The organism is Erwinia endophytica (genome assembly GCF_009295515.1).
GTDB lineage: Bacteria > Pseudomonadota > Gammaproteobacteria > Enterobacterales > Enterobacteriaceae > Erwinia > Erwinia endophytica.
In genome coordinates this window covers 1-57,671 of the sequence record NZ_RQVV01000007.1, presented here as the reverse complement: position 1 = coordinate 57,671, position 57,671 = coordinate 1, and the positions used below count along the sequence as shown (strand labels likewise).

The window sequence follows — 57,671 nt, the reverse complement described above, 5'->3', positions numbered from 1 at the left end:
ATCAGAATCATCATGATATAAGGATAAAATACAAATTAAGGGAGGGATGAACATGATTCAGTGGAAATGTCGGATGCAATGTACATCACTGTTTTATTCCCATCAGACACTTTCCATGATGAAATAAGCACCGATGGCTTACCCACCAGGATACTTTCAGGGAAGGACATTTTACGGCCATTGGATGATTTGTCCTACTGTTCTGGCTATCGAAGGAATCGTTTTATTCTGAACTGAAAATCCCAAAAAAATTTAAGAGTGATAAAAATGGAATTAATGGGGTATACAGGTGGATCATAAATTTCTTGATTATTATAATCATGAACTCACCTTTATGAAAGAAATGTCACGTGAGTTCGCTGATAAACATCCTAAAATTGCCGCCCGTTTGGGTATGCATGGAATCGAAGTTGCCGATCCCTATGTCGAGCGTCTGATTGAGGCATTTTGCTTTTTATCCGCCAGGACGCAGATAAAACTGGATGCTGAATTCCCTAAATTCACCCAGCGACTGCTAGATATCGTCTATCCAAATTATAATTCACCGACGCCATCAATGGGTGTGGTTCAGCTAACACCCAACCTGAAAGAAGGCGATCTGACTCAAGGCTATCGGGTTCCCAAAGGCAGTGCGTTTCACACCCAAATTTTACCCGGTGAAAACTCTCGCTGCGAATTTCGTAATGGTCAGGACGTCACACTTTGGCCGATAGAAATAACCGAAGCCCGTTTGACTTCGATTCCTCCCGATCTGCCGAACCTGGAAAAGTATCGTATTCCGTCAGCAAAACTTAAAGGCGCACTGCGTATAAAACTGAAGTTGCAGGGTGACAAAATATTTTCTCAACTAAATGGCCTTGATGACTTACCGCTTTATATTGATGGCGATGAAAGTGTTGTCTCCCATATTTTCGAGTTAATGCATACCAGCAACGTAGCAATGATCGTACGCGCGGGTGGGTCGGAAGCACAGGATGTGGTCATCAGTCAGCAACCTCTGGCCTTTGAGGGGCTGAAACCCGACCAGACACTGCTTCCCCTGGCATGGAACATGTTCCATGGACACAATTTAATCCATGAATATTTTGCCTGCCGCCAACGTTTTTATTTCTTTACGCTAACCCAATTGGCACAAGGACTGCGGCACAATCACACTAATGAAGCCGAGCTCATTGTTCTGTTAGAACGCCTGCCACAAGAGCTGATTGGCCATGTCGATTCATCGAAATTTCTATTGTTTTGCACCCCGGTAATTAATCTCTTTCCTAAGGTGGTTGACAGGATAGAAGTTAACAGAGCGCTTAATGCTTTCCATGTTGTTCCTGAGCGCAGCAAGCCTATGGATTTTGAAATATTCTCGGTTAATAAAGTCCTGGGTCAGCAGGCAGAAAAAAGCGAAGAAGTTACCTTTAATCCGCTTTATCAGACACGATACTGCGACTACAGCAATTTTGGCCGCTACTTCTCCATCCAGCGTGAGGCAAGGATCAAAGAAGAAACCAAAAGAAAGTACGATACCAGGACGCCCTATCTGGGTACTGAAGTATTCATCTCATTGGTTGACCAACAGGAAGCGCCGTATGCCGATCACATCAGATATCTTTCTGTCGAAGCCATGGTCACAAACAGGGACCTTCCTCGTCTGATCACAAGAAGCGGCAGCTTTGATCTCTCCATGGCCGACGCGGTTCCAATTCTGGGGGCCGCCTTTATTTGCCAGCCCAGTGCGCCACGAGCGCCATTCGCTCTTGGTGAATCCGCCTGGCGTCTGATCCGTCAGCTAAGTTTTAACTATTTGCCGCTGTCAGATATGGAACACGGATTAGGCGGAGAATCCCTGCGCAACATGCTTCGTCTGTTTTTGAACAGTTCGGACCATGAGTCAAACGCCCAGGTTAACAGTCTTATTGGTTGCAAAAGCGAACCAATCACCCGCCGCCTGCCTGGCGATGGACTGCTGGTCTATGGCCGGGGAGTCCGCTGTACGTTGACCGTAGACGAAGACGGTTTTTCAGGTATCAGTCCCTATTTGTTCGGATTGATCATGGAAAACTATTTATCTCGTCACGCAGCCATCAATATCTTTACTGAAACCGAACTGCACTCAATGCAAAGAGGGCCAATAGCAAGCTGGCAGGGACGTCCAGGTAAAAGAGGGGCGCTGTGATGTCTGAAAAATCGGTGGATATGGCGCATTCATTATCAACATTGGATGCCTGGTTTAATGAAGATCGCCCCTGGGATGCGGGTTTTATCAGCGTCATGCGGGCTATTGCTGCCAAACATCAGTCGACGCCCCACCCCGGTATGGCAGCGTTGCCTTCTCAGGAAAAATATCGTATCGGCCAGGCTGCCACAATGGCGTTTTCACCCCGCGAGATTGCGCGTATTGGCATTGAGGATGGCAGAGCCAGGCTGCAACTTTTTGGTCTTGGTGTCTGGGGACCTCAGGGCGCGATGCCACTGAATCTGTCGGAGCTGATCTACTCACGTTCAGAACTGAATGACCATACAATGGTTGATTTTCTGGATATTTTTCATCATCGAGCCCTCTCTTTATTTTATCGGGCATGGTTTGTCGCACAGGATACTGCATCACTGGATCGCGCAGATGATGAGCGATTCTCTTTTTACATCGCCAGCCTGGTCGGCATGGATCCGCAGGAGCTGGATAGTAAGATTTTGCCAACACATGCCCGCCTCGCTTCTTCCGCCCATTTGATTCGTGAAGCACGTAATCCGGAAGGCCTACTCGGTGCATTGCAATACTACTTTGAAGTTCCGGCACGAATGGAGGAATTCGCCAGCCAGTGGATTTTTCTCTCTCCTAAAGATCAATCCATCCTTGGCGCGGCTGACTGTGCCATGTTACTGGGCGATGGCGCAATACTGGGTGATACGGTTAAAGACCGGCAGCATAAATTTAAACTTATTCTTGGCCCTCTGACGCTGCAGCAATATATCCGTTTCAGCCCGTGGGGGCAGGATCTACCGGTATTACGGGAATGGGTGCGAAACTTTATTGGCTTTGAATATGCCTGGGATACTCAGTTGGTGCTGGCGGCCAGTGAGGTGCCACATGCCACGTTAAGTGGCGAGCATCAACTAGGATATGCCACCTGGCTGGAAAGAGCTGAAACCGATATTCCCATCTACGGGATGAGCTTTGAGCCTGAATTGTACCAGGGAGCACTGCAGTAAATACGTTCACGCGTTGAGTGAGCAGGGAAAGGCCGTTAACAGCCAAATTTTCAGGAAAAGGGATATTACCGTGGCTGAAATACATACCACGAAACTCAGTAGTTATTATCAACACCTGCTCGATCCTATTCCAGGAGAGTGGCCTTGCGGGGAGAACCTGGAATACGACGCCGGGTTTATTATGCTGCAATCAAAGTTACAGCCCAGACTGGATGTGGAATATGGCAACTTTGTTGAGGCAGCTGAACCTGTGAACTGGGCCGAGATAGAACGGGAATGTCTGGCACTGCTGCAAAAAAGCAAGGATATCCGTCTGGTCATCGCTCTGATACGCTGTCGCACCAGGCAAATAGGCCTGATGGCGATCAATGAAGGCCTGCAGGCCCTGCACCATTTGCTTATCGCTTTCCCGGTTGATATACATCCTCAGTTACTGGAGGATGGTGAATTTGACCCGTTAATGCGAGCCAATGCGCTATCGGAGATGGAAGATGTTAGCGGTCTGCTCACCGATATCAGAAATCAGACACTGCCAAAGGCGGCAGGCTTACAAATCACCATTAAAGAATTTGAAAAAGCCAATGCTTCCCCGCGTGAAGAAGGTGCACTACCCGAAGCCACCGTCACCGCACTATTATATGAATGGGATGAGCGCGAAGACAAAACTATTCATTCTCTGCGGGAAGCCTGGGCCTGTCTTGCGGAGATAAAGGATCATCTCAGAGACTCATTAGGCCATGATACGCCTGACTTCTCACGGCTGACGTCTCTGCTGAACTTATTTGTCACCACATCATATCAGTCCTCTGCACCACAGGATATTGTGCCAGTGGAAAGTGGATCGGAACCAGAAACAGAAACAGAACCAGCAGAAACCTCACCTGTTAACGCTATTGTGAGCCATGACGCTCCGGTCACTTCTCCTCAGCGAATTGAGGTACAAAAAACAATAGAGAATCGCTCTGATGCATTATCAAAGCTCAGAGAGATTCGTACATGGTTCACAAAAATGGAACCCAGTAGCCCGGTAATCCCTCTATTAGCGTTTGCGGAATCAACTGTAGGTAAGCGTTTTTCAGAATTATTGAAAATATTACCACCCGATATGATAGAAAAAATAGATCCAGACAAGGAATAATATACATGCTAAGGAAGGTTATATTCTTATCACTGAGCGGATTAATCGCAAGCAATGCAGCGGCAGATTGTACCCTGGCAAGGGGAACACCAACAATATTAAGCCTTCCTGCTCAGACCATTACTATTAGTGCTGATGCCGTTACTGATTTATCAAACCCTATTGCTACCTTCACTACTTCATCACTGGGTAGTGCCATCGGATATGATGAGTGTGTTAGTGGTCTGGCCGCAGGCAGAGCACTGATCGGCTTGGGAGAGGAAGTAGCGACAAGATTATACAAAACTAATATTCCTGGTATCGGAGTAAAATTACATATTTATGTTCCGGATAGCGCCACTTTCGGCTATTACCCTATTAATTACACATTGACATTTTCCAATGGTGAAAACAAAGGGACATGGGACTGGGTAGCAGGAAGTTATTATCGAATACGGTTCTATAAAGTGGACGATACCCTGACGCTTTCCGATCCAACAGGGGATATTGTGCTTGATTCCGGCACCCTGGGTTATGAATGGTTAGGGGCTGACTCAGTTCGTCCAGTGTCACTTTTTATTAACCAGATAAAGATAATCAGCACGCCAGCATGTACTGTCGAAAATACCAAAATCATCGATTTTAATACCGTGACACCCGCCATGGTGGATGCAGGCGTGGAACGCAATCTGGACTTCAGCCTGACCTGTAAAACAGATTATGGCTCCTATTCTACTACCGCAAGCATTACCACCACTACGCCGTCTTCAGATGCAACCTACATAAAAGTAACAGATGCAGATGGTAATACGGATAATCTTGGCATTCAGATACTAAGCAACAGTGGCAGCGTCATTAACGTTGATGGTTCTATTCTGGAAAAAATAGCGTCAACTAGCACCAATAGTGCCGCAAAATTCAACTGGAGAGCGAAGTTAATTAATACCAGCACTGGCTCTTCTCGTCCACAAAATGGGACATTTACTGCTAAGGCTGAAATTGTTTTAGATATTAATTGACAGGCCAATTACGCTATGTCAATTCAGATATAAGGGTTAGTATATGGACATAAAACCTGGAATATTTGTGAGTATTGCCAGCTATCGGGACGCTGAACTCATTCCGACGTTGAATGATATTATCAAACACTCTTCGGGTTTGTACTCACTCAACATTGCCGTATGCTGGCAGGATGATGGGGATATAGCGCTTTTTCTGAAGGAAGGGATGCTATTGAATGAGCAGCAGCAGCAGGGTGATCATGATTTATATATTTTCAACTATCATGGTGCCCACATTCAGATCCTGAATGTACATTACTTCCTCAGCCAGGGGGTTTGCTGGGCAAGGAGTCTTTGCGAAAAACTCTATAACGAAGAAGACTATTTCCTGCAGATTGACTCTCATTGTCGGTTTATTAAAAACTGGGATAAAGAGATGGTCTCGATGCTAACTCAATTAAAAAAGCAAAGCAGTAAACCCGTCCTCTCCTCTTACCCGCCAGGATACGAACCGGGTGATGACAGCACGAAAAAGAACGTCGTCAACCGCCTGGTATTTCGTCGTTTTTCCAGAGATAACATATTGCAACTGACCTCGATTTATTTCAAAGATAGTGCCCCATTAAGAGGAAGTTATCTGGCCGGAGGGTTTATTTTTGCCGAGGGGTCATTTGTCACCGACGTCCCAAACGATCCACAGATATTCTTCGAAGGTGAAGAGATAGCCATGGCTGTGCGTTCATTTACCCACGGTTATGACATCTGGTACCCACATAAAGTTTTACTATGGCATTTTTACGGCAGAAAAAACCATACTAAGGTCTGGTCAGATCATAATAGTGAAGCCAAAAAATCCGGTTCGATTGATAAAGCATGGTGGGAGAGGGATAGAAACTCCAAGCAACAAGTCAGAAGATTACTCGGTTATGAGGAAGATAGCCGTGATATTGACCCACGGTATGCTCTGGGTGACAAGCGGTCTCTGGAAGAATTCGAAAGTATGATTGGCATCGACTTTAAACGTTGTTGTGTACTTCCTGAAGTGGTTAATAAACAGCGTTGCTCTTATTTCCCTCATCACAATGGCGAGGACTGGCGGAAAAGGTTGATCAGCGCCAATAAGAAAACGCTGACCATTGCCAAATCTGAACTCGACTATCCCATGCAAAACATTTCCTGGCTGCATATTGGTGTTTACAGCAAAAATAATGAGCTTCTTGAAAAGAAAGTGCTGTGCACAGATGAGATAAAAGACATCCTGGAAGATGAAGATCAATCTGGGCTGGATGTCGAACTGGATTTCATTACCTCATCGTTGTTGAAACCCAGCGTTATCAGGGTGAGTCCTTATATTCATAATGAAGGATGGGGAAAAATTTTGGAGCAGGACTGGTGAGAAGCGAAAAATACTATAACAAAATAATGTGTATTGATACGCTGTTGTCATTTAATGGTGTAATTCCTTCGCTGGCCGAGTTCCAGCTAAAAGTGGTCAATCTGATTGAACAATTCAGCAAAGCACTTATTTCAGAGGGGGAATGTGAGCAACTAAGTGATGATTTATGCCATATCATCTGTAGCTATCTCGATAAGCATATTTCACTACACTTGAATGCCAGTAACATTTCATGGGAAAGAAATTTGCTGACTCGTCATTTCTATGGCTATGACAAGGAGTTTGGCTCATTAACTGACAGACTTGATATTTTTTTGAAAAAAAGTGAGGAGAATATTTTTCATTATGCTTATCAATTACTTCCATTGATCCTCCAATCTCTTGGGCACGACGAGAAAATCATTGCCCTGATATCACACTACGCACCGGAGCCTGTTACAGAAATAACTCAGGACATTGGCGTTGCAGAGGAAAAAAGAGAAGAACTCACTCTTTTTGTTCCAGAAAAATCACGTAACCGCTGGAGAAACCCATTCTATTGGCAGGCCGGAACCATGCTCTTCCTGTTACTGGCTCTCTGGATTTATTGCAGAAAATACCTGGATGGTTTGTATTAAATGTCTGCTTCAATCGACTCAAATAAGACGCCACATTCTCTTTTAATGCATCAGGAAGAGGAAAGAATCGTCGCCATTTTCATTATTGGTCCATACGCCAGAAAGTGGTTTTCTCATCGTCAGCCTCTCGACGATCAGGCTGAGAATGGGAACATTCGCTGGATTCTGGCTCCGAATGTTGAGGATCTGCACAAATATTTGCCACGGGTCCATGCAACTAACCAGCATACAAAAATCATGGCGTTCTTCCCTTTTCTTCCCGATGGGCAGGAAAGTCGCGAGCTGACTCTGGCGCAAATCGCCGACTGCCAGGCATCGTTTAGCGCACTTCCGCTGTCTGAATCCCTCCCCTGCATCTTGGGTCTATATACGCAACTGAGCCGGGAGCGTTCTGTTGAAGATCCCGACCGTGCAATATGGCTCGGAGAATTTGACATAACCACCCGTAAAGAGACCACGCTCAACAGTGAATTTACCAGATTGAGCGCAATGCTGGAACGGCACAGCCAGTCTGGCGGTCATCACGCTATTCAGCGCTTTGCCATGATCGATGCCTTGCAATTATGGCTGTATGACACCGGGGTAATGAAGTCATTACAGACACTGTTTAGCCAGACATCCCTGAAGCTGACCGGGATGCTTATTTCTGACTACGGTGAGGGATTTGTACGGCATGGAGCCTGGGCAAACTGGATGGGCAGTAGATTTGCAATATATCCCGGTCTTGCTTCATCGCTGGCCTTACCTCAGCTACCTGACCTTCTTTACCGACCGGCAGTGAAGACGGTTATCCGGGTAACAGAAAAGCCCCAACGGGGACGTCTCTGGTTACCGGCTGCAATTGCGGTATTGCTGGCGCTTACCCTGGCAGGAACAACCTGGATGGAAGGGCAGCGTCTGATTAAAGCGAAAAAAGCGCTCGAAACCTTCAATCAGATCGATGATATTTATCTACAGAAAAAACGCAATACTTTCAGTTCATTAACTAAATTCAGCGATAACTTATCTGGCTGTATGGCCAACCCGTTTCTACAAATTTTGGGGCTTTCAAGGTGCAGTAAGATGTTGGCTGATATCAATAACGCTATCAGCCGTTATAAGGCTTCACCCATATTGTTCTCTTCAGGTCCTGTGGCTTTATTTGCTCAGGGCCGTGCTGAGCTCAATGAGGGCAGTGATAAAATATTACAGGCGTTGCTGCCTGCCGTGACCCATAACCGCCAGACTACCTTTCTGATTGTTGGTCACTCGGATAATACTGGTACGCCTCAGCTAAATATGCAGCTATCAGAGCAAAGAGCAAAAGTTGTGCGCGACTGGCTGGTAGAGCATGGAGACGTCCCGCTAACAAACTTTTTGGTTAAGGGCGTTGGTGCCAGCGATCCTGTTGCCAGTAATGAGACTGAAGAAGGTCGACAACAAAACAGGCGAGTGGATCTTATCCCTGTACCTGCACATCAACACGACAATAATGAGTAAAGGACTATGAGTAAAAATAAATCAACCTATATCATTTATGAAGGAACACTATTAACCTCTGCCCCGTTGTTTGACCAATCGGTCAACGTATTACGGTTTCGTGACCCTGAAGAGAATGAATACACCATTCTGATCAACCGCGCTTTTTTGGCAGAAGATCAAAAGCTGGAAGAGTTCTGTGATGCGCAAATGGCATTTATGACCAATACTATGCCTGCATTTGCCGTAGAAGGGATACAGCTGAAAAGCGAAATTGGTCCCGCTAAACTCCCGGTAGTGCAAATCGCAAACCGGTTTCATCTTGACGGTAAACAGATGAAGCAGGTCCAGACGATGGTCGCTCTTCCTTTTCACCCAGTAATAAATAGTGAACGAAGAAATATCATTATTTTCACCCTAAATGCGGAAGAAAAGTTTACAGAGCATCAGCGAAAACATTATGTTCAATTGATTAATAGCTTTGATCCTGAAACTTCACCAATGAAGCTGAAATCATAATAGAGCCACACCAGAATAACGAGGACACCCAGGCTCGTATGTTGTATTGGCCTGAGTGTCTGCAACTAAATATGGCTCTTTTAAAGGCATAACGTATTACAATCTTTGCTAGCGCCGTGAGCAATGAAAGAGGCATATTTATAGAATTCAGCCCGATTAAGCATACCCAATTTTCTGATGGTATTGCGATAATGTGTATTGATGGTTTTCTCTGAGCGGTTTAACATCCTGGAGATATGGCCGATATTATAGCCTTTACCAATTAATAGCAAAACTTTACATTCTGTTAATGACAACTGTCTAAAATCTTTCAACCCAATTGATTTGTGGTTTTCCGGACGAATAAAAGAAGAGTAATCCATATGGGCTATCAACAGGATTTTTTCAAGTTTACCCATGATTTCTGATAAACTATTCTGCCGACATCCAAAAGGAATATGATATATCTCCTTACAAGGTGAGATGTTGTCATTTTTCCATCGTCGGTTCTCTTTTTTCAGGTGAACGCTAACCATCATATCCCGGAAGATAATGTTTTTTTCATTACTGTCACTCGACGATTCTCCTACCAAAAAATACAAAGGTGACTTACTCAACACGCTGTTAACTTCATTAACGAGAAGGCTAAGACCGAAAGTATAATATAAATTATCACTTTGTAATGATACCTTCATAACTCCATTACATTTCATGTTATTACTGTCACACATAACCATTAAATCTCCTTTTACCTGATGATCCCAGCCTGGGCAACCATGATGGTAGTTTCTCATGGCGGTAAGCGACTACATTGGTCTAAGAATAACTATCACCTTATTGTAGTAATTGACTGTGTTGATCTGGCAACTAATCATAAAAAATTAACGAATATACCATATTACCTTTACAACAGATTGATTTGATTAATCTCCTTTTCAAAAAAAGGTATTCCCATCCAATATTAGAATGGACCTAAAAAATTAGACAAGGCGAGTTGGGATATTAACCATTAATCGAAATAAAAACAAATCGATCATATCATTTTATATGTATCAAATGACTCTAATCGGTTCTGCCAGGGACATTCCGTCCCCATACGGATGCTGATATTTCCCCTTTGCGCATCATCTACACAAGCTCAATACCAACCAGAATTTCCTGTGCCCATCTGAATGATTTAAATCCCTGTCTCAGACATATTCGTCGTTCTATATCCCGCTGTTCCTGCGCCATAATATTATTAAGGTAACTTACTCTGCCTGATGTAAGTTTCATCCATTCTCCACCAGAGATTTGTTCGACGTTTATACCGGCGGAATGCCTTATTCAATAGAAAAACCAGACAAATAACCCAGCGATGAGGTGTGGAATAGTCAACGATAATGCCAAACTCTACCATCATCTCTTCGAGATTGCACTGGCTGATTGAGTACGCCAAAGGACAGTTAACACATTGAGCAATAACATCAATGGAATGATTCAGACGTTTAAAATCATTTAGGATCAAAGATATGGTCAGGTAATTTCAAGAAATCATGTTATCTGATCCAGACGCTTAATGCGACAAAACAGATAATTCTCTCATCCATATTCTCTGCTATAGATCTAGAAAAATAACGAACAGCAACACATTAAACTAACATCAACTCAATAATTCAGTTACAAAATTAATATTATCACCGCCTATAAAATCAATGAAAATATATTCTCAAAAATAATTAATCTGTATATATATAACACGATCACTATCACATCAAAAATTAAATTCAATGATAAAAGGCATGTTAATTTCATTTTCAATAACAAACCAAGTGCGATACGGATAAATTCACAAACTGAAATTTCCATTTATTTTCACGTTATTTGTCATTTTTTCATGTACCTTTTCCCTTAATAGGTTCGCGTAATAGCGCTCATAACCTAAATCTTAAGGGGGGACTCCAATCAGTAGAACATGTATTTTTCGCTAAATGCTCCGATGACTTTTTCATGAAACTCAACAGAGCGTGAGAAGCAGAGGGTTTTGCGGGCCAGTCTTTTGATTTGGGTTCTCAGTGTCAGATTGTTACGCTCAATACGTCGAGTAAAAATTCTTGCCGGTCAGATGCTTATTCTTCGGGACTTTTTCTGGCATCACTGCCCGCGTTGTCGCGGGTTATCATGCCGATGTTAAAAAGGGCGAGCAGTTCACGGCAGGTTTCATCGGTACGTGGGCCAAAAGTGCAGGCCAGTACGCCTCCGGTTTTCGTATTGTATGCGTACCAGATCCAGTGTTGCCGGGCCTTGCTACCAACAACGCTCCATTGTCCATCCCATTCGCAGATCCAGGGCAACATCGGCATGGGCGACTGGCGAAGATGTCGCCTGTTTTGGTGCGCGTTTTTGAAGGCCCGGAGACAGTGTGGATACCCACTTTCAGTGTCCTTGCGGGATCACGGACGCCCGCCCCGTTGAAGGACATCTCAACGATCTGCTCCTTAACACCGGGTTTCGGGCTTCACAGGTACAGGACAACTGGAAAACGCGGGCACATGACCGGCAACGAAAACGTTCGTGTTGGGAAGAGCGACAACCATGGCGATAACGTCGTCTGAATGGCAGCGAGAACAATGAACAGGGAAGCATCAATGGTGCGACGTTATTTTGAACTGTCGCTCACTGCCCGACATGAATTTGCACCTCACATTGCCGTGCCAGTTCCCATAGCCGGGTGCGGATAACCTGCTTAAGTTGTAGCGTGGACTGCGATTGTGGACGATCGCGCCGGCTGATTAACATCACTTCAAACGGCAGCGGTTGCGCCACCGGCACGACCCGCAGTTGATCGGCATAGCGCCTGGCGGTAAACAGGTCGACAATTCCCACGCCGCCACCGGCCAGCACCATATCAGCAATCACAGAATAGGTTTTGATATACAACGAGTTGGCGGGTTGCAAACCTTTATCACGCAGCGCCCGATGCAGTACATGGCCCAGCGGATCTTCCTGCTGCATCATCAGCAAATTATTCTGACACAGCCAGTCGAGAGACACCGGGCCGCTGACCGCAGTCTGCGCAGGCAACAGCGCCACCATCGACGAGTGGAAAAGCGGTTCGGAAACCAGTTCCCCTGATACCTGTTGACCAAATACCAGCGCGAAATCCAGCTGATCCGCCAGTAAATTCTGGCATAAGGTCTGGAAGTGCTCCGTGACCAGTTCAACGTTCACATAGCGATATTGCTGCCGGTATTCGACCAACGCAGGCGCGAGGATCATCTGCCCGAACGCATGAGCGGCCCCCACCCTTACCGTTTGCCCTTCCCCTTTACGCAGTTGTTCGGTTAGCGCGCTGATCGCCTGTAATCGGTTGTACAACTCGCGAATTTCCGGGATCAACCGCTGTGCTTCCAGTGTCGGACTCATCCCCTGACTACGGCGTTCAAACAGCGCGAAACCAAGTTGCTGCTCGGCGTGGTTGAGCACCCGGCTCACATTAGGCTGCGAGACATTGAGCTGACGCGCCGCGCCGCTGATACTGCCCGTATCGATAATCGCCTGAAAAACTTCAATATGCCGCAGCCGCATCATTATTCGCCCCAGGTTGCTTCCAGCACGCGGATCCAGTTGCCGTGGCAAATTTTTTCCAGCAGCGCTTTATCGTAACCGTGCTCTGCCAGCGCGCTGACTAACAGCGGCAATCCAGCCACGTCTTTCAGGTCCGGCGGCAACGTGGTGCCGTCAAAATCCGAGCCGAAGCCGACATGGTCTTCGCCCAGTTTTTCCAGCAAATAATCCACATGACGCACAATTTCCAACACCGTGGCGTCCGGCGCTTTTTGGCCGTCGCTGCGCAGGAAGCTGGTACCAAAATTTACCCCAACAAAACCATTGGTTTCAGCGATAGCAGCCAGTTGACGATCAGTCAGATTGCGCGACTGAGGGCAAAGCGCATGCGCGTTGGAATGACTGGCCACCAGCGGCGCATTGGAAATTTCCGCCGTCTGCCAGAATCCTTTCTCATCCATGTGCGACAAATCGACCATGATGCGCTTCTCATTACACGCGCGTATCAGTCGCCGCCCCGCTTCCGTCAATCCGTTGCCTGTATCCGGGGAAGAAGGAAAGCGGAACGGCACGCCATCGCCAAAGAGGTTAGGACGGCTCCAGAGCGGGCCCAGCGTACGCAGCCCCGCCGCATACAACACCTCCAGCAGTTGCAGCTCCGCATCCAGCGCCTCGGCCCCTTCAATATGCATCACCATCGCCACCCGGTTATCCCGCATACACTGACGAATGTCTGCGGCGGTCCGGCAAATCTTCACCGCGCCCGCCGACTGCTGTTCTATCCGCAGCAACGTGGCAATCATCGACAATGTGATGTCCCGCGCCTCTTCCCTGCCAGGCGTGGGTTCAATCTGGTCATAGCCCAGCTGCCCCCGGTTTTTTTTCATAGCTGGCGCGGTTCTTGCTTTCAATCCTGCCGACGGTACATAGGCCGCAAACAGGCCGCCAGCAAAACCGCCCTGACGCATTCTGGGCAAATCCATCTGTCCGACCGCGGGACCGTTGAGAAATGCTGTAGCCGGGTTGTCCTGATGAGACAGCCAGAGACGCATCAGCACATCGTTGTGACCGTCAAAAACTGGCACGGTAATCGGTTCAGAACACGGGTGTGGGGACATGAAAGTACGCTCTCGATCATTAGATCTGGCTTGCCGCCTGATGGTGCGTAACGCACCAGGAAAGAGCGGGCTGATTGACCAGATGAAAAAAGGATTCGTTCTTCACACTAGTAGCCGAGTACGCGATAAGTTGTCAAGGCAAATAATTTAAAAAGTATCGGAATTATTCTTTTATTTCAATATATTGGAGAAGTCATGGTTACCAGAAGACGTTTTCTTGCAGGATGCAGCGCCGTCCCTTTCCTTTCTTACCTCTCTCTGAATACCGCCTTTGCCGCCACGCCACCTTCAATGTTAGTGATGGCCATGCAGCTCGACAATATGACCAGTCTGGACCCGGCGGAAAGTTTTGAAGCCATTGGTTCCGAAATCTGTGGCAATCTCTATCAGCGTCTGGTCATGGCGAACCCGGATAAACCGAATGAAGTTATCGGCCAACTGGCGAAAAGCTGGGAAGTGAGCAGCGACAATAAAACCTTTACCTTCCACCTTGATCCGACAGTGAAATTTGCCGATGGCAGCCCGTTGACGGCTGACGACGCCGCGTTTTCATTACAGCGCGTGGTGAAACTGGATAAATCCCCGGCCTTTATCGTCAATCAGTTTGGCTTTACCAAAGATAATGTCGCGCAAATGATCGTGGCGAAAGATGCCCACACCCTGGTGCTAAACCTCGCGGAACCGGCCACCGAAACCTTTCTGCTTTACTGCCTGTCCGCGCCAGTCGGCAGTATCGTGCAGAAGAAAACCGCACTCGCCAATCAGGTGGGAGATGATCTGGGCAACGCCTGGATCAAGCAACACAGTGCGGGGAGCGGTCCGTTCACCTTGCGCGCCTGGAAAGCCAGCGAGAGCGTTATCCTGGAGAAAAATGACCAGCATCCATCGCAAAGCGCCATCAAACGCGTGATTGCCAAACACATTCTCGATCCTGCTGCCCAGTTGTTGATGTTGCAAAAAGGTGATGTGGATATCGCCCGTGATTTAACCACCGAGCAATTGCAACCACTGCTCGGCAACAGCAATTTCCACGTGGTGCAGCAGTTAGTGGGCACAATTATGCTGATGTCCTGCAACACCAAAAATGAGCATCTGCAAAAACCGCAGGTCTGGCAGGCACTGAAATGGGCTATCGATTACGACAGCATCCAAAAAAATATCATTCCACTCACCTGGAAAGTCCATCAGAGCCTGCTACCTGCCGGGTTCCCTGCGGCCCTGAACGATCAGCCGTTTAAAATCGATGTGGCAAAGGCCAAAGCCCTGCTGGCGGAAGCGGGCTATCCGGACGGCTTTGAGCTGACACTCGATCACTATTCCGCGCAACCCTTCCCGGATATCGCCCAGGCCATCCAGACCCAACTCGGCGCGATTGGCATTAAAGTGCAATTGATTGCGGCGGAGAATCGGCAAGTCCTCACCAAAATGCGCGCCCGGCAGCACCAGTTGGCCATCACCGCCTGGGGGGCAGATTATTTTGATCCGAATTCCAACACTGAAGCTTTCAGCGTTAATACCGATAACAGCGACAATGCCCGCGTGCGTTCACTGGCCTGGCGTTGTAGCTGGGCGGATGAAACCTTCAATAAGATGACCACCGCAGCCCTGCATGAGAAAGACCCCGCTAAGCGGATCGCGCTGTATGAGCAGATCCAGACCCTGCACCGTGAGAAAAGCCCGTTTATTTTCATGTTCCAGAAACTGAATACCTACGCCAGTACCAAAGGCGTCACCGGCATGCGTATCACCGTGTTGAACGACAACGCGTATGAGCAGGTGAAAAAAGCCTGATGCAATGGTTAAAAAGTTTTATCAGCACGCTGGGCAGTCTGCTGCTGACGTTGTTTGGTCTGTCGGTATTAACGTTTTTTATTGGCCGGGTCATGCCGACCGATCCGGTGTTGGCAGCCGTCGGCGACAACGCGCCACAGGCGGTGGTGGAGCGAGTGCGCCAGGAGATGGGGCTGGATCAGCCGTTATACGTTCAGTTCTGGCACTATCTGACGCAGATCCTGCACGGCGATTTTGGTCGTTCCATTTTGACCTCAAATCCGGTCAGCCAGGATATTGCCCGCTTCTTTCCCGCCACGCTGGAACTGGCGACGGCGGCGATTATCGTGGCAGCGATCATCGGCATTCCCCTCGGGGTCTGGGCGGCGGTACGCCAGGGTAAATGGATCGATCAGGTGATCCGCGTCGTCTGCCTGGCTGGGCATTCATTGCCGGTCTTTGTGTTGGCGCTGCTCAGCTTGCTGGTGTTCTATGCCGTGCTGGGGATTGCCCCTGGCCCAGGCCGACAGGACATTATTTATCAGGATATGGTGCCGCAGGTCACCGGCCTGCTGACGGTGGATTCCCTGCTGGCAAAAGATTATGACGCGTTCTGGGATGCGCTGGCACATATGGCCCAGCCAGTGCTGATCCTCGCTTACTTCAGCATGGCGTATATCACCCGCATGACCCGCACGTTTATGCTCAATGCCCTGAGTGGCGAGTTTATTATCACCGCCCGTGCAAAAGGCTTATCGTCGCGTCGGGTCATCTGGCGTCATGCCTTCCCTACCGTCGCGGTACAACTGGTTACGGTACTGGCGCTGACCTATGCGGGTCTGTTGGAAGGCGCGGTTGTGACAGAGAACGTCTTCTCCTGGCCTGGCCTTGGGCAGTACCTCACCACCTCACTGATGAACGCCGATATGAATCCAGTCATTGGCGCCACCTTGTTGGTCGGCACGGTCTATGTCCTGCTCAACCTGGGCGCTGATCTTCTCTACCGATTGTGGGATCCACGAGTAAAATGAGTATTTTATCAAGAGCCTGGTTGCTCGATGAAACCCCCGCTACCCGCCGTCAGGCGATATGGGGACGCCGTTATCGGCTGTGGCTGGCGCTGAAGCGTCACCCACTGGCCATGAGCGGACTGTTAGTGGTGGCGCTGATGTTGCTGCTCTCCCTGGCCGCGCCCGGGTTAACACCGTACCATCCCGGTTATCAGGATCTGGCTAACCGCCTGGCCCGCCCTTCTGCCCTACACTGGCTCGGCACGGATGAGCTGGGCCGCGATATCTGGACGCGCATTCTGTTCGGCGGCCGGACCACGCTGGGCATGGTGATTGCCGTGGTGCTGATTACCGCGCCGCTCGGACTATTTATCGGCTGTATCGCCGGTTATGCCGGTGGCCTGCTGGATAAAGCGCTGATGCGCCTCACCGATATTTTCCTCGCCTTTCCACGGCTGATTCTGGCACTGGCCTTTGTCGCCGCGCTGAAGCCCGGTGTCGAAAGCGCCATCCTGGCGATCGCGCTGACAGCCTGGCCGCCCTATGCCCGTCTGGCGCGGGCAGAGACGCTACAGTTCCGCCACAGCGATTTTATCGCGGCCAGTCGTCTGAGTGGGGCGTCGCCGCTACGTATTATTCTGCATCATGTGATGCCGCTGTGCGTACCCAGCCTGATTGTGCGCGTGACGCTGGATATGAGCGCCATCATCATCACCGCCGCCAGTCTTGGTTTTCTCGGCATGGGCGCCCAGCCGCCGTCGCCGGAATGGGGCACGATGATCGCCACCGCGCGGCGCTTCCTGTTCAGTGAATGGTGGGTACCGCTGATGCCTTGCATCGCGATTTTTTTAACCTCGCTGGCATTTAACTTTCTTGGCGATGGCCTGCGCGACGTACTGGATCCTAAGGAGACGTAAATGCTGGTGGATATTCAAAATTTACGCGTCAGCTTCACCAACGGCACAGAGACCTTTGAAGCGGTACGCGGTGTTTCCTTCAGCATCGGCAAGGAGAAATTCGCCATCGTCGGTGAAAGCGGTTCCGGTAAATCACTGACCGCCCGTAGTCTGATGCAGTTGCTGCCGGGTAGCGCCAAAGTGCAGGCTGACGCATTGAGCTTTGACGGTATTGATTTGCGCGGCGCCAGTGAAAAAACGCTGCGCCAGGTGCGCGGCAAACGTGTCGGCTTCATTTTACAAGACCCGAAATATTCACTGAACCCGGTGATGACGATCGGCCAGCAGATTGCCGAGGCCTGGCGTGAGCATAAAGGCGGCAGCAAACGTGCAGCAATGCACGCCGCGATTGAACTGCTGGCGCAGGTAAAAATCCGCGAACCGCACCAGGTGGCGCAACGCTACCCACACCAGGTTTCCGGCGGTATGGGGCAACGGGTGATGATTGCGATGATGCTGGCACCCGATCCAGAACTGCTGATTGCCGACGAACCGACCAGCGCGCTTGATGCGACAGTGCAGGCGGAGATCCTGCGGCTGATTGATGAACTGGTTTCACAACGTGGCATGGGGTTGTTGCTGATCAGTCACGATCTGCCGCTGGTGGCGCACTTTTGTGATCGCGTCGCGGTGATGTATGCCGGCAGGATCGTCGAAATGCTGAATGCCAGTGAACTACATCAGGCGCAGCATCCTTATACCAAAGGGCTACTGGCCTGCCTGCCTTCACTGCGCCATCCACGAGCACGCTTACCGGTGATGCAACGCGAGGCGGCATGGCGGGATGAATAATCGGGTCTTCTTATCGCCAGGCGATACGGGCGACGACAATACCGCCCCGATAACCGTGCCTTTCTCACCGCCAGGGGAAATTGATGATCCCCACAAGGAATGTTAATGATCGAGATTAACGACTTACGTATCACCTTCGGCGCCCTGGACGTGGTAAAGGGCGTGTCATTTAGCGTCGCTAACGGTGCCAGCTTCGGCATCGTCGGCGAAAGCGGTTCCGGCAAATCCACAATCCTGCGAGCACTGGCCGGGCTTAATCACCACTGGCACGGCGAGATAAAATTTGGCGGCATGACGCTTGCCGCCCACCGTAGCCGTAACTTCTTTCGTCAGGTACAGATGGTCTTTCAGGACCCCTATGGCTCGCTGCATCCGCGACAGACCATCGATCGCATCCTGCATGAGCCGCTGTTGATCCACCGCATCGATCGTGCGGAACAACGCATTACGCAGGCGCTGTCAGAAGTGGGGCTGCCTGCCGCCGTGCGCTTTCGCTTTCCTCATCAGCTTTCTGGCGGTCAGCGCCAGCGTGTGGCGATTGCCCGGGCGCTGATCGCCGAGCCGGAAGTGTTATTGCTGGATGAACCGACCTCGGCACTGGACGTTTCAGTACAGGCGGAAATTCTGAATCTGCTCAGCGACCTGCGCGAAGAGCGTAAACTGACTTACATTATGGTGAGCCATAATCTGGCCGTGGTGACCCATTTGTGCCGACAAATTGGCGTGATGCAACAGGGTAAAATGGTTGAGCTACTCAGTTCTGAGGATCTACGCGCCCGGAGGATCCAGCATCCACACACGGCTGAACTCTTTGATTTAAGTCTCACGCTGGAGGAACCGACATGACGCTGAACTGGCAGCACGCCCGGCAGGTCGCGGAGGAGATTACCGCAGGCTGGGGTAAAGATGGCGCGCCGGGCGGGGCCATTGCCCTGTTCGATGCCGATAACATGTTCAGTATCAGTTGCGGCGGACTGGCTGACCTGGCGCAGGGCACAGTGTTTGATGCGAATACCGTGGTGCGCTTTGCCTCAATCACCAAGCATATTTTCGCCGCCCTGGTGACTGGCTACTGCCAGCAGACGATCGGGCTGGAAGATAAACTGGCGCAACATCTGCCACAGTTGCAGGGTGAAAATGGTCAGGTCACGGTAGGGCAGGCGCTGGACATGACATCCGGTCTGCCGGATGTGCGTGAAACTCTGTCGCTACTTGGTCTGTCGGTGTATAACGCCACCAGCGCCGCCTCACTGCTGACCTTGCTCAGCGACCTGGGCGACCTCAACTACCCGCCCGGCAGCGAAGTTTCCTATTCCAACACCGGCTACCGGCTGGTGGAAGAAGCGCTGAAAGCCAAAGGCATTCTGTTTGACGATCTGATCCAGCAACATATTAATCAGCCGCTGGGCCTGCGCTTCAGCGCGCCCGAAACCTGGTTTGATATCGTGCCAGGGCTGGCGCCGGGCTACTGGCTGCAACATAATCAGTGGCGTCTGGCCAGCGCGGGCCTGCATCTTTCCGCTTCCGGCTGTCTCACTGGCAGCGTGACCGCGCTCAGTCAGTGGCTGCAACATTTACTGCAAGAGAAAACGACGCTGGCCCGTCTGAGCGCCCCCCGTAAGCTGGCCGATGGCCGCCCTACCGGCTACGGCCTGGGCATCTCACAGACCCAGGTAGGCAACGTGACATTGGTGGGGCACGGTGGTTCTCATGCTGGCTATAAGAGTTATTTCTTGCTTGAGCCACAACAAAAAGTCGGACTGGCGCTGGTCGCCAACCGTGAGGATGTCGCCAGCGCGGATTCCGCTCTGGCGGTGATCAGCGCGCTACTGGGACAGCCGCTGCCGCAACGCGGCCACGACCTGACTCCGGGCCTGTATGTGGCGGAAGACGGTTATGACTGGCTGGAAGTCAATGCGCAGAGCATTAACTGGCTGGGCAACGCCGAAAATCTGTATCACAGCCAGCACCCCGGCGAAGCGATATCGCTCTCCAGTACCTTCCCGGTACGCTTAACCCAGCAAGGCACGACCCTATCCGGTGAAATCGGCCTGGCGGCCAGACGCTTTGTCCCGGCCAACGCGGACAGCGCCTCGCTGGATGCCGTGCAGGGCCGCTGGAGCCAGGTGGCAATGCGCAGCGAGCTGCTGATTGAGGGCAATAAAATGACCATCGGCATCGGACCGGCCGCTATTACGGCCAGTCTGGTTTCATTAGGCAACGGGCGGCTACTGGCAACCGCGCAGGATGGCCCGTGGCAAAAACGCTTTGCCGTACAGTCAGAGGGAGATCAGTTGCTGTTAGCGCTTAATCGCAGCCGGATAATACGCTATACCCCACGTTCCCAATCAGGCGAATGCCGGCCAAAAACGCCAGCGCCGGTCCTGAAGGGGTGAGACCATCAGACCGAATCGTCAACTCTGCTCAGCGATCAGGGACGCTGGCGCAGTCAATGCGCCGGCAGCTTGCGGTATGACGGCGACTCTCCGTTTGCGGCTTAATTCTGCGTCGTCGCCAGATAAGAGAAAGCGCTCAGCAGACTGACCAGAGTCGCCATATCCGCGGTACTATAGCGCACGGTGACCGCATCCAGCCGTTCGACGCCGGGGATCAAACAGAACAGATCGCCAAGTACTGGCCGGGCCACCATCAGCTCCAGCGTATAGGGTGAGCAGAGACGCGAGGTTTGTACCTTACGCCCCCGCTTAACGGCCTGTTCCGCGGCCAGGCGAATCGCAGCACAGGCGGCTGTCGGGCTGAGGGATTCGGCAGTGGTCTGCGAGATAGCCCGCTTCACGCGAACATAGTCCACGGACGGATAGTAGTGTGCAATCCACTTTTCCAACGTATCGTCGCCGGTCACCAACCAGAGTGGGGTATCCCGTTCAGCCCCCATCGCGGCATAGATGTCGCTCTCACCCATCACTTCACCGTTGATCTTCACCCGATAAAATGCCCGACCGTTGATGGTGTGCGCCAGCACGCCAGACTCGCCGGCAGCACTGTGATAACCGACAAAAATCATCCCGTCGTACCGCAGTTGTTGCAGCCCTTCCACCATCGACAGACCGCGAGGTTTGCCCTGTACCAGACGCGCCCGGGGATCCATGTTCTCTGCCCGCAAATTAGTCATCTGCGCATGGCTGTCGGCCACCACCACTTCACTGGCGCCGCCGGCAAACGCACCGTCAATCGCCGCATTGACTTCCTGCTCCATCAGACCGCGTGCCAACTGATATTCCGCATGGCCTGGGCTGCACTGCTCCGGACGCATCACACCGGCAATGCCTTCGATATCCGCAGAGATAAAGATTTTCATCAGGGTATTTCCTTGAGCAATAAGTCAGGCGCCGGGTACGGCGCTGAGATAAATTAATGGCCTGAACAGGCCGACAGGATAACCAGTCGATCCAACACCTCACTCAACGCAGGGCGATGGTGCCCACGAAAACCGGTCACGGCCGTCGCGGTTAACAATGCATCGACTACCGCATGTTCGGTAGCATCCGCCGCCGCCGCCAACAGCGGTTCCAGCTCGGGCTCGTCCGGTGGTTGTGGCGTAGCCGTCGTGGAAAATGCCACGGCAATATCGCCGGAACCATGCCCCCAGTAACTGCCAAGCCGCCCCAATCCGGCACCGGCACGCCTGGCGATACGCTTCAGTTGTCGCGCATCCAGCGGCGCGTCGGTCGCCATAATGATAATAATTGAACCGGCATCGCGCTGTGGCGTCAGCTCTGGCAATAACGGCGCGATCGCCTCCCCCATCCGCACACCATCCAGCGTCAGTGCGTTCAGGGCACCAAAGTTAGCCAGCACCAGTACGCCCAGCGTCGCGTTGAGGGTCGGGATCAACCGTGATGCGGTGCCAATTCCCCCCTTCAGGCTGAAACAACTCATGCCCCGTCCGGCGCCCACGCTGCCACGGGCAAAACCCGTACTCGCTGTCGCCAGCGCATGCCGCGCCATCTGCTCCGTCACCGCCAGCGCCTGGATATCATTCAGCCAGCCATCATTACATTCCAGCACCAGTGGATTAACCGTTGGCAGCGAGCGACCCAGTTCAGGATTGCGCTCAATCGCCTCACGCACCAACGCGGTAAACAACGTTCCGACCGCCAGCGTGTTGCTCAGCAGGATGGGGGTGTGCAGTACGCCCAGTTCCTCAATTTGCACCAACCCGACCGGTTTGGCGAAACCGTTCAGTACCGCGGCGCCGCAGGGCAGTGGCTGCATGAACAGGTTATCTCCGGGCGGCACGATGGCCGTTACCCCGGTCTGTCGTTCACCCGCCGCCTGGGTACTGTGACCGACGCGCACCCCCGCCACATCGCAAAGACTGTTGGTGGCGCCTGGTGTACCGCGTGGATTGCCCAGCTGACGTGTGGTTTGCCAGCGTTGCAGTAACAACTCCACCGCCGCCTGTTGGTAATCCATTCTTTTCTATCCTTTCAGTTTCGGATCTAAGGTATCGCGCAAAGCATCACCCAGCAGATTGAAAGCCAGCACGGTGATAAAAATCGCCAGGCCGGGGAAAACACTGACATGCCACTGTCCGGCCATCATCATATTCCGACTCATTGCCAGAATATTGCCCCATTCCGGCACATCCGGCTCGGGCCCGAGGCCGATAAAGCTCAGCCCTGCTGCAGTCAGAATACTGGTACCGATACGCATGGTGAAATAGACAATCACGTTAGAGAGCGTGCCCGGCAGGATATGGCGAAGTAAAATCACCCGGTCCGGCGCACCAGCACAGCGCACCGCTTCGACATACGCCGCCTGCTTCAGTGATAACGTCGCCGCCCGCACGATACGGGCAAATACCGGTACGCTGAATACCGCCACCGCGATGATCACATTGTTAAGGCCCGGCCCGAGGATCGCCACCACCGCAATCGCCAGCAGCATGCCCGGAAAGGCAAATAACACATCGGAGCCCCGCATGATCAGCATATCGACCCAGCGACCATAATAACCGGCCAGCAGACCGAGAATAATCCCCACTACCATGCCAAGCGTCACCGACAGCACACCGAGGTACAGAGAAATGCGCGCACCATAAATAATGCGACTCAATACGTCTCTCCCCAGATCGTCCGTCCCCATCCAGTGTGCCGCCGAAGGTGGCGACGACAACGCCATCCAGTCCGGCGCCATCGGGTCCCAGGGCGCAATCCACGGCGCCAATATCGCCACCATCACCAGCAGCAGGATAAAACCACCCGATATCAACGCTAAGGGGTTACGGATTAAGTGATGCAGGAAATCACGCCATGGCGAACGTAAGCGGCTGTGGCCCTGTACATTGCCAGCCAGCGTGGCATCAGGTGTGGGCTTCATGCAGGCTCCTGTCGCAAACGAATCGCTGGATTAATCACCGCATACAGCAGATCCACCAACAAATTAATCAGTATAAATTCAAAGACAAACAGCATCACTAACGCCTGGATCACTGGCTGATCCTGACTTTTGATCGACTCGATCAGCAACCAGCCGAGCCCTGGCCAGTTGAAGACGGTTTCCACCACAATCGATCCCCCCAACAAAAAGCCGAACTGCAACCCCAGCATGGTGATCACCGGGATCAACGCGTTACGCATAATGTGTTTCCATGTCACCAGTCGGTTACGCAATCCTTTAGCGTTGGCGGTACGCACGTAGTCTTCCTGCGCCACGTCCAGAAAGGCGGAACGAGTGAAGCGCGCCATGACCGCGGCCACCGACGACCCCAGGGTCAGTGCGGGTAAAATAATATCGCTGGGTTTATTGAAACCACTGACCGAAAACACCCCAAACGGCATCGCCACAAACTGGATAAGTAACAGACCCAACCAGAAAGGCGGCATCGAAATCCCGCCGACCGCCATACTCATCAGCATCCAGTCCTGCCATTTACCCCGTTTCAGGGCCGAAACCACGCCAATAATCAACCCGAGCAGCACCGACCAGGCAAACCCCGCCAGCGCCAGCCACATCGTCGGCATAAAGCCCTGGGCAATCACCGCTGCCACCGGTTGCTGTGTGCGATAAGTGACCCCCAGATCGCCTTTTAACAATCCGCCCAGCCAGTGCAAATACTGCTGCGGCAGCGGGTCGTTAAGCCCCAGATGTTGCCGTGCCGCCTCGATTGCTTCAACCGGCGCATCCGGGCCGGCATAGATACGCGCCGGATCGCCCGGTAGTAATTTGATAAAACCAAATACCAACAGCGAGACCACCAGCAACACCGGGATCATTTCCAGCAAACGTCGGAGTAAATAAGCAAACATGGGTGATTTCCCGCTAATACCAGCGGGATCGCTCCCGCCACCGTTGGATTTATTTAAACTCAGCCTGATCGAACAACAGCGAGCCGTCTGCCAGCAGCGAAACCCCACTCAGATTCTTCTTCCTGCCAACCAGATTATCCGGTGAACCAAGGAAAGCGATCGGTGCGTCTTGCCAGATAATTTTCTGCGCCTCGGCGTAGGCTGCCGCGCGTTTGGCTGGGTCGGCCGTTTTCAGCGCGGCGGCAATCGCGTTATCCGCGTTCGGATTGCTGTAATAGGAAACATTGTAAGCGGTCGGAACCCAAGACCCGGAGGCAAACAACGGACGTATCGCCCAGTCTGCGTCACCGGTCGAGGTCGACCAGCCGCCGTAGTAAAGATCGAACTCAGCCTGTTTCGGGTCTTTCACGCCCCAGAGTTTAGCGTTACGCGCGCCGGAATCCATCGGCGTCACCGTCACCGTAATCCCCACCGCCCCTAACTGCTGTTTGAGGAACTGTCCGGCCCGCACGCTGGTCGTGGCATCGGTCACCCACAACTTCAGCACCAATCCATTGCCATAACCGGCGGCTTGCAAGAGCGCTTTCGCCTTTTCCGGGTTGTAGTGGTAATCCGGATCACGTTGTTTGGCATAGAATTGCACCGCAGGTGGAATAGCGGAGGTCGCTGGCTGCCCCATGCCGGCATACGCCACTTTCAGCCAGATATCACGGTTGATCGCGTAATTGATCGCCTGGCGTACGCGCACGTCGGCCAGCGGTTTGTGCAAGGTGTTAATCGCCATGTAATACAGATAGATACTTTCATCGCGCTGTACTGCCAGCTTGCTGTCGCTCTGTACGGCGTTGACCAGATCAGAAGGCAACGGATAGATAGCATCCACCTGGCCGGATTTCAGCGCAGCCACACGGGTGGCGTCTTCCGGGCTCGGTGAAATAATCACGTTATCCACCTTCGGCCAGCCTTTACGCCAGTAGCCGGCAAATTTCGTCAGTTTGACCGCTTTGCCGGGTTGCCAACTGACAAAACGGAACGGGCCTGTTCCGGTAGGGTGCAGGCGCAGTTGCGCTTCATCCGGGTACTGTTTGAGTACTGCCGGACTCCACATCACCGCCGACGGATGCGCCAGGGTATTGATCAACGCCCCGAAAGACTGGTTTAGTGTGATTTTCACCTGAGTTGGCGATACCACCGTCACCGTTTTAATCATCTTGTACAGGCTGTTGCGCTTCAACCCTTTGCTCTGATCCGCCAGGCGATCCAGGTTGGCTTTCACCGCGTCGGCATTAAACGGCGTACCGTCCTGGAATGTCACATCACTGCGCAGGTTCAGGGTGAACTCAGTCGCATCCTCGTTACTGGTGTAATCCGTCGCCAGCCAGGGCACCAACTTCATCTTGTTGTCGAACTGGAACAACCGCTCAAAAATACCGCTCTGCACCGAATAACTGGCGTTGTCCGAAGTATCGTGCGGATCGAGACCGGTAATATCGACATAGGCGGAAATCCGCAGGTCCTGCGCCTGGACGAATCCAGCCAGACACAGTGACAGCCCAAGGGCTGTAGCAGTACGGCGTACAAACGGCTTCATGGTGTCTCTCCTGATGGGGTAGTAAAGGCAGCACCTTCTGCCACCCAGTGTTGTGGGGCAACCTGCCGGTAGCGAAGTTTCGCCACGTCTTCGCCAACTTTGCGCAGCGGCGAAGGGATTTCACTGTCGTCCAGCACGCGCACCGTACGTCGGGCTGGGTCGGCCACGGGTACTGAAGCAAGCAGACGGCGGGTATAGGAATGTTGGGGATTATTGAATACCGCGTGACGCGGACCGATTTCGACAATCTGCCCGAGATACATCACCGCGACACGGTTGGCGATACGCTCAACCACCGCCATATCGTGGGAGATGAAAATCCACGCGACGCCGGTTTCTTGTTGCAGATCCATCATCAGGTTAACCACCTGTGCCTGAATCGATACGTCCAGCGCCGACACCGCCTCATCGGCGATGATGATTTGTGGTTTCAGCGCCATTGCGCGGGCAATGGCAATACGCTGGCGCTGACCGCCGGAAAATTCATGTGGGTAACGGCGGGCATGTTCCGGCAACAGTCCCACGCTTTTCAGCAACGCCTGCACGTGCGGCGTGGCGTCTTCCAGTGATTTCACCAAACCATGTAACAACAGCGGTTCCGCAATGGAAAAACCCACCGTCAAACGTGGGTTGAGCGAGGCATAAGGATCCTGAAACACCATCTGCATCTCGCGCCGTAGCCGCTTGAACGCCGGTTCCTTCATCAGGGTGATTTCTTCCCCCTGAAACAGGATGCTCTCCGCCTCGCTGTTGACCAGCCGGAGTAACGCGCGTCCGGTAGTGGATTTGCCACAACCGCTTTCACCGACAATCGCCAGCGTTTCGCCAGGCCAGACACAGAAATCAATCTGCTCTACCGCATGCACTCGGTGGGTCAGCGCGGAGAACAACCCGCTGCGCACCGGGTAGTAAACCTTCAGTCCCCGGACATCCAGCAGCGGCTTTTCCTCATAACGCGCGGTTTTCTGCCCCCCGACCTCTTTAACTTGCCCTTCGCCCAGTAGCGAAAAACGCTGCGGCCAGTGGCTGGCTTGCATGTCACCAAGGCGCGGGACGGCAGCCAGCAGTGCTTTGGTATAACGGTGCTCAGGCGCGCTAAAAATCTGCTGTACGCTGCCCTGCTCCACCACCTCACCTTGATACATCACCACGACGCGGTCAGCGATTTCTGCCACCACGCCCATATCATGAGTGATAAACAGCACCGCCATATCACTTTGCTGTTGCAGGTCGCGGAGAATTTGCAAAATGCGGGCCTGTACGGTGACATCCAGTGCGGTGGTCGGCTCATCGGCAATCAGCAACTGTGGATCGCAGGCCAGCGCCTGGGCAATCATTACCCGTTGGCGCATGCCTCCGGAGAGTGAGTGTGGATGGCTTTTCATCACCCGATCGACATCAGCAATGCGCACTTTACGCAACAGTTCCCGGGCTTTCAGTTGAGCCGTTTTGTTGTCGCACAGTTGATGATCTTTCAGCGCCTCAGTCAGTTGATCGCCCACCCGTAACACCGGATTGAGCGAGGTCATCGGCTCCTGAAAAATCATCGCCATATCGCGTCCACGCAACTTACGGCGTTCATCAGCGGCCATGTTCAGTAAAGGATGGCGAACGCCGCTGCGGGGACTGAAATGAATCGCTCCGCGTTCAATGGTGGCAGAAGGGGCCAACAGCCCCATGATCGCCAGCGAGGTGACAGACTTCCCCGAACCGCTTTCCCCCACTACCGCGACAATTTCGCCTTTGTTGATAGTGAACGAGACGCCTTTCAGCGCCAGATTCCGGCCGGACCGACCGCTGAAACTGACGCTAAGATCGTCCACCTGCAACACTGGAGACGTCTGACCGGATCGCGAGGTCGCGGATTCAGAGAGGAGAATATCAGTCATAGTGGCTCCGCTGGCTAACTGGCTCAGGGCCAGACACGTCCCTGATGGTAGGAAAGATAAGGCGCACTGTCGGCCGCCAGCCAGATGGGACCATCCAGATCGACATATTCAGCCGAGACGGTGACCGGCAGCGCTGCCTCCATCGCCAACGAGGAACCGAGCATACATCCCACCATCACTCGCAACTGATGACGCTGTGCCTCTTTCACCATCGCCAGCGCTTCGCTCAGGCCACCACATTTATCGAGTTTGATGTTGATCATCTCGTAGCGGTTACGCAGGGCGGCAATATCGCCGACGTGGTGGCAGCTTTCATCCGCACAGATCGGAATAGGATGCTCGAAGCGTTGTAGATCCGCGTCTTTCCCGGCGGGCAACGGTTGCTCGATCATCGCGATGTTGTAGTGGGTCAGCGCGTTGAACAGGCTGTAGAGATCCAACCCGCTCCAGCCTTCGTTAGCATCAATAATTAACGTGGCATCCGGCGCGGCGGCGCGAATTGCCGCGACTTTTTCCAGCACTAAATCGCGATCCAGCTTGATTTTCAGTAGTATTGCCCCGCGTGAAACCGCATCGGCAGCCGCGGCGGCCATCTGCTCAACACGGTCCAGGCTCAGCGTTTCTGCGGTAATGACTGACACTGGCGGCCTGGCATTCAGGCGCTGCCACAACGTTTGCTTGTGGCATGCCGCTTCCAGTCGCCACAGTGCGCAATCCAGCGCATTACGTGCAGACCCCGGCAGCAGTCGCTCTTGCAACTCAGTCAGTGACAGACCGTTTTCCACTTCTTCCTGCACCGCCGCCAATTGGGCGGTCACACTTTCAGCACTTTCGTGATAATGGGCGGTCGGTGTACATTCGCCGCGTCCGATAAACCCCTGCTGTTCCAGCGTGACTCGCACCACCGTCACCGCCGTACGCGTCTCGCGGGAAATGGCAAAAGGCCGTGCCAATGGCAGTTCAACAACTTCAACCTGCATCCGACGCATCATCACCCCCGCACCTTCAGCAGTGCCGCGATCTCGCCAATACCAAAGCGCACCGGATCAGTGGCGGGTACACCAAACTCATCACTCACTTGCCGACAGTAATCACGGGCTTCCTGTTCGCTAAAATTGGAGGTATTGATGGCGAAACCCGCCAGTTGCACCTTATCGCTGGTGACCTGTGCGGCTCGCAGGTTGGCTTCGACACAGTCAGCAAGGCTGACCATTGGCTGGTGCGGCAAATGACGCATATGCGGACGGTGCATTTCATGGCACATCACCAGCCAGTGAGGTTGTGCGCCGTGGATAAGCCCCATACTGACCCCGGCATAAGACGGGTGAAACAATGAGCCCTGCCCTTCAATAATGTCCCAGTGATCCGCCTCATTCTCCGGGGAAAGGGCTTCTGCCGCCCCGGCGATAAAGTCGGCGATCACCGCATCAATGGCAATACCTTCACCGGCGACCAGAATACCGGTTTGACCGGTGGCCCTAAAATCTGCCTTCAGGCCAATCGCACGCATTGCCGCTTCCAACGCCAGCGAGGTATACATTTTGCCGACAGAGCAGTCAGTCCCCACCGTCAGCACACGTTTACCACTGCGCTTTTTACCGCTGCCGACCTTCAGTTGCGGGCGCATATGGCGGATATCGAACAACGTGACATGGTGTGTCTGCGCCAGCGCGACCAGCTCTGCATTATCCACCAAACGATAGTGCAGACCGCTGGCGACGTTCATGCCCGCCTTAATCGCACGACGCACTGTCTCCAGCCAGTGCTCCGGCAAATAACCTCCGGCATTGGCGGTACCCAACACCAACGTTTTCGCCCCTGCGGCAACAGCGGCATCAATCGTCAGGTCATCCAACCCCAGCGAAACAGAACATCCTGGCAGGCGAATCTGTCCGACGCACTGTTCAGGCCGCCAGACCTGGATCCCGCGCGCCGTTTTGGCCGCCAAAGGATCGGTAACATCACCAAGGAATAACAGATAGGGTTGCGGGATCAACATGGGTAACGTCTCTTATCAGGTTGCAAAGTTGCCTGATAACACTATTTCACCTATCTCCTGGGCGGGATAATGCTTGTTTATTGCCAGGGCATAACCTCAGGTTATCGCTTACCACGCGATAATGTGATGAAAATCACATTTTAAACCTTCATATCCTTGGTGAATACGGTGCTGATCAGCAGTTTTCACCGAAGTCGTGGCAAGAGAATTCGCTGTATACAATATTACATAACGTTATGTTAACCTTTACGCTCTTTTTAAAGCCGTTCCCATCCCGATGGCGATCAGACCATTTGCAAGGCATCACAACAAAATGACCGTAGTAACCCCGTCTTTATGGGCTAAGAAAAGTGCGCTCAGCATGCTGGTTTTGCTGACCCTACAGGCCCAGGCCGCCTCTCAGGAAAAAACACTGACCGTTGACGCTGCCGCCGCCGACAGTGACGTGGCCGCACCGGATAAACAGGCGACATTAGGTAACCTGGGAAAACGCGAGATCCGCAATACACCTTATTCCGTACAGGTCGTCTCCCCTACGTTAATGAAACGTCAGCAGTTAAAAAGCATCAGCGATATTTATCGCTATATGCCTTCAGTACAGGGTGACGGTGCTCGTCCGCAAACCCGCGGTATGCAGGGTAGCGTGGTACAAAACACCCTGATCGATGGGCTGAATGTGGTTTCCACCACCGATTATGCCGCCGAACAGTTTGACCATATCGAGGTGCTGAATGGCCTGGCTGGATCGCTCTATGGCCCTGCCAATCCGGCCGGTCTGTTTAATTTTGTGGCGAAACGTCCGACCGATATCGCGCAACACAGCCTGACGTTTGGCGCGGGTACTGGCCTCAGCCATCTGGTCGCCGGTGACTTCAGCGGCCCATTGGATGACCACGATCGCCTGCGCTATCGCGCCAATTTCCTTGACGACGAGGGGAATGGCTACGTCAGCGGCAGCAAAAAACGCCGTCAATTATTCAGCCTGGCGTTAGATGCCAACCTGAGTGATAAAACCGTGCTGGAGACTAACTTCAGCTATTATCACTTCTACGCCAAAGGCCTGCCCGGCAAATTCGCGCTCGGTAGCGGTCTGTCTTTCCCCTCCGCGCCTAATCCGAAAACGGCGAATCTGGGGCAGTATTACGCTGGCGATGATAACCACACGCTGACCGCCAGCCTGCATCTGAAGCATGATTTTGATGGTAACTGGCAAGGTGAAGTGGGCGTCCTGCGACAAATCGCCGACCGTGAATCTACGGCGGTCACCAATACCTTTACCGATAACCTCGGTCACTACAAAACCACCACCTCTTCCGCCACCGCCAGCCGTTTCACCATCAACAGTTATCTGGCCAATCTGAACGGCGAAGTGGATACCGGCTGGCTGCATCACCAGATTTCCACAGGCATCCGCGGCTTTGTCTGGAAAAACTACAATCCGGTCCACGGTGGTACCTCGACACTGGGCAGCGCTTCACTGGATAATCCACAGGCGTTTGCCGAGCCGGACTACCCTGACTTTACCCATCGTTACCATTCCGCCTCCGCGACTCAACAGGCATTTTTACTCAGCGATACACTGACGTTTACCCCACAGTGGAGCCTGCTGCTGGCCGGGAGCGAAAACCTGCTCAGTTCGGCTAATTATGCCAAAACCAACAAGCGTACCAGCGACTCCAGCAATAGCGGATTCAGTGGTTCGGCCAGCCTGATGTATAAGCCGGTCGATCCGCTGATGCTGTACGTCACCTATGCCGATAGCCTGCAACAGGGGGATACCGCGCCGACCGGCGCCAACAACGCCGGGAATATTCTGTCGCCTTACCGCAGTAAACAAGTCGAAGTCGGTAGCAAACTGGCGGTGAATAAAATGCTGCTGACCGCCGCCCTGTTTCAGATCGAGCGCCCATTTGCCTGGACCACCGCCAGCGGCGACTATGCTACCGATGGTACCCAGCGCAATCGTGGTCTGGAACTGATGGCCGATGGCAGCCTCACTGAAAACCTGCATCTGTATGGTGGGATGACCTGGCTGGATCCGCGTCTGCACGATACCGCCAGCGCCAGTACCGACAATAAACAAATAGTTGGCCTGGCGCGCTATACTGCCAGTCTGTTTGCCGCCTATGATTTGCCGTTTCTGAGCGGAACCGATATTCATGGCGGTATGCACTATGTTGGTCGCCGCAGTACCGATAACGCCAATAACGGCTGGGTGGGCAGCTATACCACCGTCGATATAGGCAGCAGTTACAAAACACCGCTGTTTAATACCGCAACCACCTTCCGCCTGGATATCACCAACCTCACCAACCGCCACTACTGGAGCAATATTGTGCCTGGTGGTCTGAACGGCTACAGCGGTGCAGGTTATGCCAGCGCCCAGTTAGGGGAACCGCGAATGGTGCAGGTCTCTATGCAATTGAACTTTTAATGAGGCGCTCATGAACAAGTTTCTGTTCCTGCCGCTCCTGGCGGCGTTAAGCCTGACTGCCGCCAGCCACCCGGCCTTTGCCCGCATCGTGACCGACGATCTCGGCAATAAAGTGGCGGTTCCGCCGCAAGCGAAACGTATTGCCGATGGCTGGTATGCCCACCACTCGTTGTTAATGACGCTGGGAGCGGGCGACAGAATAGTGGCGACGGTCAATCACGTGAAAGACCGCCCCTGGATGTTTAAAATCCAGCCATCGCTGAATCAGGCGCTGTCGGTTCATGGTCGCAGCTTTTCAAGTGAGGCGCTGCTGGCGCGTAAAGTGGATACGGTGTTTGTTCCGGCGGATGATGCGGATACCGCCGCCTATCGCCGCGCAGGTTTACCCACGCTGGTGATGCGTTTTGATGATTTCCCCTCGATGAAGCGTTCCCTGCTGACCACCGCCGAGGTGATCGGCACCGATCAGGCACGACAACGGGCGCAAGATTATAACGCCTGGCTGGATCGACAGATTGCCGTCGTTCAGGCAAAAACGGGCGGCCTGAGTGCGGCCCAGCGTCCGCGCGTACTGCATATCGCCTCGCTGCACCCACTAAAGGTGGATGGTCGCAATACGCTGATCGATACCTGGATCAAACTGGCGGGTGGCCGCAACGCGGCAGCAGATGTCGACGGAAATATGAAGGAGATCTCGCCGGAGAACGTGTTGTCCTGGCAACCGGATATCATCATTATCGGCGCGGGCGCGGGGACGCTGGCTGATTCGGATTACGCCTCGCTGTTCAGCAGCCTGAAGGCGGTGAAAAACCATCAGCTATGGCAAAATCCAGCAGGGGTGTTCCCGTGGGATCGCTACGGAACCGAAGCCGGACTGCAAATCCTGTGGGCCGCGAAGACGCTGCACCCAGAGTTGTTTCCAGGGTTGGATATGGTCAAAGCCACCCAGGATTTCTACCGGCGATTCTTTAACTATCCACTGACAGCGGATGAAGCGGCACGCATTTTACGGGCTGAAGGGCCGGAGTGAAGGCTGTTCGTTTTATGCCAGGAAAAAGCAGGCCATGATCGGATCGGCCTGCGCGATACAAATTTAAAGCTGACTAATATTCTTAATCAGCGCCTGATTAAACCTTGCGGGATCTTCCATCTGCGGAGCGTGGCCCATGCCTGGGAATTCGATCAACGTTGAATGCGGGATCAACTTCGCCACCTGTTTGCCTAACTCATTGTAGTGGCCAATCCGGGCTTTCACCGCTGGCGGTGCAATATCACTGCCAATGGCGGTGGTATCCGAGGTGCCAATCATTAACGTCGTCGGCATGGTTAAATCTTTAAACTCGTAGTACACCGGCTGGGTGAAAATCATGTCGTACAATAACGCAGAGTTCCAGGCGACGAGTTTATGTCCCGGCCCGTTGTTCAGCCCTGCCAGCATGGTGACCCAGCGGTCATATTCCGCTTTCCACTTGCCGACGTAATAGGTGTTCAATTCATACTTTTTAATACTGGCCGCCGAGGTTTTCAGTTCACGCTGATACCAGGCATCAACGCTACGCCACGGTACGCCCTTCGCCTTCCAGTCCTCAAGACCTATTGGGTTGACCAGCACCAGTTTCTCCACCTGCTGTGGATACATCAGCGCATAGCGGGTTGCCAGCATACCGCCGGTCGAATGTCCCACCAGGGTGATATGGTCAATATGCAGACTGTCGAGCAACTGATGCGTATTGAACGCCAACTGCTGGAAACTGTACTGATAGTGAGCCGGTTTGGTCGAGGTACAGAAACCTATCTGATCCGGCGCAATAACCCGGTAACCCGCCTGGCTCAGTGCGTCAATAGAATCCTGCCAGGTCACACCACAGAAATTTTTACCGTGCATCAACACCACCGTACGACCATTTGCTTTTTTTCCCTGCGGTTTGATGTCGATAAAGCCCATGGACAGGGGCTGCCCCTGTGAAGAAAAATTAAACTTCTCAATAGGGTAAGGGAAGTTAAAACCTTGCAGTTCAGCACCATACTGCGGTGTGGCGCTATCAGCAGCACCAGCGGTGAACGCCGCCAGGATGCCCAGCGACAGCAGACAGCGAAAAATATTTAACACGCGAATAATCCTCAACAGGATCCCTGTTCAGGGATAGAAAAGTGAAAAGGGTCATGCTAAACAATGATGTCACTAATTGATCAACGGGTAGAATGAGGGCTGCACCAAACTCCATCGTAAAAAAGAGTGATTCAGCATGGCGGTTTCTCATTTTCAGGGTACATTTATTTTGTAAATGAAGATTAAAAGGAAAGGGTCATGCTGAACAATATCGGTTGGTTGCTCTCATTATTGTGGCAGAGCCTTTGCTGCCTGCTGGAGCAAGAAGCTCCCGAGCGTTCAAGCTTCTTTATGAATGCCTGAAAACGCTCAACATCCTCAGCGAAACAGGCGCCAGCTTAATACAAGGCGCCTGTTTTTTTACAAAGAAGAGATTTTCTCTCCGTAAACGGCCTGACCGGTTACTTACTTGGTGAAGTCGATAACCATCCGGCCTTTGATTTTACCTTCCTGCATCTCAGTGAAAATTGCGTTGATGTCTTCAAGTGGTCGTCTGGTCACTTTGGGGACCACTTTTCCTTCTGCGGCAAACTGAAACGCCTCTGCCAGGTCTTCCCGGGTCCCGACCAGCGATCCAACCACCTGAATGCCATCCAGCACCAGACGAGGAATATTCAGGCTCATTGATTCAGGCGGTAAGCCAACAGCGACAATACGCCCACCCGCCCGCATCGCATCCACCGCGGAATTGAACGCGGCTTTCGCCACCGCAGTCACCACCGCCGCATGCGCGCCACCGGTTTTTTCCTGAATAACTTTAGCCGCGTCCTCTTTCATCGAGTTCACCACTAAATCGGCCCCCATTTCAGCAGCAAACTGCAATTGAGCCTCATTAACATCAATGGCGATGACTTTGGCATTGAACACATTTTTTGCGTACTGTAGCGCCAGATTCCCCAAGCCGCCCAGACCATAAATCGCTATCCACTTACCGGGCTGAATAGCAGAAACTTTTACCGCTTTATACGTCGTGACACCGGCGCAGGTTACGCTACTGGCCGCGGCGGAATCCAGACCATCCGGCACTTTTACCGCATAATCCGCCACCACAATGCACTCTTCAGCCATCCCCCCATCAACGGTGAAGCCCGCGTTTTGTACATCACGACATAGCGTCTCATTACCGGTGGTACAGTATTCACAATGTCCGCAACCTTTATAAAACCAGGCCACACTGGCCCGATCCCCCACCTTCAGCGAGGTGACGCCCGGCCCGACTTCCTTCACCACGCCGATCCCTTCGTGGCCAAGAATAACGCCCGTACGGTCACCAAAGTCACCATTTTTAACGTGTAAATCAGTGTGACACACGCCACAACAATCCATTTTCAGCAGCGCCTCACCATGCGCCAGCGCCCGTAGTTTTTTTTCCACTACATCAACGGAATGATCTTGATTAACCACAGCAGCTTTCATTGTCCTTTTCCTCTCTGAGTGTTAAATCCCCTTGTATATTGGAGGATTTCATCGGAAAAATTTGCGTTAAAACACACAATACATTGATGCCATGACACAACCAGGAAAAATCAGTATTGCCAAAATGTTAATTCAATAAAAATGAAACGCTATTTTATTAAATTAGTGAAGCTGCCCGGTATTTTCTTCCCCTGACCGCCATCAACCTTTCTCTATTGGCAAAATCGCAAAGGTTTTCTGATTAGCATAATTCTACTTTAGCCCCATCCCCCGACATTGGGCCGGGCGTGTAAGTAGGCTTATCAGGATGGACACTATGACAACACGTAAACCTGGAACGTTAAATTATCTCGCATATGGATCGGGAGACTTTCTTGGCGCTGGCACGATGGCGTTAACCTCTTCCTGGCTGCTCTATTTCTATACCACGTTTTGTGGTCTCAGTCCGATTGAAGCTACTTCTATTTTCGCGATGGCCCGTGTTGTGGATGGCATAGCCAGCCCACTGATGGGTTATCTGACCGATCACTTCGGCGTCACCTGGTTAGGCAAACGCTTTGGCCGCCGCAAATTCTTTATCCTCACGGGCATCCCGTTGGTGTTCACTTATAGCCTGATGTGGCTGGGAGATATGAATTATCTCTATTATCTCCTGACTTATCTGATATTCGAAGTGGTGTATACCTCGATCCTGGTACCTTACGAAACGCTGGTGCCGGAGATGACCGACGACTTTAAAGAGAAGACCAAATTCTCCGGTGCGCGTATCGCACTGGCCCAGCTTTCCGCCATTCTGGCAGCATTTTTACCCGGTATCCTGCTCAATTATTTTGGCAAAGATAACCCGCTCTCTTTCTTCTATTCCAGCCTGGTATTCTCGCTGCTGTGCTCGCTGGTACTGGTCATGGTCTATCTGTTTACCTGGGAACGACCCGCGGAGAAAAAGTCTGCCGCCGCGCTGGCTGATGAGCAACAAAAAATGACCCTGGGTCAGAGTCTGAACCGTCTGAAAATCGATCTGCTCTCCACATTACGTATCCGTATCTTCCGCCAGCATCTGGGCATGTATCTCGGCGGCTATATCGCTCAGGACGTGTTTAACGCGGTTTTCACCTATTACGTGGTGTTTGTTCTGATGCAGAGCGCCACCGTCGCCTCTACTCTGATGGGCACCATGGCGATTCTGCAGTTCGTGGCCGTCATCGGCATGATCCCGCTGTGTATCCGCTTTGGGCCGGCGCCCTCTTACCGCATGGTGGCCGTGCTTTTTGGCCTTAGCACCCTGTCCTACGGCGTACTCTATTACACGGGAATGAGCGATGTGTTCTCCCTGTTGCTGTTAGTTTCCGCCATCGCAGGCCTTGGCCGTGGTGGGATCAACTATGTTCCATGGAATATCTATACCTACATTTCAGATGTTGACGAAGTGATTACCGGACAGCGGCGCGAAGGGATTTTTGCCGGGATAATGACCCTGACCCGCAAAGCATCTCAGGCTGGCGCGGTAATGCTGGTGGGGATTCTGATGCAATTCTCTGGTTTTGTCGCAGGCAGTAACGAGCAGCCGCCAGTGGTCATTCACACCATCCTCGGCATTCTTTGCGGTGGTACCGTTCTGGTACTGATAGTGGGCTTCGCCATCTCTCTGAGTTTCAAGCTGAATCTCAAAACACACCAGATCCTGCGCGAAGAAACAGAAAAAATGCGTGCTGCGGGCGATATCGTTCCTGACAGCATCACACCACAAGCACGGGCTACGGTAGAGATGCTGGCTGGTATGCCTTACGAATCGCTGTGGGGAAACAACAATATTGGGTATCTCAACCGTCACAAGCCAGCGGCAAAGTCGCTGTCTGCCAGGGCGGATGAGACAACTGTAGATAATGCCAGCGACAATTTACCCCGTCCTGGCCAACTTTAGTCGTTTCCAGAGGATAGTGCATTATGGTGGTATATCCGGTAAAACACAGCCCGCTGCTGCGGCAGCCTGCGCGGTTTATCGAAAGAAAGGAACTTCATCAGTTAATCAACAAACTGGTCGATAATCTGGTCAACATTACCGACGAAACCGGTGAGTTTTTATTGCGTCTTGATGATGGCCGGGTTATCGATACTAAAGGTTGGGCTGGTTGGGAATGGACGCACGGCGTCGGTCTGTATGGTATCTATCAGTATTACCAGCACACGGGCGATGACCGCCTGAAGCAAATTATTGACGACTGGTTCACCGATAGATTTGCCGAAGGTTCAACCACCCGTAACGTCAATACCGTTTGCCCGTTCCTGACGTTAGCGTATCGTTATGAAGAAACACGAGATCCGCGCTGGTTACCTTACCTGGAAAGCTGGGCGGACTGGATAATGCACACCATGCCGCGGACTGAGCTGGGGGGATTGCAGCACATTACCCTGGCGGAAGAGAACCATCAGCAACTCTGGGATGACACGCTGATGATGACCGTACTGCCGCTGGCCAAGATTGGTAAATTGCTGAATCATCCGGAATATATCGAAGAAGCTAAATACCAGTTCATGCTGCATACCCAGCATCTGATGGATAAAGAAAGCGGTCTGTGGTTCCACGGCTGGACTTTCGACGGTCACCATAACTTTGCCAAGGCCCGCTGGGCGCGCGGTAACAGCTGGCTGACAATTGTTATCCCAGAATTTCTCGACCTGCTCAATCTGCCGGAAAACGATGCAACACGCCGTTTTCTGCAGCAGGTGCTGGATTGCCAACTGGCAGCGCTGGAAAAATGTCAGGATGAAAGCGGCCTGTGGCACACATTGCTTGATGATCCGAACTCATATCTTGAAGCCTCAGCAACCGCAGGTTTCGCCTTCGGCATGCTGAAAGCCGCCCGTCGTCACTATGCCGATTCTCGCTATATCGCGGTGGCGGAAAAAGCGCTGAAGGGGATCATCGCCCGGATTAATCCGGACGGCGAACTGACCCAGGTCTCCTTCGGTACCGGGATGGGGAAAGACCTTGATTTCTACCGCCAGATACCACTCACCTCCATGCCTTATGGTCAGGCCATGGCGATACTGTGTTTGGTGGAATACCTGCACGTCTATTTATAACTAAGGGTACGGCATGATCCTGAACGATTTTTCCCTACACGGGAAGGTGGCTATCGTCACCGGATGTAATACCGGCTTAGGGAAAAGCATGGCATCAGGTCTGGCGCGGGCGGGCTGTGACATTGTGGCTATCAACCGCAGCGACCCGCTGGAAACGGCCGCTGAAGTGAAAGCCCAGGGACGTCGTTTCCTCAGCCTGAAGGCCGACCTGGCCAGGCAGGATCGGCTGCCATCATTGTTGGAACGTGCAGTCCTGGAAATGGGGCGCATTGATATTCTGGTCAATAACGCGGGCATTATTCGCCGTGACGACGCGGTGAATTTCAGCGAACAGGATTGGGACGCGGTGATGGACGTCAATATCAAGACGCTGTTTTTTTTATCACAACAGGTGGCTCGTCAGTTTATTGCCCAGGGGAGCGGAGGCAAAATTATCAATATTGCCTCAATGCTCTCTTTTCAGGGCGGCATCCGAGTGCCGTCCTATACGGCATCCAAAAGCGCGGTGATGGGACTGACCCGTGCCCTGGCTAATGAATGGGCGAAACATGGCATCAACGTTAATGCGCTGGCGCCGGGTTACATCGCCACCAATAACACCGAGCAATTGCGCAAGGATGAGGTGCGCAGCGAGGAAATTCTGTCCCGCATCCCAGCCGGACGCTGGGGACGCCCTGAGGATCTGATGGGACCCGTAGTGTTCCTGGCGTCAAAAGCCTCCGACTATATTAACGGCTATACCCTTGCGGTGGACGGCGGCTGGTTGGCGCGCTGATCCTCGCGGTACCTTTTAACACACTCAATGCTTACAGCAGGAGAGAACATGAATATTGCACTGATGATGGAAAACAGCCAGGCGGGGAAAAATGCGCTGGTATTGCAACAGCTTCAGGCCGTTGCCGCCGATAACCGCGATACGGTGTTTAATGTGGGCATGAGTGACGAACAGGATCACCATCTGACCTATATCCATTTGGGGATTATGGCCAGCATTCTGCTCAACGCGAAAGCGGTGGACTTTGTGGTAACCGGTTGTGGTACCGGACAGGGCGCGTTGATGTCGCTGAATATCCACCCGGGCGTGGTCTGCGGTTACTGTATCGATCCAGCGGATGCCTTCCTGTTTGCGCAGATCAATAATGGCAACGCGCTGTCTTTGCCTTTTGCGAAAGGATTTGGCTGGGGCGCGGAACTGAACGTACGCTACATCTTTGAGAAAGCGTTCACAGGGCGCAAAGGAGAAGGCTACCCACCTGAACGTAAAGAACCGCAGGTACGCAATGCGGGTTTGTTGAATCAGGTTAAACGCGCCGTTATCAAAGACAACTATCTGGATACCTTACGCGCCATCGACCCTGAATTGGTAAAAACAGCGGTGGGCGGCAAACGCTTCCAGCAATGCCTGTTTGAACACGGCAAAGATGCGGAAATCATTGCCTGGGTCAAACAGCTTATTCAGCATTAATTATCCCGTCAGGCCGTGGTCAGATAAAGAAGACCATGGCCTGGCTTCCTTTATAGCGCCTGTCCACAAGCCCAGGCTGAACTCCAGGCCCACTGGAAATTGTACCCGCCAAGCCAGCCAGTGACGTCGACGACTTCGCCGATAAAGTACAGGCCGGGAACATCCTGCGCCTCCATCGTTTTAGAAGAAAGCCCGTGGGTATCCACCCCCCCCAGCGTCACTTCCGCCGTACGATAACCTTCAGTGCCATTCGGCTGCACACGCCAGTGGTGTAACAACGCCACCAATTCGCTCTGCTGGCGGCTGTTAAGCTGCTTTAGCGTACATTCCGGTACATGTCCCAGCAGTTGCAGACACTCCACCAGCCGACGCGGCAACACCTTTGCCAGGGTGTTTCTCAGGCTTTGGTTAGCATGGGCTTCTCGCTGTTCATTGATCAAAGCATTCAGATCACACTCGGGCGACAGGTTGATGGTGACAAATTCACCGGGTCGCCAGTAACTGGAAATCTGCAGAACCGCCGGGCCGGACAGACCGCGATGGGTAAATAACAGCGCTTCTTTGAACACCGTGCCATCCTCCGCAGTCATCACCGCAGGCACAGACACCCCGGACAGGGTTTGTAACTGCGCCAACAGCGGCCTGTGCAGCGTAAACGGCACCAGCCCGGCGCGAGTAGGGAAAACCTTCAGACCAAACTGTTGCGCAATTTTATAGCCAAATGGCGAAGCGCCCAGTCCCGGCATGGAAAGGCCGCCAGTCGCGATAACTAATTTTTCCGCCTGCACCGCGCTACCGTTCAGGTCGAGCGTGTAGCCTGCTGCATCACGTTTGACCGCCAGTACTTCACTCCGCAGCCGCAGCGTCACCTTTCCTGCCTCACACTCCTTCAGCAACAAATCGACAATCTGCTGCGCGGAGTCGTCGCAAAACAGCTGGCCCAGCGCTTTCTCATGCCAGGGAATGCCATGGCGATTAACCAGATCAATAAAGTCCCACTGGGTGTAACGTGCGAGGGCGGATTTGCAGAAATGGGGATTATGCGAAAGATAGGCGGCAGGATCAGTATAAAGATTGGTGAAATTACAGCGGCCACCGCCGGACATCAAAATTTTTCGTCCCGCTTTTTTGCCATTATCAAGCAGCAAAACACGGCGGCCCCGCTGCCCTGCCTGAGCGGCACAGAACAAACCTGCCGCACCGGCGCCAATAATGACAACATCAAACTTTTCCACACTTCGCTCCGCGCCACAGCTCAAAGCGGTGATTGTAGTGACTCCCCCGCACGGACACCAGCACCACAAAAACATCAGCGCTGAAACATTTAGTAATGTAATGATCTTTAAGGTAAATAAGGACCTATATTCCTCTTTCTGACACATTAATGTCAAAAAAAGTCTATATTTCACTTTCCCCTGAGAGGGTTTCTCGCGGATAATGCGCCGCGTTCATGTCCTCCAAAATGGCGTAACGCTTATGCTACATCTGTTTACTGGTCTTGATTATCATACTGGCCTGTTACTCATCCTTGCCCTGCTCTTTGTTCTGTTCTATGAAGCCATCAATGGTTTCCACGACACGGCAAATGCGGTAGCGACCGTGATTTATACCCGCGCAATGCGATCGCAGTTAGCGGTAGCGATGGCAGGAATATTTAACTTTTTCGGTGTACTGCTGGGTGGACTAAGCGTTGCTTACGCTATCGTCCATTTATTACCCACCGATCTACTGCTCAATGTCGGATCGACCCACGGGCTGGCGATGGTCTTTTCGATGCTGCTGGCGGCGATCATCTGGAATCTTGGCACCTGGTATTTCGGTCTGCCCGCATCCAGTTCTCATACCCTCATTGGGGCTATCATTGGCATTGGCCTGACCAACGCGCTGCTGACCGGAACGTCAGTGGTGGACGCGCTGAATATCCCGAAAATGATCGGGGTCTTTTTATCGCTGATTATTTCACCCATCGTGGGCCTGACACTGGCTGGCGGCCTGGTGTTTCTCTTGCGTCGTTACTGGAGCGGCAGCAAAAAACGTCGCCGCATTCATATGACGCCTGCGGAACGTGAAAAGAAAGTCGGCAAGAAAAAACCCCCGTTCTGGACCCGTATCGCCCTGATCGTGTCGGCTATCGGTGTGAGCTACTCGCATGGCGCTAACGATGGCCAGAAAGGTATAGGCCTGATTATGTTGGTGCTGATTGGCGTCGCGCCAGCGGGATTCGTCGTGAACATGAATGCCTCCGGTTATGACATTACCCGTACTCGCGATGCCGTGAATCATATGGAACAGTATTTCCAGCAGCATGCTGATTCACTGCCCCATATCGTGCAGATGACACCGCCTGTCGCCCCGACATCGGGAGAAAATGCCGCCACGCCACAGGAGTTCCATTGCGATGTGAGCCGCGCGATGCAGGCTATTCAACATGCTCAGAGCCTGCTGAATAACCTGCAAAGCTACAACGCATTGAGTGTTGAACAGCGTAGCCAGTTGCGTCGGCTGATGATGTGCATCTCCGATACGGCCGACAAAGCAGCCAAACTGCCGGGAGCGTCCAGTGATGACCAGCGCTATCTCAATAAACTGAAAGGCGATTTGTTGAATACGATTGAATACGCGCCAGTGTGGATTATCGTGGCGGTTGCGTTAGCCCTGTCTCTGGGCACCATGGTTGGCTGGCGCCGTGTCGCCACCACCATCGGTGAAAAAATCGGTAAAAAAGGCATGACCTACGCACAGGGAATGTCCGCGCAGATGACCGCCGCAGTATCCATCGGCGTGGCCAGCTATACGGGAATGCCCGTGTCCACTACGCACGTACTGTCCTCTTCCGTCGCCGGCACGATGCTGGTAGACGGCGGGGGTGTACAGAGCCGCACCATCAAAAACATCCTGCTGGCCTGGGTGTTGACCCTGCCTGTTTCGATAGTGCTGTCTGGCGTGCTGTACTGGATGGCCCTCAGATTCATTTAACAATGCGTTGTAATGACAAAAGGGTGAGCATTAGCTTACCCTTTTTAGCTTTCTTGCCTCAGCGTCAATGCCAGATGAGCAGCGCCACCAGACTAACCAACACCAAACCACACAACGCGCTGGTCAGGATAAATTGACCGCGAACCCGCTCACAACGACGAATAAACTCTTCATCATGATGATCACGGTAGCGCTGTAACCAAATATAACGGACCAACCGCACCTGCTTGCCCGGCTGTCCACGTGAAGTAAAGAATCCTGCGCCATCAACGTACTGATACAGTAAGGGATCGCATCCTCGCAGTACCACCAATAACGCGCGTAAAGAGGAAAAGTAACGCGCCATATTTATCACACAAACTACACACAGAGCCCAAAACAGCGCAATAATGCTGATCATGATCCCCTCCAGACAACGCAAAGGCCACTAACGCAAGGCTTATCGTCCTCTTTAGTGTAGGAGATTTACTTAAAATTTTTCCAGCGTTGTTGGTCGCAACAGTCGGATGGAGTGAAAAATTCATTTTGATCCCGCTCGCAAAGGCAACGTATCGCCACCTCATTTGTTAACGAGTAAGGCTATACTGAGAGCGGCAAGAACAGCACTTGCGGTCTTTTCCGTTGAGTTCATGGCGAAAAGTCCTGCATAGCATCAGACATTACAACGGATTTCAATGTGTTATGATGCTGGAAAGACAACATTGTCTGGCGGATTCACAGCCACCACAAATGGAAGGAGTATCGTTATGTCTTACAAACACATTCTGATTGCAGTCGATCTTTCGCCGGAAAGTGAACTACTGGTCGCCAAAGCAGTTTCCATCGCGCGTCCTTACGATGCAAAAATTTCTCTGATCCATGTGGATGTGAATTATTCCGACCTCTATACCGGATTGATCGACGTTAATCTGGGTGACATGCAGAAACGTATTTCTGAAGAGACGCACTCGGCGCTGACCGAGCTATCCACCAACGCGGACTACCCGGTTTCTGAAACGCTGAGCGGCAGTGGCGATCTGGGCCAGGTACTGGTTGATGCCATCAAAAAATATGACGTGGATTTGGTGGTTTGTGGTCACCATCAGGACTTCTGGAGCAAGTTGATGTCCTCTGCCCGCCAACTGATCAACACCGTACATATCGATATGCTGATTGTGCCATTGCGCGATGAGGAAGACGAATAACGAAACGTCTCTGCGTGGGAAAAACCGCGCCCCGCCAGGCGACAGTGCCGATATCCAGCAACGCGGGAAAACGATTCCGCCCCTGTATTTATTGGGTCGCCAGTGGCGGGTAAATATCAAAACGATGGCTTCGGGTCACGACGGCGGACTGGGTTGCCATACCCGCCAATGGCGGTGCGTAATCCGGCCTTTTTACCACCACCCGTTTCTTCGCCAACTGACGTGCCGGCACCAGCAAGCCATCTGCATCATCATCGGCCCCCACCAACGACTGGAATACCCGCATCTCCTTCTTCACCAGCGCACTCTTCTGCTTATGGGGATACATCGGATCGAGATAAACCACATCAGGCTTTTCACGCATTTCATGTAACGCCGCCAGGCTTGAAGCATGCGTCAACGTCAGTCTTTCGCGCAACCAGTCGCCAATTTCCGCATTCTGATAGCCACGCTGCAAACCATCGTCAAGCAACGCCGCTACCACCGGGTGACGTTCCAGCATTTGCACCCGACAACCTAGCGAGGCAAGCACAAACGCATCCCGCCCAAGGCCTGCCGTTGCATCGACCACCACCGGCAGATAAGCGCCTTTGATACCGACGGCCTTAGCCACCGCCTCGCCCCGGCCGCCACCAAAACGGCGGCGGTGAGCCATTGCGCCTTCGACGAAATCCACAAAGATACCGCCCAACTTCGGTTCATCCCGCTTACGCAACTCCAGATGCGTCGCTGTCATCACTAACGCCATCTGCGCCAGATAATCATGCTGTAACTGCCAGCGTCCGGCCAAAACAGATAAGGCGCCGTCTCCGGCGCCTGATTCGTCAACCAAACAAATCTTCACTTACTGCTGTTCCTGTATTCCATAATGCTTCAACATGGCATCCAACTGCGGCTCACGACCACGGAAACGTTTGAACAACACCATGGGTTCTTCCGATCCACCGCGAGTCAGTATGTTATCCAGGAAAGACTGCCCCGTTTGGCGATTAAAAATGCCTTCTTCTTTGAAGCGGGAGTAAGCATCCGCCGCCAGAACATCGGCCCACAAATAGCTGTAGTAACCAGCCGCATAACCACCGGCAAAGATATGGCTGAAAGCATGAGGGAAGCGGCCCCATGATGGACTTGGCACCACCGACACCTGCTTTTTAATCTCTTGAAGCATCTCAAGGATCTGCGCACCTTTAGCCGGATCAAACTCGGCGTGTAGACGAAAATCAAACAGACCGAATTCCAACTGACGCAGAATGAACAACGCGGCCTGGTAGTTTTTTGCCGCCAACATCTTGTCCAGCAATTCCTGCGGCAACGGCTCACCCGTTTCATAATGGCCAGAGATAAACGCCAGCGCTTCCGGCTCCCAGCACCAGTTTTCCATAAACTGACTGGGCAACTCTACCGCATCCCACGGCACCCCACTGATACCTGATACGCCTGGGGTTTCAATGCGAGTCAGCATATGATGCAAACCATGACCGAATTCGTGGAACAAGGTGGTCACTTCATTGTGGGTGAACAGTGCTGGTTTACCCGCCAGTGGACGATTGAAGTTACAGGTCAGATAGGCAACCGGTTTTTGCAGAGAACCATCGGCTTTACGCATCTGGCCCACGCAATCATCCATCCACGCGCCACCGCGCTTGTGCTCACGGGCGTATAAATCCAGATAGAAACTGCCGCGCAGCTCGCCGCTTTCATCAAACAAGTCGAAGAAACGCACCTCGGAGTGATAGACATCGACATCTTTGCGTTCTTTCGCTGTAATGCCGTAAATGCGTTTCACCACTTCGAACAAGCCGTTAACCACCCGCTCTTCCGGAAAGTAAGGTCGCAGTTGCTCGTCGCTGATGGCATACAGGTGCTGCTTCTGTTTTTCGCCGTAGTAAGTCATATCCCACGGGTTCAGTTGATCAATACCGTGCTCTTGCTTCGCGAAAGCTCGCAACTGTTCCAGCTCTTTCTCCGCCTGGGGGCGGGCACGTTTCGCCAGATCAGTCAGGAAATCGATGACCTGAGCTGGGCTCTCAGCCATTTTGGTCGCCAGAGATTTATCCGCGTAAGATTTGAAACCCAGCAGTTGAGCCAGTTCGTGGCGCAACGCCAATTCTTCCGCCATAACATCGCTGTTATCCCACTGACCAGCGTTTGGTCCCTGATCGGACGCGCGGGTCGAATAGGCGCGATACATCTCTTCACGCAGCGCCTGATTGTCGCAATAGGTCATTACCGGGAGGTAACTTGGAATATCCAGCGTCAGCAACCATCCCTGTTGTCCTTTCGCTTCAGCCTGCGCTTTAGCGGCCGCCAGCGCGCTGTCCGGCATGCCGGACAGATCACTTTCATCGGTAATCAACTTGCTCCAGCCCATAGTCGCATCCAGCACGTTGTTGCTGTACTTTGAACCCAACTCAGACAGGCGAGCGGCAATCTCACCGTAACGATTCTGCTTCTCTTTCGACAGACCGATACCGGAAAGCTCAAAATCACGCAGCGAATCATCTACCGCTTTCTTCTGCGGGGCGCTCAGATCGTGGTAGCTATGCTCTTTCAGATTGCGATAAGCCTGATACAGGCCTTCATGCTGACCAACCCAGGTGCTGTACTCAGACAACAGCGGCAATGTCTGCTCATAGGCTTCTCGCAGTTCCGGACTGTTTTTTACCGAATTCAGATGGCTGACCGGGGAGAACAGACGTCCCAGACGGTCATCCACCTCAGCCAACGGCTGAACGAGATTTTCCCACGTATAAGGCGCGCTCTGGGCCACCGCTTTTTCCACCGCCGCGCGGCAATCGTCCAGTGCCTGGGTCACCGCTGGCACAACGTGTTCCGGCTTGATGGCGGAGAAAGGGGGAAGCGTAAAAGATGTGAGTAACGGATTGGTCATAGCGCAGTCCTTGTTCATGATATGTTTGAAACGCAATTTAGCACGCGATTAGGCTAACATGAGGCTAAGTGTAGCGAAAATCAATGGCAGGGCCGAATCGGTTGTACATGGCACTAATGTATTTGCCTATGAATCAAGCTGGTAGCATACTTTTATCACCGCCATACTGGCAGCTGGTCATAACACAGGGAGCGTCTTACTATGTGGTATCTGTTAGCCGCATCGTTATTCTTTTTACCTTTTTATTTGCGGGCTTCGTTAAGTCTGCTGGCAATTACGCTGGTGTTCGCGGTGGCGAACCACACGCTGCAACTACCGGGGATCATCGCGCTGACGCTGATGGGTGTCGTGGCGGTATACTGTCACCGTCAGCAAACTCAGTCTGTGCTTTCTCTGTCCGGGGAAATTATCCTGCTCGCCAGTGCGGGCGCGCTAATGCTGCATCTGATCCCAGGGTTCAACAATCAGCTGGTCGTTTCCGGCGTGAAGGCCGGACCAGAGAGCGCGCCCTTTTCCTTTTGGTACAACTTAGATAAAGCGTTGATCCCCTTCTTGCTGCTGGGCGGCTTGCCAACACTGCTGAAGCGCCCTGCCGTACCACCAACCAATAAGCTGTGGTGGCTGGTGCTTATCCTGGCAATGCCGATCTTATTGCTGATCGCTACGCTGGCAGGCGGATTGCGTGTGGAACTGCACCAGCCCGCCTGGCTTGGCTCGTTTATGCTCGCCAACCTGTTCTTCGTCTCACTGGCGGAAGAGGCGTTGTTCCGCGGCTATATTCAGCAGCGGTTAAGCCAACGGGTAGGTAACACCTGGGGGTTGTTGATTGCAGCGATACTGTTTGGATTGGTGCATTACGCTGGCGGGCCATTACTGGTGTTCTTTGCTGTCCTGGCCGGCATTATCTACGGTCTGGCCTGGCTGTGGAGTGGCCGGGTTTGGGTTTCCACGCTGGTGCATTTTGCCTTTAACCTGCTGCAGTTGCTGTTTTTTACCTACCCTGTTTGGCAACACCATTCAGGATAACCTGAACAATTTCCCTTGTGCGTGGTGATGATAACGTCGGCAATCTGTGCCGCTCTGGCGGCACAATATTGTGCCTTACGTCACCCGCCTGAACGTGTTGGCTAACGACGTCTGGCCCCCCCTGACCCAGATATTTTGGGATGCTGCTGCCCGTCTATCGACAGGCATAACGTCTACTTTCCGCTGTGAGTTCAACAGGTCGGTTTTCGTGTACTGCCAGAGAATATTGTCAGGTTAAGCCTGAGCTACGTTCGGCCAGCAGCAAGCACATTCCAGGGTCTCAACCCGTCAGTCTTCACCGCCGATAAAGTGGTTCAGGTAAAGCCGCAAAACCACTAAAAGCGGCGACTTTGTTCTCCTGTTTGCCGTCCATCCGGCCACCATCCCTGATATAATCCCCCGCTTCAAAAGGTTCTCATGCTTTTTCCTGCATCTGTTGCTGTGCGCCATTCTGTGGGGTAATCCGTGAGGTAATAATTGTAACTATTTGATTTAATGCAAATTAAAACCTTATAAATTCAACAGGATAAATAAAATGCTCAGCTATCGCCACAGTTTCCATGCCGGCAACCATGCCGACGTTCTCAAACATACCGTTCAGAGCCTGATCATCGATGCGCTTAACGAAAAAGATAAGCCTTACCTGTACCTCGACACCCATGCCGGGGCCGGGCGCTATCAATTGAGCGGTGAGCACGCCGGGCGCACTGGGGAATATCTGTCTGGAATTGCCCGTATCTGGCAGCAGGATGATTTACCCGCGGAGCTGGCCAGTTATATTTCCTGCATCAAAGCGCTGAACCCGAACGGCATGCTGCGTTATTATCCTGGCTCCCCCCTGATTGCGCGCCACCTGCTGCGTGCCGATGACAGTCTGAATCTGACCGAGTTGCACCCCAGCGACTATCCATTGCTGCGTAACGAATTCCAGAAAGATGCCCGCGCCCGCACCGAACGCGCGGATGGCTATCAGCAGTTGAAATCAAAGCTACCGCCGCCTTCCCGGCGCGGTCTGATCCTTATCGACCCACCGTATGAGATCAAAAGCGATTATCAGGCAGTGGTGAAAGGCATTCAGGAAGGTTATAAGCGCTTCAGTACCGGTATTTATGCGTTATGGTATCCGGTGGTGCTACGCCAGCAAATCAAACGTATGTTCTCAGACCTGGAAGCGACCGGTATTCGTCGTATATTGCAGATTGAACTGGCGGTACGTCCGGACAATGATCAACGCGGCATGACGGCTTCCGGCATGGTGGTGATCAACCCACCGTGGAAACTGGAGCAGCAGATGAATCATGTACTGCCGTGGCTGCACCAGCATCTGGTGCCCACCGGAACGGGCCACACTAAAGTGAGCTGGATTGTGCCGGAGTAATAACAAAAGGCGCGTTGCCCGAGCGCAGGATAAATTCGTTCCCTACTGGCTCACATGCACCCCATGTATCCCGCCACATGGGGTAAATCCCCGTATTCAGAAGCGAAATACGGCAAAGTCATGCGCCATCTCGGTGTCCGGGAAAATCGCCCGGCATTCCGCCACTAAACGCTCCGTATCTTCCCGCAAATAACGCGAGCTAAGATGCGTCACAATCAGCTTTTTCGCTCCCGCTTCTTTCGCTACTGTGGCAGCCTGGACGGTGGAAGAGTGTCCCCGTCCGTTGGCTTTCTCTTCCAGAGCCACTTCCAGCGTGGCTTCATGTACCATCACATCGACATTCGCCGCCAACTCAAGTGCGGCGGGTGTCGGGCTGGTATCGCCAAAAATCGCCAGTTTCAGCCCCGGTATTGACGGTCCGAGGTAGTGACGACCATCAACAATACGACCATCTTCCATGGTCACCGTTTTCCCCAGTTTCAACTGCTGGAATAAATGGCCCGGCTGGATACCGTCTGCCAGCAGGCGCCCGGCATCCAGTGGACCGGGTTTATCGTGTTCTTCAATCCGGTAGCCATAACATTCAACCGGATGCGTTAACGGATAAGCCGTTACACGAAAATGATCGTCATTCAGCACTTCTCCGGCGGTAAGCTCAATAATGTCTAACGGGAAGGTCAGCCACGACCCGCTGAGACTGAGCGCGGTTTCCACAAACGTTCTAATCCCCCGCGGACCATACACTGTGAGCGGATCTTTTATGCTGTTCATCGAGCGACTGGTCAGTAACCCCGGCAAGCCAAAAATATGGTCGCCATGCAGGTGAGTAATAAAAATTTTCTCAATTTTTGCCGTCTTTACCGGGCTGTGCAGCATCTGATGCTGAGTCCCCTCGCCGCAATCGAACAACCAGCAACCACTACGGGCGCCCTGTAAATTTAATGCTATGCTGGTCACATTACGCAGGCGACTGGGCATTCCCGCGCCAGTCCCTAAAAATAACAGTTCCATCCAACCTCTCTGCCCGTTAATAAGCGCGCTGTCACAGTAAATCCTGATTATTACCGATTTTAGCGCGCCGGCCCTATCACAATCATAGACGCAAACTTTGCGGCATTCGGCCGAGTGGCGTTACACTCTATGGCAGCTTACTTCACTCACTTATGGAACACTCTCGATGACCAGACATTATGACTACCTTGCCATCGGTGGCGGCAGCGGCGGTATCGCCTCTATTAACCGCGCGGCCATGTATGGGCAAAAATGCGCGCTGATCGAAGCAAAAGAGCTGGGCGGCACCTGCGTAAATGTCGGGTGTGTGCCCAAAAAAGTGATGTGGCATGCGGCACAAATCGCTGAAGCCATCCACCTGTACGGACCGGACTACGGCTTTAATACCACGGTGAACCGTTTCGACTGGGCCACACTGGTTAAAAATCGCAGCGCCTATATCGATCGTATCCATACCTCTTACAACAACGTACTGGGTAAAAACAACGTTGACGTGATCAAAGGTTATGCCCGTTTTGTTGATGCGCATACCGTGGAAGTGAACGGTGAGAAAATTACTGCGGACCATATCCTGATTGCCACCGGCGGTCGTCCAGTCCATCCGTCAGTGCCTGGCGCAGAATACGGTATTGATTCTGACGGTTTCTTCGCGTTGGATGCCCTGCCCAAACGTACTGCGGTTGTGGGGGCGGGTTATATTGCTGTCGAAATCGCCGGCGTAGTCAACGCATTAGGTTCAGAAACTCATCTGTTTGTGCGTAAACATGCCCCACTACGTACTTTCGATCCGCTGATTGTGAATACGCTGGTAGAAGTCATGAACACCGAAGGCCCGGTGTTGCATACCGAATCCATTCCAAAAGCGGTGATAAAAAACGCTGACGGCAGCCTGACGCTGCAGTTGGAGAATGGCAAAGAGCAAACAGTGGACTGTCTGGTGTGGGCGATTGGCCGTGAACCCGCGACCGATGGCCTGAATCTGGACGTTACTGGCGTTAAGCTGAACGAAAAAGGCTACATTATTGTCGATAAATACCAGAACACCAGTGTGCCTGGCGTCTATGCTGTCGGTGATAACACCGGCGCTGTTGAACTGACACCAGTGGCTGTTGCGGCAGGTCGTCGTCTGTCCGAACGTCTGTTTAACAACAAACCGCAAGAGCATCTGGACTACAGCAATGTGCCAACCGTGGTTTTCAGCCACCCGCCAATTGGCACCGTTGGCTTGAGCGAGCCGGAAGCCCGTAAGAAATATGGCGATGAGCAAGTGAAAGTATATCAATCGGCCTTTACCGCGATGTATACCGCCGTGACTCAGCACCGCCAGCCATGTCGCATGAAGCTGGTTTGTATCGGTAAAGAAGAGAAGATCGTGGGGATCCATGGCATCGGTTACGGCATGGACGAAATGTTACAGGGCTTCGCGGTGGCTCTGAAGATGGGCGCAACCAAGGAAGATTTCGACAACACCGTCGCTATCCACCCAACCGGCGCCGAAGAGTTTGTGACCATGCGTTAACGGTCTCCAAAACTGGCCCGATTGTTTTGGGCCATATTCAGGTAATAAAGAAGCTCATTCAGGGCTTCTTTTTATACCGCTCAAATGGTCGGATAAACACGCTTTTTAAACATCGCCGGCTCAGACCTCAACGGCGTGAGGCTGCCGGACCCGAACTATCCTGCCCGTGAACCAGCTGCCCCCCCCACGCGCTCATGCCGCCAGTACTCCTGCAACATAAAGCCGTATGAAGGAGATAAATTCCTTCCCCGTGAGCCCGTATCAATATAAAACCTTTCACTTTGTCCTATTATTCTTTACAGCGTGAGCAACAGTACGTCTGTCAGGTCATCGTTCCCTTGAGAATGTAGATTTAAATAAAAGGAATTAACTATCAAATCTGTAGGTTTATTCAGATATGACTTATCAGATAAGGCGTATATCGTAATAAAAAGTCAGAATATCAGAAAACGGAGCCTACCAACCCATGAGTACACCAGCCAATTCACACGATACCTTAGCCGCTGGCAAATGCCCTTTCCATCAGGGCAAACAGGATCAACATGCCGGAGGCGGTACCAACAACCGCGACTGGTGGCCTAATCAGTTACACGTTGACCTGCTTAACCAACACTCCAACCGTTCCAATCCACTGTCCGCCGATTTCAACTACCGCAAGGAATTCAGCAAATTAGATTACTATGCACTGAAAGGCGATCTCAAAGCATTGTTAACGGACTCTCAACCGTGGTGGCCCGCCGACTGGGGTAGCTATATCGGCCTCTTTATTCGCATGGCGTGGCATAGCGCAGGCACCTACCGCGCAACTGATGGCCGCGGAGGAGCCGGACGTGGCCAGCAACGTTTCGCACCGTTAAATTCCTGGCCCGATAACGTCAGCCTCGATAAGGCGCGTCGCCTACTGTGGCCAGTCAAACAAAAGTATGGACAGAAAATTTCCTGGGCCGACCTGTATATTCTGGCGGGTAATGTCGCGCTGGAGAACGCCAGTTTCCGGACATTTGGTTTTGGCGCCGGACGCGAGGATGTCTGGGAACCGGATCAGGATGTGGACTGGGGTAACGAAAAGACCTGGCTGGCACACCGTCATCCTGAGTCCCTGGCACAATCATCGTTAGGCGCCACCGAAATGGGCCTGATTTATGTTAATCCGGAGGGCCCCGATAACAGTGGCGATCCCGCATCGGCTGCACCGGCGATTCGGGCGACCTTCGGTAATATGGGCATGAACGATGAAGAAACGGTCGCTCTGATTGCAGGGGGGCATACTTTAGGCAAGACTCACGGCGCGGGCCCGGCCAGCCATGTCGGCGCCGACCCTGAATCTGCGCCGATTGAAGCCCAAGGGTTAGGATGGGCAAACAGCTACGGCAGTGGCTCAGGTGCGGATGCCATTACCTCCGGTCTGGAAGTCGCATGGACGCAAACACCCACCCAGTGGAGTCATTACTTCTTTGAGAACCTGTTTAAATTCGAGTGGGTACAGACACGCAGCCCTGCTGGCGCTATTCAGTTTGAAGCCGTCGACGCGCCGGAAATTATTCCCGATCCGTTCGACGCAACTAAAAAACGCAAGCCCACCATGCTGGTTACTGATCTGACACTGCGCTTCGATCCTGAATTTGAGAAAATTTCGCGCCGTTTCCTCAACGATCCACAGGCCTTTAACGAGGCATTCGCCCGCGCCTGGTACAAACTGACCCACAGAGATATGGGTCCATTAGCGCGTTATATTGGCCCGGAAGTACCGAAAGAGGCCATGATCTGGCAAGACCCACTGCCACTGCCACGCCACCATCCTGACACGGCAGATATTGACAATCTGAAGGCTGAGATCGCACAGTCGGGTCTGTCGGCCAGTGAACTGGTGTCTGTTGCCTGGGCTTCCGCCTCCACGTTTCGCGGTGGCGATAAGCGGGGTGGTGCGAATGGTGCCCGACTGGCGCTGGCACCGCAGCGCGAATGGCAGGTTAACGCCCACGTTTCACACACGCTTTCTATACTGGAAAACATTCAACAGGCATCCGACAAAGCGTCTTTGGCTGATGTCATCGTGTTGGCTGGCGTGGTCGGTATTGAGAAAGCGGCGCACGCAGCGGGGGTGAGTATTCATGTTCCGTTTATACCGGGGCGGGTGGATGCGCGTCAGGATCAGACCGATATCGCTTCCTTCGAGCGGCTTAATCCCATTGCTGATGGCTTTCGTAATTACCGCCGTGTACGCAATGGTGCCTCGACAGAAGAGCTGCTGATCGATAAAGCGCAGCAACTTACGTTAACAGTACCCGAGTTGACGGTATTAATCGGCGGCCTGCGAGTACTGAACATTAACTTCGACGGCAGTCAGTATGGTGTGCTCACTCAGCGCGCAGGCATACTCAGTAACGACTTTTTCGTCAATCTGCTGGATATGAGCAACGAGTGGAAGGCCACCGACAGTACTTCCGAGTTTTTTACCGGCCATGACCGTCTCAATGATGACGTGAAATTCACCGCAACACGGGCCGATCTAATCTTTGGCTCTAATGCTATTCTGCGTGCAGTGGCTGAGGTTTATGCCTGCGATGATGCTAAAGAGAAGTTCGTCATTGACTTCGTAGCTGCCTGGAACAAGGTGATGAACCTGGATCGTTTCGACCTGCAGTAAGCAATGATCAGGAAGGGCTGGCTCCCTTCCTGTTTTTTCGCAAACATACGCCAACAGTCCCGTCTGGCCTCAGAAAAACAGACTATCCTTCCTGTGCCAGACATGCTTTTGCTCACTGTGGTGTTATTTTTCCAGCGGACGCAACGAGATTTCGCCACCCACCCAGGATTTTACTTTACCATCCTGTTCCAGCAATAATCCGCCCTGCGGGTCGATTCCTCTGGCAATACCGGGGATTTCGCGGTCGCCTATCAGCAACTTTACCGGACGATTGATAAAGTTATCCAGCTTGCTCCAGCGGTCAATAAAAGGCGCCAGCCCTTCGCGTTCAAACAGTTCCAACGATTCGCGCATTTTATTCACCAGGCTGGCCGCAAGGGTGTTGCGATCGATTTTAACACCGGCTTCTTGCAAGTTTATCCATCCCTGATTCACGATACTGGTATCCGGTGAATTCATTGCCAGGTTGATGCCGATACCTATCACGATCTGTGCCGCATCCCCTGTTTTACCTGTTAATTCAACCAGAATGCCAGCAAGTTTGCGATCGTTCAGATAGAGATCGTTAGGCCATTTTACCCGTACATCACTGGCACCCAACGCCTGCAGAACTTCGGCGGTGACAACGCCAATCACCAGACTCAACCCCATAGCGGCAACGGGCCCTTGCTCCAGACGCCAGTACATCGAGAGATAAAGGTTGGAACCAAACGGTGAGAACCACTGTCTGCCACGTCGACCTCTCCCTGCCTGTTGATATTCCGCCACACAGGCATCACCTGACGCTAATTGATCCATTCTTTCCAGCAAATACTGGTTGGTGGAGTCAATCACCGGGATCACCGCAAGACGACCACGTTCCAACTGAGCATCAATCGTTTCTTCATTTAATAGCTGGACAGGCGCAGGCAAACTATAACCTTTACCGGTGACAGTAAAGACATCAATCCCCCAGTCTTTCAGGGTCTGAATATGCTTATTAATTGCGGCACGGCTCATGCCCAGTTGAGCGCCAAGTTGCTCGCCGGAATGAAACTCACCGTCAGCAAGAATACCGATCAACGTTAAAGGGACTGTATTTGCTTTCATCCGATGACTCCAACGGCATCCTTTTCGCCGCTGGCACCGATAAACCGTACCTCAGGCTCAAGCCAGACATTAAATTTTCTGCCAACACGCTGGCGCACTTCATGCGCTAACGCCACAATATCGCTGCTGGTTGCCTGCTCCTGATTGATTAAGACCAGTGCCTGCTGACGATGTACGGCAGCTCCTCCCACACTGAACCCTTTCAGATCGCAGCGATCAATAAGCCAGGCCGCGGCCAACTTGACCTTGTTATCTTCCTGAGGATAGAGCGGAATATCAGGATAATTTTTTGCCAGAGATCGTGCTCGTTCGGCGTCAACAAGCGGATTTTTGAAGAAGCTACCGGCGTTTCCAGTCACGTCGGGATTAGGCAATTTGCTACTACGCATATGGCAGACAGCATCAAAAATTTGCTGTGGCGTGACCGTTTCGGCATCTAATTGACTCAGATCACCATAGAGCGTTATTGGCACCCAGTGTTTTTTCAGTATCAGGCCAACGGCCACAATGGCATAGCCCGACTGATATTGATGCTTAAAGACGCTATCACGATAGCCAAACTGGCACTCTTCCGCCAACAGACGCCGCACCTCACCAGTAGCAAGGGCCAGCACATCGACATATTCACAAACGTTCTTCAATTCCACACCATAAGCACCGATGTTCTGAATTGGCGCGGAACCAACACAACCGGGGATCATCGCCAGATTCTCCAGCCCGAAGAACCCCTTTGTCAGCGTATACTGCACCAGTTCGTGCCAGTTTTCACCGGCTCCGATGTGCAAATGCCAGGCACTGCTGCTCTCCTCAACCTTAATATCTTTCAGTCGGTTAACGATCACTGTCCCCTGAAAATCCTCCAGGAACAGGATATTACTGCCTTCACCCAGCAAAAGAACCGGCTGTTGCTGCTGCTGACTGGTCTGCCATGCATCGATCAATTCGACCGCTGTTTCTGCCACGACAATATGCCGTGCATGAACATCAAGATTGAAGGTATTGAAAGGTTTTAAAGAACAAAACTGGTTGGACATTAGGCAGCCTTAACAAATTCAACTGCCGGTAGTTTACCCGATTGAGCGGATATGCAGGAGCATTTTTGACACCTACCGAGCCGGACTTATAACGCAAAAAACCCCGACCTTCCGGTCGGGGTTTCCGCTTGTTTGATGCCTGGCAGTTCCCTACTCTCGCATGGGGAGACCCCACAC

At 52.4% G+C, this 57,671-nt stretch carries 46 protein-coding genes and 2 pseudogenes; 26 read left to right on the top strand and 22 right to left on the bottom strand.

What is annotated here, in order from left to right:
- Positions 1-289: 289 nt before the first annotated feature.
- From tssF to EH228_RS01995, 8 genes are all read left to right on the top strand, one after another.
- On the top strand, positions 290-2,167 hold the full coding sequence (gene tssF, locus EH228_RS02030) for a type VI secretion system baseplate subunit TssF (RefSeq protein WP_152320034.1): 1,878 nt from the start codon (positions 290-292) through the stop codon (positions 2,165-2,167).
- Complete coding sequence (tssG, locus tag EH228_RS02025; RefSeq protein ID WP_420841438.1) at positions 2,164-3,201, top strand: type VI secretion system baseplate subunit TssG; 1,038 nt, start codon at positions 2,164-2,166, stop codon at positions 3,199-3,201. The genes tssF and tssG overlap by 4 nt, the downstream gene beginning before the upstream one ends.
- A gap of 70 nt (positions 3,202-3,271) precedes the next feature.
- Positions 3,272-4,339 carry a type VI secretion system protein TssA gene (locus tag EH228_RS02020; protein ID WP_152320032.1) on the top strand — a complete coding sequence of 356 codons (1,068 nt, stop codon included), beginning with the start codon at positions 3,272-3,274 and terminating at the stop codon, positions 4,337-4,339.
- Positions 4,340-4,344: 5 nt separating this feature from the next.
- Positions 4,345-5,337 (top strand): fimbrial protein, encoded by a 993-nt coding sequence (locus tag EH228_RS02015; protein ID WP_152320031.1) that lies wholly within the window; start codon positions 4,345-4,347, stop codon positions 5,335-5,337.
- Positions 5,338-5,404: 67 nt separating this feature from the next.
- Positions 5,405-6,715: a UDP-N-acetylglucosamine-transferase gene (locus tag EH228_RS02010; protein ID WP_240116212.1), complete on the top strand. Its 1,311-nt coding sequence runs from the start codon at positions 5,405-5,407 to the stop codon at positions 6,713-6,715.
- Positions 6,712-7,332, top strand: a complete 621-nt coding sequence (locus EH228_RS02005; protein ID WP_193323251.1) for a DotU family type IV/VI secretion system protein — start codon at positions 6,712-6,714, stop codon at positions 7,330-7,332. The genes EH228_RS02010 and EH228_RS02005 overlap by 4 nt, the downstream gene beginning before the upstream one ends.
- Positions 7,333-8,811 (top strand): OmpA family protein, encoded by a 1,479-nt coding sequence (locus EH228_RS02000; RefSeq protein WP_152320028.1) that lies wholly within the window; start codon positions 7,333-7,335, stop codon positions 8,809-8,811. It abuts the gene before it with no gap.
- A gap of 6 nt (positions 8,812-8,817) precedes the next feature.
- On the top strand, positions 8,818-9,309 hold the full coding sequence (locus EH228_RS01995; protein ID WP_152320027.1) for a DcrB-related protein: 492 nt from the start codon (positions 8,818-8,820) through the stop codon (positions 9,307-9,309).
- Positions 9,310-9,389: 80 nt separating this feature from the next.
- Here the strand turns inward: EH228_RS01995 and EH228_RS01990 are convergent, their stop codons facing one another.
- The 5 genes and pseudogenes from EH228_RS01990 to EH228_RS01970 form a co-directional block, all read right to left on the bottom strand.
- Positions 9,390-10,082: a helix-turn-helix domain-containing protein gene (locus EH228_RS01990; RefSeq protein ID WP_152320026.1), complete on the bottom strand. Its 693-nt coding sequence runs from the start codon at positions 10,080-10,082 to the stop codon at positions 9,390-9,392.
- A 258-nt stretch (positions 10,083-10,340) separates the two neighbouring features.
- Positions 10,341-10,801: pseudogene (locus tag EH228_RS01985) on the bottom strand (hypothetical protein).
- Between the two features lie 431 nt (positions 10,802-11,232).
- Positions 11,233-11,903 (bottom strand): annotated as a pseudogene (locus EH228_RS20625) (IS1 family transposase); the annotation flags it as partial.
- Between the two features lie 40 nt (positions 11,904-11,943).
- Positions 11,944-12,855, bottom strand: a complete 912-nt coding sequence (locus EH228_RS01975; protein WP_152320050.1) for a LysR family transcriptional regulator — start codon at positions 12,853-12,855, stop codon at positions 11,944-11,946.
- Between the two features lie 2 nt (positions 12,856-12,857).
- On the bottom strand, positions 12,858-13,952 hold the full coding sequence (locus tag EH228_RS01970; RefSeq protein WP_152320025.1) for a dipeptidase: 1,095 nt from the start codon (positions 13,950-13,952) through the stop codon (positions 12,858-12,860).
- Positions 13,953-14,147: 195 nt separating this feature from the next.
- On the opposite strand from EH228_RS01970, the gene EH228_RS01965 reads away from it, so the two are divergent.
- The 6 genes from EH228_RS01965 (at position 14,148) to EH228_RS01940 (ending at position 20,876) form a co-directional block, all read left to right on the top strand.
- Positions 14,148-15,743 carry an ABC transporter substrate-binding protein gene (locus EH228_RS01965; protein ID WP_152320024.1) on the top strand — a complete coding sequence of 532 codons (1,596 nt, stop codon included), beginning with the start codon at positions 14,148-14,150 and terminating at the stop codon, positions 15,741-15,743.
- The gene (locus tag EH228_RS01960; protein WP_152320023.1) at positions 15,743-16,753 is read left to right on the top strand and encodes an ABC transporter permease; all 1,011 of its coding nucleotides are present in this window, start codon (positions 15,743-15,745) and stop codon (positions 16,751-16,753) included. The genes EH228_RS01965 and EH228_RS01960 overlap by 1 nt, the downstream gene beginning before the upstream one ends.
- Positions 16,750-17,649 carry an ABC transporter permease gene (locus tag EH228_RS01955; protein ID WP_152320022.1) on the top strand — a complete coding sequence of 300 codons (900 nt, stop codon included), beginning with the start codon at positions 16,750-16,752 and terminating at the stop codon, positions 17,647-17,649. The genes EH228_RS01960 and EH228_RS01955 overlap by 4 nt, the downstream gene beginning before the upstream one ends.
- Complete coding sequence (locus EH228_RS01950; RefSeq protein WP_152320021.1) at positions 17,650-18,480, top strand: ABC transporter ATP-binding protein; 831 nt, start codon at positions 17,650-17,652, stop codon at positions 18,478-18,480. It abuts the gene before it with no gap.
- A gap of 105 nt (positions 18,481-18,585) precedes the next feature.
- On the top strand, positions 18,586-19,326 hold the full coding sequence (locus EH228_RS01945) for an ABC transporter ATP-binding protein (protein WP_152320020.1): 741 nt from the start codon (positions 18,586-18,588) through the stop codon (positions 19,324-19,326).
- The gene (locus EH228_RS01940; RefSeq protein ID WP_152320019.1) at positions 19,323-20,876 is read left to right on the top strand and encodes a serine hydrolase domain-containing protein; all 1,554 of its coding nucleotides are present in this window, start codon (positions 19,323-19,325) and stop codon (positions 20,874-20,876) included. Before EH228_RS01945 ends, EH228_RS01940 begins: the two co-directional genes overlap by 4 nt.
- Positions 20,877-20,977: 101 nt before the next feature.
- Here the strand turns inward: EH228_RS01940 and EH228_RS01935 are convergent, their stop codons facing one another.
- From EH228_RS01935 to dgcN, 8 genes are read right to left on the bottom strand one after another with little or no spacing between them, the layout of a single operon-like run.
- Complete coding sequence (locus tag EH228_RS01935; protein ID WP_152320018.1) at positions 20,978-21,799, bottom strand: M55 family metallopeptidase; 822 nt, start codon at positions 21,797-21,799, stop codon at positions 20,978-20,980.
- Between the two features lie 53 nt (positions 21,800-21,852).
- Positions 21,853-22,917, bottom strand: coding sequence for a DmpA family aminopeptidase (locus tag EH228_RS01930; protein ID WP_152320017.1), 1,065 nt, complete (start codon positions 22,915-22,917; stop codon positions 21,853-21,855).
- Between the two features lie 6 nt (positions 22,918-22,923).
- Positions 22,924-23,823 carry an ABC transporter permease subunit gene (locus tag EH228_RS01925; RefSeq protein WP_152320016.1) on the bottom strand — a complete coding sequence of 300 codons (900 nt, stop codon included), beginning with the start codon at positions 23,821-23,823 and terminating at the stop codon, positions 22,924-22,926.
- Positions 23,820-24,752, bottom strand: a complete 933-nt coding sequence (locus tag EH228_RS01920) for an ABC transporter permease subunit (RefSeq protein ID WP_152320015.1) — start codon at positions 24,750-24,752, stop codon at positions 23,820-23,822. The genes EH228_RS01925 and EH228_RS01920 overlap by 4 nt, the downstream gene beginning before the upstream one ends.
- A gap of 49 nt (positions 24,753-24,801) precedes the next feature.
- Positions 24,802-26,343 carry a glutathione ABC transporter substrate-binding protein gene (locus tag EH228_RS01915; protein WP_152320014.1) on the bottom strand — a complete coding sequence of 514 codons (1,542 nt, stop codon included), beginning with the start codon at positions 26,341-26,343 and terminating at the stop codon, positions 24,802-24,804.
- A complete protein-coding gene (locus EH228_RS01910; protein ID WP_152320013.1) occupies positions 26,340-28,232 on the bottom strand; it encodes an ABC transporter ATP-binding protein in 1,893 nt (630 codons plus the stop codon). The genes EH228_RS01915 and EH228_RS01910 overlap by 4 nt, the downstream gene beginning before the upstream one ends.
- Positions 28,233-28,255: 23 nt before the next feature.
- Positions 28,256-29,221, bottom strand: coding sequence for an N-acetyl-D-Glu racemase DgcA (gene dgcA / locus EH228_RS01905; RefSeq protein ID WP_152320049.1), 966 nt, complete (start codon positions 29,219-29,221; stop codon positions 28,256-28,258).
- Positions 29,222-29,223: 2 nt separating this feature from the next.
- Positions 29,224-30,231: an N-acetyltransferase DgcN gene (gene dgcN / locus EH228_RS01900; protein WP_152320012.1), complete on the bottom strand. Its 1,008-nt coding sequence runs from the start codon at positions 30,229-30,231 to the stop codon at positions 29,224-29,226.
- Between the two features lie 313 nt (positions 30,232-30,544).
- Between dgcN and EH228_RS01895 the strand changes: the two genes are divergently transcribed.
- Together EH228_RS01895 and EH228_RS01890 are read left to right on the top strand one after the other, a co-directional pair.
- The gene (locus EH228_RS01895; protein ID WP_152320011.1) at positions 30,545-32,665 is read left to right on the top strand and encodes a TonB-dependent receptor; all 2,121 of its coding nucleotides are present in this window, start codon (positions 30,545-30,547) and stop codon (positions 32,663-32,665) included.
- A 10-nt stretch (positions 32,666-32,675) separates the two neighbouring features.
- On the top strand, positions 32,676-33,695 hold the full coding sequence (locus tag EH228_RS01890) for an ABC transporter substrate-binding protein (RefSeq protein ID WP_152320010.1): 1,020 nt from the start codon (positions 32,676-32,678) through the stop codon (positions 33,693-33,695).
- 63 nt (positions 33,696-33,758) lie between these two features.
- On the opposite strand, the gene EH228_RS01885 is transcribed toward EH228_RS01890, so the two are convergent.
- Entirely contained in the window at positions 33,759-34,775 is a 1,017-nt protein-coding gene (locus tag EH228_RS01885) for an alpha/beta fold hydrolase (RefSeq protein WP_152320009.1), read from the bottom strand.
- 405 nt (positions 34,776-35,180) lie between these two features.
- Positions 35,181-36,191, bottom strand: coding sequence for an alcohol dehydrogenase AdhP (adhP, locus tag EH228_RS01880; protein WP_152320008.1), 1,011 nt, complete (start codon positions 36,189-36,191; stop codon positions 35,181-35,183).
- A gap of 316 nt (positions 36,192-36,507) precedes the next feature.
- On the opposite strand from adhP, the gene EH228_RS01875 reads away from it, so the two are divergent.
- The 4 genes from EH228_RS01875 to EH228_RS01860 are packed head-to-tail and all read left to right on the top strand — an operon-like array spanning position 36,508 to position 40,740.
- Complete coding sequence (locus EH228_RS01875; RefSeq protein WP_152320007.1) at positions 36,508-38,112, top strand: MFS transporter; 1,605 nt, start codon at positions 36,508-36,510, stop codon at positions 38,110-38,112.
- Positions 38,113-38,135: 23 nt separating this feature from the next.
- Positions 38,136-39,275 carry a beta-galactosidase BglB gene (gene bglB, locus EH228_RS01870; RefSeq protein ID WP_152320006.1) on the top strand — a complete coding sequence of 380 codons (1,140 nt, stop codon included), beginning with the start codon at positions 38,136-38,138 and terminating at the stop codon, positions 39,273-39,275.
- A 13-nt stretch (positions 39,276-39,288) separates the two neighbouring features.
- Positions 39,289-40,050 carry a 2-dehydro-3-deoxy-D-gluconate 5-dehydrogenase KduD gene (gene kduD, locus EH228_RS01865; RefSeq protein WP_152320005.1) on the top strand — a complete coding sequence of 254 codons (762 nt, stop codon included), beginning with the start codon at positions 39,289-39,291 and terminating at the stop codon, positions 40,048-40,050.
- Positions 40,051-40,098: 48 nt separating this feature from the next.
- On the top strand, positions 40,099-40,740 hold the full coding sequence (locus EH228_RS01860; protein WP_152320004.1) for an RpiB/LacA/LacB family sugar-phosphate isomerase: 642 nt from the start codon (positions 40,099-40,101) through the stop codon (positions 40,738-40,740).
- A 50-nt stretch (positions 40,741-40,790) separates the two neighbouring features.
- On the opposite strand, the gene EH228_RS01855 is transcribed toward EH228_RS01860, so the two are convergent.
- Positions 40,791-41,975 (bottom strand): BaiN/RdsA family NAD(P)/FAD-dependent oxidoreductase, encoded by a 1,185-nt coding sequence (locus tag EH228_RS01855; protein ID WP_152320003.1) that lies wholly within the window; start codon positions 41,973-41,975, stop codon positions 40,791-40,793.
- A 241-nt stretch (positions 41,976-42,216) separates the two neighbouring features.
- Between EH228_RS01855 and pitA the strand changes: the two genes are divergently transcribed.
- Positions 42,217-43,716: an inorganic phosphate transporter PitA gene (pitA, locus tag EH228_RS01850; RefSeq protein WP_152320002.1), complete on the top strand. Its 1,500-nt coding sequence runs from the start codon at positions 42,217-42,219 to the stop codon at positions 43,714-43,716.
- A gap of 64 nt (positions 43,717-43,780) precedes the next feature.
- On the opposite strand, the gene uspB is transcribed toward pitA, so the two are convergent.
- Complete coding sequence (uspB, locus tag EH228_RS01845; protein WP_152320001.1) at positions 43,781-44,116, bottom strand: universal stress protein UspB; 336 nt, start codon at positions 44,114-44,116, stop codon at positions 43,781-43,783.
- Positions 44,117-44,462: 346 nt separating this feature from the next.
- Between uspB and uspA the strand changes: the two genes are divergently transcribed.
- Positions 44,463-44,900 (top strand): universal stress protein UspA, encoded by a 438-nt coding sequence (uspA, locus tag EH228_RS01840; RefSeq protein ID WP_152320000.1) that lies wholly within the window; start codon positions 44,463-44,465, stop codon positions 44,898-44,900.
- An 88-nt stretch (positions 44,901-44,988) separates the two neighbouring features.
- Here uspA and rsmJ read toward each other — a convergent pair whose 3' ends face one another.
- Together rsmJ and prlC are read right to left on the bottom strand one after the other, a co-directional pair.
- Positions 44,989-45,744 (bottom strand): 16S rRNA (guanine(1516)-N(2))-methyltransferase RsmJ, encoded by a 756-nt coding sequence (rsmJ, locus tag EH228_RS01835; protein WP_152319999.1) that lies wholly within the window; start codon positions 45,742-45,744, stop codon positions 44,989-44,991.
- The gene (gene prlC, locus EH228_RS01830; protein WP_152319998.1) at positions 45,745-47,790 is read right to left on the bottom strand and encodes an oligopeptidase A; all 2,046 of its coding nucleotides are present in this window, start codon (positions 47,788-47,790) and stop codon (positions 45,745-45,747) included.
- Positions 47,791-47,991: 201 nt separating this feature from the next.
- On the opposite strand from prlC, the gene EH228_RS01825 reads away from it, so the two are divergent.
- Both EH228_RS01825 and EH228_RS01820 read left to right on the top strand, forming a co-directional pair.
- Positions 47,992-48,816: a CPBP family intramembrane glutamic endopeptidase gene (locus tag EH228_RS01825; RefSeq protein WP_152319997.1), complete on the top strand. Its 825-nt coding sequence runs from the start codon at positions 47,992-47,994 to the stop codon at positions 48,814-48,816.
- Positions 48,817-49,351: 535 nt separating this feature from the next.
- Positions 49,352-50,194 carry a 23S rRNA (adenine(2030)-N(6))-methyltransferase RlmJ gene (locus EH228_RS01820; protein WP_152319996.1) on the top strand — a complete coding sequence of 281 codons (843 nt, stop codon included), beginning with the start codon at positions 49,352-49,354 and terminating at the stop codon, positions 50,192-50,194.
- A gap of 96 nt (positions 50,195-50,290) precedes the next feature.
- Here the strand turns inward: EH228_RS01820 and rnz are convergent, their stop codons facing one another.
- Complete coding sequence (gene rnz / locus EH228_RS01815; protein ID WP_152319995.1) at positions 50,291-51,205, bottom strand: ribonuclease Z; 915 nt, start codon at positions 51,203-51,205, stop codon at positions 50,291-50,293.
- 166 nt (positions 51,206-51,371) lie between these two features.
- On the opposite strand from rnz, the gene gorA reads away from it, so the two are divergent.
- Both gorA and katG read left to right on the top strand, forming a co-directional pair.
- A complete protein-coding gene (gene gorA / locus EH228_RS01810; RefSeq protein ID WP_152319994.1) occupies positions 51,372-52,724 on the top strand; it encodes a glutathione-disulfide reductase in 1,353 nt (450 codons plus the stop codon).
- Between the two features lie 466 nt (positions 52,725-53,190).
- On the top strand, positions 53,191-55,371 hold the full coding sequence (katG, locus tag EH228_RS01805) for a catalase/peroxidase HPI (RefSeq protein WP_152319993.1): 2,181 nt from the start codon (positions 53,191-53,193) through the stop codon (positions 55,369-55,371).
- Between the two features lie 123 nt (positions 55,372-55,494).
- On the opposite strand, the gene birA is transcribed toward katG, so the two are convergent.
- Entirely contained in the window at positions 55,495-56,460 is a 966-nt protein-coding gene (gene birA, locus EH228_RS01800) for a bifunctional biotin--[acetyl-CoA-carboxylase] ligase/biotin operon repressor BirA (RefSeq protein ID WP_152319992.1), read from the bottom strand.
- A complete protein-coding gene (gene murB / locus EH228_RS01795; protein ID WP_152319991.1) occupies positions 56,457-57,494 on the bottom strand; it encodes a UDP-N-acetylmuramate dehydrogenase in 1,038 nt (345 codons plus the stop codon). The genes birA and murB overlap by 4 nt, the downstream gene beginning before the upstream one ends.
- Between the last annotated feature and the right edge of the window lie 177 nt (positions 57,495-57,671).

Coding starts and splice junctions, on each gene's coding strand:
- EH228_RS01940 (WP_152320019.1), top strand. CDS start 19,323: ATGACGCTGAACTGGCAGCACGCCCGGCAGGTCGCGGAGGAGATTACC.
- EH228_RS01820 (WP_152319996.1), top strand. CDS start 49,352: ATGCTCAGCTATCGCCACAGTTTCCATGCCGGCAACCATGCCGACGTT.
- dgcN (WP_152320012.1), bottom strand. CDS start 30,231: ATGTTGATCCCGCAACCCTATCTGTTATTCCTTGGTGATGTTACCGAT.
- EH228_RS01910 (WP_152320013.1), bottom strand. CDS start 28,232: ATGACTGATATTCTCCTCTCTGAATCCGCGACCTCGCGATCCGGTCAG.
- adhP (WP_152320008.1), bottom strand. CDS start 36,191: ATGAAAGCTGCTGTGGTTAATCAAGATCATTCCGTTGATGTAGTGGAA.
- EH228_RS01925 (WP_152320016.1), bottom strand. CDS start 23,823: ATGAAGCCCACACCTGATGCCACGCTGGCTGGCAATGTACAGGGCCAC.
- EH228_RS01945 (WP_152320020.1), top strand. CDS start 18,586: ATGATCGAGATTAACGACTTACGTATCACCTTCGGCGCCCTGGACGTG.
- EH228_RS01875 (WP_152320007.1), top strand. CDS start 36,508: ATGACAACACGTAAACCTGGAACGTTAAATTATCTCGCATATGGATCG.
- dgcA (WP_152320049.1), bottom strand. CDS start 29,221: ATGCGTCGGATGCAGGTTGAAGTTGTTGAACTGCCATTGGCACGGCCT.
- EH228_RS02015 (WP_152320031.1), top strand. CDS start 4,345: ATGCTAAGGAAGGTTATATTCTTATCACTGAGCGGATTAATCGCAAGC.
- EH228_RS01955 (WP_152320022.1), top strand. CDS start 16,750: ATGAGTATTTTATCAAGAGCCTGGTTGCTCGATGAAACCCCCGCTACC.
- EH228_RS01935 (WP_152320018.1), bottom strand. CDS start 21,799: ATGAAAATCTTTATCTCTGCGGATATCGAAGGCATTGCCGGTGTGATG.
- EH228_RS01930 (WP_152320017.1), bottom strand. CDS start 22,917: ATGGATTACCAACAGGCGGCGGTGGAGTTGTTACTGCAACGCTGGCAA.
- uspB (WP_152320001.1), bottom strand. CDS start 44,116: ATGATCAGCATTATTGCGCTGTTTTGGGCTCTGTGTGTAGTTTGTGTG.
- EH228_RS01890 (WP_152320010.1), top strand. CDS start 32,676: ATGAACAAGTTTCTGTTCCTGCCGCTCCTGGCGGCGTTAAGCCTGACT.
- gorA (WP_152319994.1), top strand. CDS start 51,372: ATGACCAGACATTATGACTACCTTGCCATCGGTGGCGGCAGCGGCGGT.
- EH228_RS01950 (WP_152320021.1), top strand. CDS start 17,650: ATGCTGGTGGATATTCAAAATTTACGCGTCAGCTTCACCAACGGCACA.
- EH228_RS01990 (WP_152320026.1), bottom strand. CDS start 10,082: ATGAGAAACTACCATCATGGTTGCCCAGGCTGGGATCATCAGGTAAAA.
- prlC (WP_152319998.1), bottom strand. CDS start 47,790: ATGACCAATCCGTTACTCACATCTTTTACGCTTCCCCCTTTCTCCGCC.
- EH228_RS01960 (WP_152320023.1), top strand. CDS start 15,743: ATGCAATGGTTAAAAAGTTTTATCAGCACGCTGGGCAGTCTGCTGCTG.
- EH228_RS02000 (WP_152320028.1), top strand. CDS start 7,333: ATGTCTGCTTCAATCGACTCAAATAAGACGCCACATTCTCTTTTAATG.
- murB (WP_152319991.1), bottom strand. CDS start 57,494: ATGTCCAACCAGTTTTGTTCTTTAAAACCTTTCAATACCTTCAATCTT.
- EH228_RS01970 (WP_152320025.1), bottom strand. CDS start 13,952: ATGTCCCCACACCCGTGTTCTGAACCGATTACCGTGCCAGTTTTTGAC.
- uspA (WP_152320000.1), top strand. CDS start 44,463: ATGTCTTACAAACACATTCTGATTGCAGTCGATCTTTCGCCGGAAAGT.
- rnz (WP_152319995.1), bottom strand. CDS start 51,205: ATGGAACTGTTATTTTTAGGGACTGGCGCGGGAATGCCCAGTCGCCTG.
- EH228_RS01825 (WP_152319997.1), top strand. CDS start 47,992: ATGTGGTATCTGTTAGCCGCATCGTTATTCTTTTTACCTTTTTATTTG.
- EH228_RS01915 (WP_152320014.1), bottom strand. CDS start 26,343: ATGAAGCCGTTTGTACGCCGTACTGCTACAGCCCTTGGGCTGTCACTG.
- EH228_RS01965 (WP_152320024.1), top strand. CDS start 14,148: ATGGTTACCAGAAGACGTTTTCTTGCAGGATGCAGCGCCGTCCCTTTC.
- EH228_RS01895 (WP_152320011.1), top strand. CDS start 30,545: ATGACCGTAGTAACCCCGTCTTTATGGGCTAAGAAAAGTGCGCTCAGC.
- katG (WP_152319993.1), top strand. CDS start 53,191: ATGAGTACACCAGCCAATTCACACGATACCTTAGCCGCTGGCAAATGC.
- bglB (WP_152320006.1), top strand. CDS start 38,136: ATGGTGGTATATCCGGTAAAACACAGCCCGCTGCTGCGGCAGCCTGCG.
- birA (WP_152319992.1), bottom strand. CDS start 56,460: ATGAAAGCAAATACAGTCCCTTTAACGTTGATCGGTATTCTTGCTGAC.
- pitA (WP_152320002.1), top strand. CDS start 42,217: ATGCTACATCTGTTTACTGGTCTTGATTATCATACTGGCCTGTTACTC.
- kduD (WP_152320005.1), top strand. CDS start 39,289: ATGATCCTGAACGATTTTTCCCTACACGGGAAGGTGGCTATCGTCACC.
- EH228_RS01995 (WP_152320027.1), top strand. CDS start 8,818: ATGAGTAAAAATAAATCAACCTATATCATTTATGAAGGAACACTATTA.
- EH228_RS01920 (WP_152320015.1), bottom strand. CDS start 24,752: ATGTTTGCTTATTTACTCCGACGTTTGCTGGAAATGATCCCGGTGTTG.
- EH228_RS01860 (WP_152320004.1), top strand. CDS start 40,099: ATGAATATTGCACTGATGATGGAAAACAGCCAGGCGGGGAAAAATGCG.
- EH228_RS01975 (WP_152320050.1), bottom strand. CDS start 12,855: ATGCGGCTGCGGCATATTGAAGTTTTTCAGGCGATTATCGATACGGGC.